Source organism: Nonomuraea sp. NPDC048826 (assembly GCF_043198225.1).
GTDB lineage: Bacteria > Actinomycetota > Actinomycetes > Streptosporangiales > Streptosporangiaceae > Nonomuraea.
The window spans coordinates 510,623-567,464 of sequence record NZ_JBICUQ010000002.1 but is presented as its reverse complement, the minus strand read 5'-3'; the positions used below and the strand labels follow the sequence as shown (position 1 = coordinate 567,464).

The window sequence follows — 56,842 nt, the reverse complement described above, 5'->3', positions numbered from 1 at the left end:
GCGCACGGTCGAGGAGCAGGATCGCGACCTCGGCCCGCGCCTGTTCGGCCGCAATCCCGACCTGTGCTGCTTCCTGCGCAAGGTGGAGCCGCTCAACCGGGCGCTGGAGCCGTACCTCGCGTGGATCAGCGGCATCCGCCGCGACGAGTCCCCCTCGCGCACCGGCACCAAGGTCGTGGAGTGGGACGCCAAGCGGCAGATGGTGAAGATCAACCCGATCGCTTCCTGGACCCAGGAGGACGTCGACAACTACATCGCCGACAACGGGGTGCTGATCAACCCGTTGCACTACGACAACTACCCCTCGATCGGGTGCGCGCCGTGCACCCGGCAGGTCCTGGAGGGGGAAGATCCGCGCAGCGGCCGCTGGGCGGGGCTGGGGAAGGTCGAATGCGGCATTCACCTGTGACCCCCGGCAGGCCGGTTCCGTTGGCAGGCGGGGCCGGCCCGAGCGTCCCCATGGTGGCGGTGGCGCACGGCTCGCGAGATCCCCGTGCGGCCGCCACCGTGGAGGCGCTGCTCGACGAGGTACGGCGGCTGCGCCCCTGGCTTCCGGTGCGCACCGCCTACCTCGACCACGCCACCCCGTCGCTCGGGCAGGCGCTGCACGGCCTGGCCGAGGCGGTGGTGCTGCCGCTGCTGCTGACCGAGGCGTACCACAGCAGGGTCGACCTGCCGGGCGCGCTGCGGGAGGCGCGCGCCCGCGAGCCGCGGCTGCGCGTCCGCTACGGCACGACCCTGGGCCCGCACCCGCTGCTCACGGCGGCTCTGGAGCGCCGTCTGGAGGAGGCGGGCGTGCCGGTCGGCGACCCGGACACCGCGGTCGTGCTGGTGTCGGCGGGCTCCAGCGACGCGCGCGCCAACGAGGTGGTCGCCCGGCTGGCCCGTGCCTGGCGCCGGCCCGCGGCCGCGCCGTCCTTCCCCGCCCGGTCCTTCGCGGTGCGGTCCGTCGGGGCCCCGTCCCGGGGGCCCTGCCCGCGCGGCTGGTGGGCGGTCGAGCCCGCCTACGCCTCCGCGGCCTCGCCGACGCCGGCGCAGGCCGTCGCCCGGCTCAAGGAGGCGGGCGCGCCCCGGGTGGTGGTCGCCCCCTACCTGCTGGCGCCCGGCTACTTCGCCGACAAGGTCCGCCGCACCGCGCTGGAGGCGGGCGCGGACGTGGTGGCCGACGTGCTCGGGCCCGCGCCCGAGCTGGCGCGGGTGCTGCTGGAGCGCTACGAGGCGGCGCTGCGCGCCCCGGCGGACGACGTCAGGAGCGCCTGACCGTACGTGCCGGGGCGGGTGTCAGTGGCCCCGGTTGAGCGAACGGTCGTCGCCGTCGCCGTGGAGCTGCCGCCAGTGCTCGCGCCAGGCGGACCAGCCGCGCTTGATCGGCTTGGCCCGCGAGTCGCCGATCACCTTCACGTCGCCCATGACCGCGTACGCGTGGACCCGGACGACCGGCACGTTCATGCCGCGCGGCGCCTCCTGCACGTCGATCCGCTTGTCGCCCATGATGGCCATGCCGTCGAGGTCGACGTTCACCCCGTCGGGGACGATGATCTTGACGTCGCCCATCACGGACACGGCCAGGATCTCCACCATGTCGGTGCGGACCTCGGCCTCGCGCAGGTCGAGGACGACGTCGCCCATCACGGCCACCGCGCCCAGCTCCTGGTCGATGCGCCAGGTGCCGCGCCGTTTGGTGTCGCCCATGATGCCGACGAACCAGCGCCGTTTCCTGCCCTCGGGGCGCCGGGCGGGCGGCGCGACGGCCGAGGTGGCGGGCAGGTCCTGGGTGAGCAGGGCGAGCTGGGCGTGCGTGGTGGCGGTGTAGGCGGCCTCGGTGCGGTCGGTGAGTTCGGCCAGCGTGAGCCTGCCTTCGACGGAGGCCTCGCGAAGCAGCTCGACCACGGCCTCGCGCTCGGCGTCGGAGGCGCGTACCTCCCCGGGGTCAGTCATACTCGCAACATATCGCGTTTTGTCGGTGTCGCGATCCTCCCCCGGGAGGAAATCGGGTGAACCGCTATCGACACGCACCGCGTACCAGAAGGTGACACGGACCCCGGCATGGTCCCGGGGCGCGGCCGGGCCAGGCTAGGGTCCGTTGTCATGCATGAGGAACAGCTCTACCGGGCCGCGCTGGACGGCGACGAGAAGACCGTGAGCGAGCTGCTCGCCGACGGAGCCGATCCCGAACGCCCGTACGAGGGCGAGGAGGGCGGGCTGCCGCTCTGCGCCGCGGCCGCCCGCGACCAGGTGGCGGTGGCCGGGATGCTGCTGTCCGCCGGGGCCGGCGTGGACACCCGTGAGAGCGGCGGCTGGACCGCGCTGATGTGGGCCGCCACCAACGGCGCCACCGGGACGGCGCGCGTGCTGATCGCGGCGGGCGCCGACGTCGACGCCGCCAACGAGACGGGCGACACGCCGCTGACGCTCGCCGCCAGGCGCGGCGCGCTCGGCGTGGTGCGCGACCTGCTCGACGGCGGCGCGGACCCGGCCAAGTTCGACGAGGACGGCGACACGCCGCTCGACATCGCCGCCGACTGGGTGGGCGTCCATCTGGAGGGCGCGCTGCTCGACCAGGTCGAGCAGGAGGGCTGGACGTACGCGGTGCACCGCCAGTGGGCAGGTGACGGCACCGAGCTGGTCACGGTCACCGCCACCTCGCCCGACGGGTCGCAGACCGAGCAGGTGCAGGCGCAGCGCGGCCACGCCGCCGTCGCGACGCTGCTGGAGGCGGCGGCCGGCGAGTGGGCGCCGGTCGAGCGGCTGGTGGCCCGTGCGCTGGCGCACCGCGACCTGGACGAGGACGCGGAGACCTGGTGGGCGGCGGCCGACGCGCTGGCGGCGCGCGGCGACGAGGACACCTACCGGGCCATGACGCGGCTGTGCGCGAGCGAGGACGCCAGGGAGCGCGAGTTCGGCGTGGACGCGATCGCCCAGTTCGGCGCCGACGGCGACCGCAAGCCCTACCTGGAGCGGACGCTCCCCCTCCTGCAACGGATGACGATCACCGAGTCCAGCCCGCAGGTGCTGCGGTCGGTGCTGGCCGCGCTCGGCCACCAGGGCGACCCGCGGGCGCTGCCCCAGGTGCTCGAGCTCATCGGCCGGCCGGGGCACCGGCGCACGATGACCGACGCCATCGCGCTGGCCGACGTGCTGCCGCCGGACCACGCCGAGGGGCTCGCGCTGCTCATCGACATGACCGCCGACGACGACGGCGAGGTGCGCGACTGGGCCACGGCGGGCCTGGCGGGGCTGGACGCCGACACGCCCGGGATCCGGGAGGCGCTGGCGGCCCGGCTGGACGACGACGTGCTGCGCGCGGTCGCCGAGGCGGCCCGCGGCCTGGCCAGGCGCGGCGACCCGAGGGCCGCGCACGGCGTCGAGCGGGTCCTGCACGAGTCCGACGACCCTGAGCTGCACGAGCTGGTCGGCGAGACCCAGGCGGCCTGAGCGCGCGCCCGGCGCCCGGACTCGGTCAGGGGCCCGAGAGCGCCGGGGCCGTGCGCAGGACGTCGCGGGCCAGGCCCGCGTCGCCGTCGATCCGCGCCGGGAAGCAGTCGGGGTCGCCCCGGCCGCCCAGCAGGAAGCAGAACTCGACCACGCCGGCCGTGATCCGCGCGTCCGGCGCGCCGGACGGCGCGGGGTCCTCGACGCCGAGCGCCACGTGCCACTCGCCGCCGCCCGCCCCGGTGAGCGTCACCAGCACGCTGCGCCCTGACCCGTCCAGCCCGGACAGCAGCATCGTCCACGGCAGCAGCCGGGCGCACAGGTCGGCCGTCGGGTGGATGTGCTCGGGCACGGGCTCCGGCAGCCGGACGCCGGCCACCCGGGCCGCGTCGTCGGTGTGGACCCAGGTTTCCAGCGTCCTGCCGAGCAGGTGGTCCCGGACAGGGGCCGACAGGCCGTCGAGCGAGGCGGTGCTGCCGGGCGGCACCGTGGCCAGGTGGCGGCAGAGGGCGTCGGCCTGGGCCCGCCAGTCGCGGCGGGTCTGCTCGGGGCTGCGGGCCCGCTCGTAGGCCTGCACGTCGGCGGTGCGGCCGAGCGAGTCGGCGGCGGCGATCTCCGGCCCCAGCACGGGCGCGCCGACCCCCGCCGCGAGCAGGCCGTCCTTGGCGGCCAGATGGGCGACGAGCTCCTGCAGCGTCCAGCCCTCGACGATGACCCGGGACCAGTCGTCGTCGACGGCGGACGCCAGCAGAGCGTCCATGGCGGCGACCCGGCCCGCGTACGGCTGGGCCCACGGCGCGGTGGGAGCCGCCGGCCGGCGCCGCGCCCTGGCCCCGGCCAGCAGTTGCGGCCGCAGCGAGCTCTTCGGCTCCGCCGGGTCTTCGAGCAGCGCGTCCAGATACAGACGCTCGAGCGGCTCCATCACACCTCTTCCTCCGCCAGCGCCTCCGCCAGGCGTTTCAGCGCCAGCCGGATGCGCGATTTGGCCGTGCCCTCGGGCACGCCCAGTTCCTCCCCCACTTGCCGGTAGGTCCTGCCCCCGAAGTAGGCCAGCTCGACCGCCTCGCGTAACGCGTCCGGCAGCGCCGTGACGGCCTGCCGGACCCGGTCGGCCTCGTCGCCGGCGATCACCGAGTCCTCCAGTTTCTCGGGCTCCCGCTCGAACAGCCGGGGACCGATCACGGACACGCGCCTGCGCTCCTCCGCGCGCACGTGGTCGACGGCGCGGCGGTGCGCGATCGTGGCGAGCCACGCGCGCAGCGTGCCGCGTTCCGGGTCGTACGCCAGCGGACGCTCCCAGAAGATCAGGAAGACCTCCTGGGTGATGTCCTCGGCGATCACCCGGTCCCTCGTCACGCGCAGGGACAGGCCGAAGATCAGCGAGGCGAGCCGATCGTAGATCTCTCCGAGTGCGGCCTCGTCGCCGCCGACCACCCGCTGGTGCAGCAGGCGGTCGTCGTACGGTGCCTCCACTGGCACCACACTCCCGTGATCCGGACTAGGCGGCGGGTGCGCCGCGACCCAGCATGTCATTATTCGCCCGGAAACGGCAGACGGATGTCCGGCCACAGTGACTTTCCCGCCCCGCGATAGGGTCGGAGGGTCTACTGATCGACAGAGGGAGCAATTCGCATGGCCACGACTCGCACCGCCACGACGCAGTGGAAGGGCGCGCTGCTCGACGGTTCCGGCACCGTTTCGCTCGACACCTCCGGCGTCGGCACCTTCGAGGTCTCCTGGCCCTCGCGCGCGGAGGCCGCCAACGGCAAGACCTCCCCCGAGGAGCTCATCGCCGCGGCCCACTCCTCCTGCTTCTCCATGGCGCTCTCGCACGGCCTGGCCGGCGCCGGCACCCCGCCGGAGTCCGTTCAGACCAGCGCCGACGTCACCTTCCAGCCGGGCGAGGGCATCACCGGCATCGTGCTCACGGTCAAGGCCCACGTGCCCGGCATCACCGCCGAGCAGTTCCAGCAGGCGGCCGAGACCGCCAAGGCCAACTGCCCCGTCAGCAAGGCGCTGACCGGCACCACGATCACGCTGAATGCCGAACTGCTCTAGCAAGAGCGCTATCGCGTGCGACAATTAGGTCACATGCGCGACGTCTGGCCGGGCGAACCCTATCCACTCGGCGCTACCTGGGATGGCGTGGGCACCGGTTTCGCGGTGTTCTCCGAGGTGGCCGAGCGTGTTGAGCTGTGCCTTTTCCACGACGACGGCTCCGAGGAGCGCGTCGAACTGCCCGAGGTGGATGGGTTCGTCTGGCATGGTTACCTGCCCGGCGTGATGCCCGGCCAGCGCTACGGCTACCGCGTCCACGGTCCCTACGACCCGGCGCACGGCCACCGGTGCAACCCCGCCAAGCTGCTGCTCGACCCGTACGCCAAGGCGGTCGACGGCGAGCTGCGGTGGAACGAGGCGGTCTTCTCCTACCACTTCACGGACCCGGCGAAGGTCAACCCGCTCGACAGCGCTCCCTTCATGCCGAAGAACGTCGTGATCAACCCGTTCTTCGAGTGGGGCAACGACCGTGCGCCGCGCATCCCGTACCACCAGACCGTGATCTACGAGACGCACGTGCGCGGGCTCACCATGCGCCACCCGGACGTGCCGGAGGGTCTGCGCGGCACGTACGCAGGGGTGGGGCATCCGGCGATCGTCGACCATCTGCTGTCGCTGGGGGTGACGGCGGTCGAGCTGATGCCGGTCCACCACTTCATGCCCGAGCACTTCCTGGTGGCCCGCGGGCTGACCAACTACTGGGGCTACAACACCATGGCCTATCTCGCACCGTACGGCGGCTACTCCAGCGCCGGCACGCGCGGCGAGCAGGTGCAGGAGTTCAAGGCCATGGTGCGGGCGCTGCACGAGGCGGGCATCGAGGTGATCCTCGACGTGGTCTACAACCACACCGCCGAAGGCGACCACATGGGGCCGACGCTCGGGTTCCGCGGGATCGACAACGCCGCCTACTACCGGCTGCACGACGGCGACCGGCGCTACTACCTGGACTACACCGGCTGCGGCAACTCGCTGAACGTGCGCTCGCCGCACGCCCTGCAGCTGATTATGGACTCGCTGCGCTACTGGGTGCTGGAGATGCACGTCGACGGGTTCCGGTTCGACCTGGCGTCGGCGCTGGCCCGTGAGCTGCACGACGTCGACCGGCTGAGCGCGTTCTTCGACCTGATCCAGCAGGATCCGGTGATCTCGCAGGTCAAGCTGATCGCCGAGCCGTGGGACGTGGGGCCGGGCGGCTACCAGGTGGGCAACTTCCCGCCGCTCTGGACGGAGTGGAACGGCAAGTACCGCGACACCGTGCGCGACTTCTGGCGGGGCACCCACTCGGCGCTGCCGGAGTTCGCCTCCCGGCTGACGGGCTCGGCCGACCTGTACGAGACGTCGGGGCGGCGTCCGGTGGCCTCGATCAACTTCGTGACGTGTCACGACGGGTTCACGCTCACCGACCTGGTCTCCTACGACCGCAAGCACAACGAGGACAACGGCGAGGGCAACCGCGACGGCACCGACGACAACCGGTCGTGGAACTGCGGGGCCGAGGGGCCGGTCGAGGACCCGGCGATCGTGCGGCTGCGCCACCGGCAGCGGCGCAACTTCCTGGCCACGCTGTTCCTGTCGCAGGGCGTGCCGATGCTGTCCCACGGTGACGAGCTCGGCCGCACCCAGCGGGGCAACAACAACGCCTACTGCCAGGACAACGAGCTGGCCTGGGTCGACTGGTCCGGGCTGCGCACCGAAGCGCCGCTGCTGGAGTACGTGCGCAACCTGGCCAAGCTGCGCAGGGAGCATCCGGTGTTCCAGCGGCGGCGGTTCTTCCACGGCCGTCACCCCGACAACGGCGAGCGCGACCTGGTGTGGCTGACGCCCGGCGGCAAGGAGATGACGGCGTCCGACTGGCACGTCGGGTACGCCAAGTCGCTGATGGTCTACCTGAACGGCGACGCGATCACCGAGCCGGGGCCGCGCGGCGAGCAGATCGTGGACGACTCGTTCCTGCTGCTGATCAACGCCCATCACGAAGACATGGCGTTCACGCTGCCGGGCGAGGCGTTCGGCGCCGACTGGCTGCCGGAGCTCGACACCGCCGACGAGAGCAGCGAGGGGCTGTTCGGCGACGAGCGCTGGCGGGCGGGCGACGTGGTGGCGGTGACGTCGCGGTCGATGCAGGTGCTGCGCAGGCCGCGCGGCTGAGTTGTCGGGGGCGTGTGCCAAGGTGGAGAAGTGCGCCGCATCCATCCTGACCTCGACGACGATCCCGACCTCGTACGCGCCTACGCCTACCCCGAGGGCCGGCCCTGGCTGCGTCTCAACATGGTGGCCAGCGCCGACGGCGCGGCCTGGGACCAGGGGCTGTCCGGAGGGCTGTCGGGCAAGGCCGACAAGCGGGTGTTCGGGGTGCTGCGCGGGCTGGCCGACGTGGTCCTGGCGGGCGCCGCGACCGTCCGGGCCGAGGGGTACGGCCCGGTCAAGCCCCGCGAGTCCTGGCGCGTGCTGCGGGCCGGGCGGCCGGCGGCGGCGCCGCTCGCGATCGTCAGCCGCGGCCTCGACCTCGACTTCGACGCGCCGCTGTTCCGCGAGGCGGTGAGCCCGACGCTGGTGATCACCTGTGAGAGCGCGCCGGGGAGCCGGCGCGAGGCGGCGGCCGCGGCCGGTGAGGTGATCGTGGCCGGTGACGAGGAGGTCGACCCGCGCCGGGCGGTGGCCGCCCTGCACGCCCGGGGGCTGACGCGGGTGCTGTGCGAGGGCGGGCCGCGGCTCAACGCCCAGCTCGCGGCCGCCGGGCTGGTCGATGAGCTGTGCCTGTCGGTGAGCCCGCTGCTGCTGGGCGGCGGCGCGGCGCGGATCCTCGACGGCGCGCCGTCGCGTTCGCGGCTGGAGCTCAGGCAGGTGCTGGAGGAGGAGGGCGTCCTGTTCTGCCGTTACACGAGGGAGATGCGACCATGACCGAGCCGACGCCCACGCCGGAGCCCGCGCCTACGCCGGAGCCCGCACCCGCACCCGCACCCGCACCCGCGCCCAAGGCGGGGAGGAAGGCCAAGGAGCCGGAGCCGATCCCCGATCTCGACCTGCCGGTCAAGCCGCCGGTCGGGCCGATGCTGGCCAAGCCCGTCAAGGCGATGCCCAAGCAGGACGGCACCCTGTTCTACGAGCCGAAGTGGGACGGGTTCCGGTGCATCGTGTTCCGGGACCGCGACGAGGTCTACCTCGGCAGTCGCAACGAGCGGCCGTTCACCCGCTATTTCCCTGAGCTGGTCGAGGCCGTCAAGGCGGAGCTGCCCGAGCGGTGCGTGGTCGACGGCGAGATCGTGCTGCCGCGCGGCTCCGAGCTCGACTTCGAGGCGTTGCAGCAGCGCATCCACCCCGCGGCCTCCCGGGTCAAGCTGCTGGCGGAGCAGACGCCGGCCTCGTTCATCGCCTTCGACCTGCTGGCCGTGGGCGACGAGGCGCTGATGGAGGCGCCGTTCGCCGAGCGGCGGGCCCGGCTCGAGGAGCTGTTCCCGGAGAAGGGCCGGTCGGTGCGGCTCACCCCGGTGACCAAGAACGACGAGCAGGCCGGCGAGTGGTTCGAGATGTTCGAGGGGGCCGGGCTCGACGGCATCATCGTCAAGCCGGGCGACCAGCCCTACATCCCCGACAAGCGGGTCATGTTCAAGGTGAAGCACGAGCGCACGGCCGACGTGGTGATCGCCGGCTACCGCGAGCACAAGACCGGGCCGATCGTGGGCTCCATCCTGCTCGGCCTCTACGGCGACGACGGCAGGCTGCACCACGTCGGCGTGACGGCCTCGTTCCCGATGGAGCGCCGGGCCGAGCTGGTCGAGGAGCTCAAGCCGTACGTCGCCGAGCTGAGCGAGCACCCCTGGGGCCACTGGGCCCAGCAGGCGCAGGCCAACCTCGGCCAGCCGGCCGCCACGCCCGCCACCGGCGGCCAGCGGGTGCCGGGGGCGATCTCGCGCTGGAACGCCAAGAAGGACCTGTCCTTCATCCCGCTCCGGCCGGAGCTGGTGATCGAGGTGGCCTACGACCAGATGGAGGGCGACCGGTTCCGGCACACCGCCCAGTGGCGGCGCCGGCGGCCCGACCGCACTCCCGAGTCGTGCACGTACGAGCAGCTCGAACGGCCGGTTTCCTACAATCTTGATGACATTCTTGCTCGCTGAGCCGAGCTGTCGTTTATATATGGCTGTATGGGCACCAGTGAAGAGCTGCGCGCGGCCATGTCCGTCAGCCGCGACCTCGGCCCCGACTACGACGACGCCGTCGCCGCGTCGTTCCTCGACAAGATCGGGCAGGAGGTCGACCGGCGGGTGGACGAGCGTCTCCAGGCCGCGCCCGCCGCCCGGCGGCGCGGCCCGACTGACGGCCAGCGGCTCGCGCTGGCCATCGTCTCCCTGTCGCTCGGCACCGGTGCCACGATCGCGCTCACGGTGCTCGGCACGACCAACCCGGGGATCCTGGTCATCTGGCTGGCCATCGTCGCGGTCAACTTCTTCTTCAACCGCTCCTGACCGGCTCCGCCTTCGGGCGGGCCGTCGTGACCTCCTTCCGCGCGGGTGGGCCACCGTCACCCAGGCTCACCCCGTGCCCCTCCCCACCCAGGGGGAACGCCGGGGGCTCCTGTGGGGCAGATGGGTGGTCGTGATCCCAGTCTGGGGCGGGATGCTCGGGCTTTCTCGCTCCGCCGTTCGGTGTCCCGAGGAGCGTCTCCGTCGGCTACGTGAGCCAGATGAGGCCGGCGAAGCGGCCGGGGTCCGCGCGGCGGTGGGAGTAGAGCTCGCCGGACTCGATGGTGCAGCGGGAGTCGTGCCGGACCTCGGGCACGCCCGCCGCGCGGAGCTGGGCCTCGATGCCGGCGCGCAGGTCGAGCGCGGGGGTGCCCCAGGAGGTGGTGGAGCGGGCCGGCGGCACCTTGGCCGCCACCTGGTCACGCAGCTCGGCCGGCACCTCGTAGCAGCGCCCGCACGCCCCCGGCCCGACGAACGCGGCCATGCGCCCCGGGTCGGCGCCCTTGGCTGCCATGGCCTCGACCAGCACGGTGGCGATGCCCGCTTCCGTACCGGGACGTCCGGAATGCGCCGCGCCGACCATGCGCGCCACCGGGTCGGCCACCAGCACCGCCGGGCAGTCGGCGCCCAGGGAGGCCAGCGCCAGCCGCGGCTCCGTGGTGAACACCGCGTCGACCGGCGGCGCGTCGTCGCCGAACGGCTCGCTCACGTACGCGACCTCGGCGCCGTGGACCTGCCGCATGAACACGATCGCCCGCACGCCCAGCTCGGCCGCGACGCCCGCCCGGTTGGCCCGCACGGCGGCGGGGTCGTCGCCGGTCAGACCGCCGAGGTTGCGCGTCCCGTACGGCGGGGCGCTGACGCCGCCATGGCGGTCGGTGACGGCGACGTGCACTCCGGGGGCCAGCTCCATGTCCCCGATCTTATGACCGCCCCGGCCGGTGGGCGGCGGCGTCACGGTGAAAGGGAGCGATGATCGACAAAGGGCCGATAGATTTCCCCCCATGAGCGAGGAGATCAACGAGGCGGCGGCCCGGTCGCGGGCGTCGGTGCTGCGCAGCCGGGCCGAGTCGTACATCGCGCTGGGGCGGCACGACGCGGCGATCGCGGACCTGACCGAGTCGATCGCGCTCGTCCCGGACAACGCGCGCTCCTGGCGGCTGCGCGGTGAGAGCCACCGGCTGATCGAGCGGTACGAGGCCGCGATCTCCGACTTCGACGAGGCGCTGCGGATGGAGCCCGACAGCGCGTACGCGCTCGGCTCGCGGGGGCAGGCGTACGCCGCGCTGGGCCGGTACGACGAGGCCATGGCCGACTTCGAGCACGCGCTGACCCTGTCGCCGGAGTCTCTGTGGATCCTGGAGGCCAGGGCGGACGCGCTCGCCGACCTGGACCGGCTGGACGAGGCGCTGGCCGAGCATGCCAAGATCATCGACCTGGACGGCAGCCTGGCGCACTCCTGGCTCGCCCGGGGTGACCTCTACCAGCGAATGGGCCTCTACACGGAGGCCATCGCCGACTACACCGGCGCACTGGAGATCGACCCCGACCACGTGCGCGCCCTGAGCAGGCGTGGGGAGGCGCTGCGCATGATCGACCGGTACGAGGACGCGCTGTCGGACCTCAACCGGGCCATCGAGCTGGCTCCCGACCACGACCGCGCGCTCGGCAGCCGCGGCGCGGTGCTGAGCGAGCTGGGCGACAACGAGGCGGCGCTCAGGGACCTCGACCGGGCGATCGAGCTGGACGCCGAGTACGTGTGGGCCTACCGCGTACGCGGCGAGATCTTCCAGGAGGAGGACCGCCACGAGGAGGCGATCGCCGACTTCACCCACGCCCTGAGCCTGGAGTTCGGCGACTGAACCGACCGGCTTTGGAGCGTCTCGGCTTCGGAGCGCCTGGCTGACGGGACCGGCTTCGGAGCGCCTGGCTATCGGGACCGGCTTCGGGGGCCCCGGGTGATGGGGCCCCCGAAGCCGGTCACAGGGCCAGTAGCGCTCCGGAACGCAGGCGGTCGCCTGACAGCGGTCTCATCGCGATGCGGAGCAGCACGAGCGCGTTGTCGTCGCCCGCGATGCGGTTCGCGCTGAGCCCGCCGCACGACTGGCAGCTGTGAATGATCAGCCACTCGCCGTCGTTCCGTGCCGTGACGCTGAGCGGCGTCATGCGGCCGCGGCAGGCGGCCCGCCGGTCACCGGGCACGCGGTGGTCGACGTGCCGGCTGGTCAGGCAGTTCGGGCAGTGGTTGCGGTGCGCGGTGCCCGGCGCGGTGACAGGCACGTCGAGCCGGCAACCGACACACCGGAAGGCGTCGCCGGGCTCGCCGTGCCTGACGTCCTTGCGGCGCTGCGGTCTGCCTCCGGCCGGTTTCCTGCGTGGCATGGTCTCCGCTCCCCTCACAGGTCGCCGAACGTTTCCAGCGGAAACGGCGGCTGGGCGAGCGGGCGGACGGCCATGCGCATGAGGATGAGCTGGTTGTCGTCGCCGCTGATCGGGTTCGACGTCAGCTCTCCGCAACGCGTGCAGCGGTGGATGATCATCCAGTCGCCGCCGCGCAGCACCGCGATGGAGATCGGGGCCATGCGCGAGCCGCATTCGGACGGTCCGCCCTCGGCACGGTCGAACACGTGCAGCGAGTGCAGGCAGCTCGGGCAGTGGTTACGGCGGCCGCCTCCGGGGGCGGTTCCGGTCACGGTCAGCCCGCAGCGTACGCAGGTGAACGTATCGGTCAGGATCTGACGGGTCTTGTGGGTGGACACCCTGGGGTACTCCTTGCCGGACATGCTGGAAAAGGGCAGCAAGGAAGCGCCGTGCGGGCCTCGCGACGGTCAGAGGTGATGAGTCACGTACGGGTCCGGACGATGACAGGCGTCACGTTCGCGTCCGGGTGACGGTACGACGAGGCGCGCGTGGCGCGGCCGCGGGCATAGACCCCTACTTTCAGGGCGTGACCGCCCGAGTGACTCGTACATGGACATCGGGAGCGTAACCAGCCTCTGTACGGGGTCGCCACCGAATATTTCGGCCCGGCGGCGGGCTGCCGGGGTCTGTCGCGAGACCGAATAATGTTCTAGGTTCTGTGCATGGGTATCGGGCTGACCGCTGAACACCGGGCGCTCGCCGAGTCCGTGCGCGGGCTGGCGGAACGGGGGGCGGGTCATGACGCGCTCGCCGGGCAAGGAGTCCTCGGCCTGCACCTGCCGGAGGAACGTGGCGGGCAGGGGTTCGGGCTGCTGGAGCTGTGCGTGGCGTTGGAGGCGCTCGGCGAGCGCCGGGTGCGCGGCCCGTACCTGCCGACGGTGCTCGCCGCCGCGGCGGCGGCCCGCTCCCCCGCCGGGAAGGACCTGATCGGCGCCCTCGCCGACGGCTCCCGCACCGCCGCCGTCGTCCTGCCTGGCATGAGGCACGAAGGGGTGGTGGCCGGTGCGGGCAGGCCTGGGGAGGACGCCGGGACGGCGGCCGGTGCGGACAGGTCCGGGGAAGACGCGGGGACGGCGGTCGGTGCGGCCCGTCCGGGGAAGGCCACCCCGTCCGGGGCAGGCGGGGCCTTCAGGGCAGATGGACCCTCCGGGACAGACGGACCCTCCGAGGCAGGCGGACCCTTCAGGGCAGATGGACCCTCCGGGGTAGGCGGGCCCTCCGGAACAGGCGGACCCTCGGCGGAAGGCGGGGCGTCGGCGGAACGCGGGTCGTCGTGGGGAGGCGGGCCGGCCGGGGTGGGCCTGATGGCGCTCGGGGCGGCGGGGGCGGACCTGTTCCTGGTGCCCGTCGGTGCCGACGGCTGGGCGCTGCTCGATCGCGCGGACGTCGTGGCCGAGGCCGTCAGCGGCGTCGACCTGGACCGTGAGCTGTGCACCGTGACCGTCGTGACCGTGCCGGGGGAACGCGTGCTCGGCGCGGTGCCGGTGCGGGAGCTGGCCGCGGTGCTGCTCGGCGCCGACGCCTGCGGGGTCGCCGCCTGGGCGGTGGACACGGCCACGGAGTACGCCAAGACACGGGAGCAGTTCGGGCGGCCCATCGGCCAGTTCCAGGGCGTCAAGCACCGCCTGGCCGCCGCGCTGGTCGTCCTGGAACAGGCCCGCGCCGCCATATGGGATGCCGCCCGAGCCCTGGACGACCCGGATGCTCCCGAAGAGCACGGAACCTCCGGAGAGCACGAGACCGCCGGACGCCACGGGACCACCGCAGCTGACGGGACCGCTGGAGAGCACGGAATCCCTGGAGGGGTGACAAGGCTGGCGGCGCGGGTGCGGCTGGCTGTGGGGGTGGCCGGGGTGCTGGGGGCGGAGGCCGGGGTGCGGTGCGCCGCCGACGCCATCCAGGTGCTCGGCGGCATCGGATACACCTTCGAGCACGACGCCCACCGCTACTACCGGCGGGCGTTGTCCGACCGGATGCTGGCCGGGGACGCCGGCGAGTGGGCCGATGAGGTCGCCGGGCTGGCTCTCGGCGGGGTGCGCCGGCCGATGGAGCCCGACCTGCCCGAAGAGGCCGCCCCGATCAGGGACGCGGTCCGGGCGCACGCCGCCTCCCTCCGTGCCGCCGACCCGGCCGAACGCCGCCGCCGGTTCGCCGCGGAAGGGTGGATCATGCCCTACCTGCCCGAGCCGTGGGGCCGCGCCGCGTCACCGCTCGAACAGGTGATCATCCACGAGGAGTTCCGCGGCCTGAAACGGCCGAACCTGGGCATCGGGGCGTGGGCCGTGCCGTCGATCGTCCGCCATGGGACCCGCGACCAGCAGGAACGCTTCCTGCCCCGGACGTTCTCCGGCGAGATCGTGTGGTGCCAGCTGTTCTCCGAGCCCGGCGCCGGCTCGGACCTGGCCGGCCTGTCGACCAAGGCCACCCGGGTGGAGGGCGGCTGGACGCTGACCGGGCAGAAGATCTGGACGTCCCTGGCCCAGTACGCCCACTGGGGCATCTGCCTGGCCAGGACCTCCCCGGACAAGCCCAAGCACGAAGGCATCACGTACTTCCTCGTGGACATGGCCGCGCCCGGCGTCACCGTGAGGCCGCTCAAGGAGATCAACGGCGACGAGCTGTTCAACGAGGTCTTCCTCGATGACGTGTTCGTGCCGGACGAGCAGGTCGTCGGCGAGGTGGACGGCGGGTGGCGGGTGGCCCGCGACACCCTCGCGCACGAACGGGTCGCGCTCGGCGACTCGTGGGGGCCGGGGTCGCAGCACACCGACATGGCCGTGTTCGCCGCCCGGCTGCCGCTACGGGAGTCCCAGCGCGAGCAGGCGGGGCGGCTCTGGGCGGAAGGCCAGGCCATCTCGGCGCTCGGCCTGCGCGTGACCCTCGCCCAACTCGCCGACACCGGCACCCGAACCGGCGGAGAGACCTCGTCCGGTGACCGGGCGCGCGCCACGGCGTCCAGCGTCCGCAAGCTGCTCGGCATGCGGCACTCGCAGGCGGTGTCCGAGTTCTGCTGGGGCCTGGCACCCGCCGACCCCTACTGGAGCCGCATGATCCTCACCACCCGCGCCTTCACCATCGGCGGCGGCACCACCGAAGTCCAGCTCAACATCATCGCCGAACGCGCCCTAGGACTCCCCCGCGACCCCTGACCAGCACATCGGGATCACGCCGGGGTAGGGCATGGCAGAGCGGCAGCGCGAGGGCATAGGGGCAGCGTGCGCACATCGGCCTGAGTACATCGGCGCAGAAGCGCTGCCCTGCTAGGGCGGTGTATGCGGCGGTTGTCCGTGTTCAGCCCAGCAATGCCACACGTCTAAGCAAGGCGAGGCGCGTGGCAAGGCAAGGCGTGGCGAGGACGCCCGAAACGCGAGAGATCTAGGCGCGGACACCCCGTAAGGCCAGAGCGGGTGGTTTAGTCGTCGCGGGCCTTGCTGGGCTGGACGCGTTTGGGCTCGCCTGGCATTTTCGGGTAGTTGGGTGGGTAGGGCATGTCGCCGCGTTCGTCCTTGTCGTACCAGTCCAGGAGGGCCTCGATCGAGTACGCGTGGTCGTCGATGGCGGCGTGGACGTCGCCCAGGTCGGCGAAGCGGGCGGGGACCGTGCGGATGTCGAAGTCGCGCGGGTCGGCGTCTTCGAGCTCGTCCCAGGTGAGTGGGGTGGAGACGGGCGCGTGCGGGCGGGCCCGGACCGAGTAGGCGCTGACGACGGTGCGGTCGCGGGCGTTCTGGTTGAAGTCGATGAAGACCCGGTCGCCGCGCTCCTCCTTCCACCAGGCGGTGGTGACCAGCGCGGGGTCGCGCTCCTCGACCGCCCTGGCCAGCGCGATGCCGGCGTGGCGCACCTGCACGAAGTCCCAGCGCGGCTCGATCCGCACCGCGATGTGGACGCCGCGGTTGCCCGAGGTCTTGACGAACCCGGTGATGCCCAGCTCCGCCAGCACGTCTCTGGCCAGGAACGCGGCCTTGCGCACCGCGTCGAAGCCGACGCCCGGCTGCGGGTCGAGGTCGACGCGCAGCTCGTCGGGATGCTCCACGTCGGCGGCGCGGACCTGCCAGGGGTGGAAGTCGATGGTGCCCAGGTTGGCGCAGTAGGCGATGGCGGCGACCTCGGTGACCCGCAGCGAGTCGGCGGTGCGGCCGCTGGGGAAGGTGACGGTCACGGTCTCCAGCCAGTCGGGGCGCTTGGCGGGCATCCGCTTCTGGTAGATGGCCTCGCTCTGCACGCCGTCGGGGTGGCGCTTGAGGTTGGTGGGCCGGTCCTTGAGCGCCCGGAGCGCGCCCTCGCCCACGCTGATGTAGTACTCGACCAGCTCGCGCTTCGTCGCGCCGATCTCCGGAAAGTAGATCTTGCCGGGATTCGTCACCTTGACGGTGCGCTCTCCCACCTCGAGCTCGATGTACGGCGATGCCATGGATCCGAACCTACCCCGCGCCTCCGACAAACCACCGCCGCCAGGCGGAAGGGGGCCCGTTCCGGAGCCGCACCGGTGGCGGGACCGGGAGCTCGACGGAACGGGCCCGTCGGCGAGACCACTCGCGCCGCCGTTCCGGGCGCTGGCGCGCCACCCGGCCGGCACAGGCGATCGCCGGCGGCGCCAGCACGGGCGTGGGCTGTGCCGCTCTGGCGATCCGGCGAGTGATCTCGCCCCTTGGCAGGAGGCGATGACACCCCCTTGCTGACAAAGACGCGAATTCGCCCCAGAAAGGATGCTTCCCCCAATGGAGATCTCTTTTTGCCGCATCTCGTACTCTGAACGTATGGACAAGGTGGTCAAGAGTGAGGCCGAGTGGCGCGTTCAGCTCTCTCCGGAGGAGTTCCACGTGCTGCGTGAGGCGGGCACGGAGCGCCCGTTCACCGGCGAGTACGTCGACACCAAGACAGAGGGCGTCTACGCCTGCCGGGCGTGCGGAGCCGAGTTGTTCAGGTCCGACACCAAGTTCGAGTCCCATTGCGGCTGGCCCAGCTTCTTCCAGCCGTCCGACTCCGACGCCGTGAGGCTGATCGAGGACCGCAGCCACGGCATGGTCCGCACCGAGGTGCGGTGCACGCGCTGCGACTCCCACCTGGGGCACGTCTTCCACGGCGAGGGTTACCCGACGCCGACCGACGACCGCTTCTGCATCAACTCGATCTCGCTGAGGCTCGAACCCGTCGAGTGACAATCTGTTGACAGCACGTATCGGACGGGGGTCGCGGGTAGAACGACCCGTGTGCCGGATCCATTTTCGTCACCGCTGGGTGACGATCGAGACGATCGGCCGCGTCATCACACAGCGGTGCGAGACGTGCTCGAAGACCCGGGTACGGGTGCGGTGAGCTGAGGGCGTCCCTGAGAGGACGCGCAGGTCCGGGGGGGGTTTCCGGGCAATGGTGGTGCCGGTTTCTCCACGAGCCGGGCGGGGAGGGGGTGCGTCACCCGGCAGGTCAGGGCGGGCACGCGGCTAAACAGCGGTCCCGGTGGTTCCGGCGGTCCCGGTGGTCCCGGCGGTTCCGGGGGTTCCGGGGGTTCCGGGGGTTCCGGGGGTTCCGGCGGTTCCGGCGGTTCCGGCGGTTCCGGGGGTTCCGGCGGTTCCGGGGGTTCCGGGGGTTCCCGTGGCGAAGAAGTCCACGATCAGGGAGTTGACCTCGTCCGGCTGCTCCATGTAGCCGTAGTGCCCGCATTTGGCGACCTGTGCGTACCTCGCCCCCGGGATGGCGGTGGCGACCTCCTGTCCGAGATGCGGCGGCGTGATGAGGTCGTCCTCGAAGCCCACGACCAGGCAGCGGCCGCGGATGGCGCGGTAGTCGGCCAGCCGGCTCTCCATGATCTCCAGTTTGTGCTGGGCGCGCATCACCGCCTTGGCCGTCGGGAAGAGCTCGAAGAGGTCCAGCCAGTGCCGGGCCCGGCCCTCGTCGTTGAGCGTGTGCGGCGACAGGCTGAGCACGGCGCGCAGCGCGGCGCCGTAGGCGACGGGCAGGTCGACCGGGCCGAAGTTCAGCTCGGCCTCGGCCGCGGCGAGCCTGGCGCGGAAGTGGTCGGGCCGCCCGCGGGTGGCCATCAGCACGGCCTGCTCGACGAGTTCCGGCCGTTTCAGCAGCAGCTCCTGCACGATGTGCGCGCCCATCGACACGCCGACGAGGCGGCAGCGCCCGCCGCACAGGGTCTCGGCGAGCCCGGCGAGGTCGCCCACCAGGTCGTCGATCTCGGGCGTCCCGGAGTCCGGCGACAGCCCGCGGTTGTCGAAGGTGATGACGCGGTAGCCGGCGGCCACCAGCGCGGGCGTCTGGTGCAGGTGCCAGACGTGCCCGGGGCTGCCGGTGCCCATCACCATGATCACCGGGTCACCGGTGCCCTGGTCGGTGTAGGTCAGGGTGGTCCCGTTCACTCTCGCCACGGCCATGCCGCTCTCCGTTCCGTTCCGTTCCGGGTGCTCGTTCGAGGGCCGCCCGCAGCAGTGGAGGCGCCATCAGGGAGGTGGCCACCGCGATCAGGACGACGATCGAGTACGCGGCGGGTGTCAGGATGCCCAGCCGGAGCCCGACGGTGGCGACGACGATCTCGATGAGGCCACGTGAGTTGAGCCCCGCGCCGATGGCGAAGGACTCCCAGCGGGGTATTCCGCTGATGCGGGCGCCGAGGTAGCCGCCGGCCAGCTTGCCCGCCACCGCCAGCGCCAGCAGCCCCGCCGCGGTCAGGGCGACCACCGGGTCGGCCAGGGCCGCGAGATCCAGGTGCAGCCCGGCGAAGGCCAGGAAGACGGGGGCGAGGACGGCGACGACGGCGGTGCGCAGGCCGGTCAGGTGCCGCGCGCCCGCGCCCTTGGCAGCCCCGGCGACCAGCCCGGCGACGAAGGCGCCGACCACCGGCTCCAGCCCGGCGAGGTGCGCGGCGAGCGCGCCGGTGAGGATCACGACGGCGGCGGTGGTCATGGCGGGCGCCTGGTCGGCCTCGCTCAGCACGCGCCGGGCCAGCGGCCGCAGCGCCAGGGCCGCCAGGGCCATGACCGCCAGCCACAGCACCGGCAGGCCGACCGTTCCCGGCCAGCCGCCCCGGGTGGCCATGGCGCCGACGACCGCGAGCAGGATCCAGGCCACGGCGTCCTGGACGGCGCCGGAGGCCAGGGTGATCTGGCCGACGCGGTGGCCGAGCAGGTTCAGGTCGCCGAGCGTACGGGAGATGACCGGGATGGCGGTCACGGACAGGGCCACGCCGAGATAGGCGGCGAAGGTGGCCCGGTCGGCGGCCGGCCCCAGCAGGACCGCCGGCGCCGCGAAACCCGCCGCCGCGCCCAGCGCCAGCGGCAGGAGCAGCGCGCAGGCGCTGACCCTGGCCAGGGTGCCCGCCTGCGCGCGCAGCCTGCCCAGGTCGAGTTCGGCGGCGGTGAGCCCGACGAGCAGCAGGAGCCCGAGCTGGGCGACGGCGTCGATGAGCGCCCCGGAGCCGGGCCGGGGCAGCCACTGGGCCCAGTCCGGCGCCAGGTGGCCCAGCACCGACGGCCCGAGCAGGACGCCCGCCGCCAGCTCCCCCACGATCGCCGGCTGGCCGAACCGGGAGGCCAGCCGGCCCAGCAGCACGGCCGAGGCCAGGATCACGACGAGCTGCAGGAGGAACAGCGGGACCCCGGTGAGCATGGCCCCAGCGTAGGAAGGCGCTCGGCGGCTTCCGCCTGGCCAGCGGGCGAATGGCGATTTCTCGCCACAACGGCGGCGGACGCTTCTCCGGTCCCGATAGCCGCCCTACGGTCCGAAACAGCGAGATCCCCTCAGGAGAAGCGAAGGATCCCCGCAGTGAATGCCCGAATTGTGCAGGAACTGAACCAGCACGTACGCCACGCCGGATTGTCCGGCGAGGTGGCGGCCGCCCGGCGCGAGTTCGCCGAACGCGGATTCGCGAAGGTGTCGTTCCTGGCACCCGCGAGTGTCAAGCAGGCCGTGGCCGACGACGTACTCTCCCTCATCGAGGAATCCGGGGTCCGGCGCGACCTCAGGTTCAAGGAAACCGGTGGCACGCCCCGCCGGATGAGCAACGTGACGCGATCGGAGATCGCCGCGCGCAGCGCCCTCATCCCGGCCGTGTACGAGTCGGAGCCCCTGCTCGGACTGCTCGCCGAGATCGTTGACGAGCCCGTACTGGCCTGTCCGTACGAGCCCGAGCAGTACGTGATCACCCGCCTGGAGCAGAGCGGCGACACCCACGGCTGGCACTGGGACGACTACAGCTTCGCCCTGGTGTGGCTGGTGCAGTGCCCGCCGCCGGAGCACGGCGGGTTCGTCCAGTGCGTGGCCGGCACCACCTGGGACAAGAGCGATCCCGCCATCCACCGGGCGCTGCTCGACAACCCCATCTGGTCGTTCGAGGTGGGCGCGGGCGACCTCTACGTGATGCGCACCAACACCACGTTGCACCGCGTCTACCCGATCACCTCGGGCGTGCGGACGATCATCAACATGGGGTACGCGTCCAAGCCCGACCTGGAGACGGTGACGTCCCACGAGACCATGGACGCGCTGTGGGCCGAGCAGGCGTGAGCAGGATGCCGACCGAAACGGAGAACCCGATGCACACGGCTTTTACCCGCGGCCCCGTCGCCGACCTCTTCTCGTCGTATCTCGTGGCGGTCTCGCTGTCGGCCGCTGACGAGCTGGGCATCCTCGACGCGCTCAGGCAGCAGGACAGCTACTCGATCGAGACGGCGGGCGCTGACGGGCTCGACCCGCGGCTGGTGCGCCAGTTGCTGGTGACGCTCTCCTGGGCGGAGATCGTCGAGGTCGCCGACGACAAGGCGATCACCGGGCCGCGCTTCGAGGACGCGTACCGTGCGCGCGGCTACTTCTACTGGATGGTCCGCGGCTGCGGCGAGCTGTTCTCGGTCCTGCCCGGGGTGACCAGGACCGAGGACCGCACCGGCGACTTCTACACCAGGGACATGCGGGCGGTGGCGGTCGGCTCCAAGCTGATCGGCGAGACCGAGGTCGAGCCGCACTTCGTCGAGCTGCTCGGCGAGCTGGACTACTCGGTCATCGCCGATCTCGGCTGCGGCTCCGGCCAGCGGCTGATCGACGCGGTCTCGCGGCGGCCCGGGGTGCGCGGGGTGGGCGTCGACATCGCGCCCTCGGCGGTGGACCTGGCCGTGAGCTCGGTGGAGCGGGCCGGTCTCGCCGGCCGCGTCGGCGTCGTCACCGGTGACGTGCGGGACCTGGAGCCGCTGCCCGAGTTCGCCGACGTGGACCTCATCACCTGTGTCTTCCTCGGCCACGACTTCTGGCCCAAGCCCTCCTGCGTGGCGGGCCTGCGCAAGCTCCGCACCGCCTTCCCGAACGCGCGCCGGCTGCTGCTGTGCGACGTGGTCCGCAGCGAGGAGCCGCCGGGGCCGGACACGACGATCTTCACGCTGGGCTTCGAGCTCGTCCACGCCGCGATGGGGGTCTACCTCCCCACCCGCGCGGAGTGGCATGAGGCGTTCCGCGAGTCCGGCTGGGTGCTGAACGGCGAGCGGGACTTCGCCGCCCCGCCGCGCGGCATCCTGTTCGATCTGAGCCCGGAGAGCTGACATGAGCAACCCCTTCGACGACGAGAACGGTTCCTTCCTGGTCCTGGTGAACGCCGAGGAGCAGCACTCGCTGTGGCCGTCGTCCTTCCCCGTGCCCAGCGGCTGGCGCGTCGCCTCCGGCCCGGCCTCCCGCGCCGAGAGCCTGGAGTACGTCGAGAGCAACTGGAGCGACATCCGGCCCGCCAGTGTGAGGAGCACGCCGGCATGAGCGCCGACATGATCGAGTACGTCCTCGACGGCAAGGAGGTGGACGCGATCAGGGCCGTCGGCGAGCGGGTCAGGGCACTCGGCGAGGATCCCGCCGACCCCGGCTTCTTCGACCGGTGCTGGCACATCCGCGAGGAGCTGCCCGTCGGGCTGCGCCGCTTCCTGGAGGACTTCCGCCGTACGGAGCCGGCCGCGATCTGCCTGGTGCACGGCTTCCCGGTCGACGACGACGCCGTGGGGCCCACGCCGGGCCACTGGTCGGTGCCCTGCCAGTCGGCCGCCGCGGGCGACGCGGAGGTCTGTCTCGCCCTGTGCGGGATGGTGCTGGGCGAGCCGTTCGCCTGGTCCACGCTGCAGGGCGGGCGGATGATCCAGAACATCGTGCCGATCCGCGGCGACGAGATGCAGCAGAGCGGTCACGGTAGCGAGTCGACGCTGGAGTTCCACACCGAGGACGGCTTCCATCCGCTGCGCTGCGACTATCTCCTGTTGTTCGGCCTGCGCAACCACGAGGGCGTGCCCACGGTGGTGGCCTCGGTGCGCGACCTGGAGCTGTCGGAGGAGCAGACCCGGTTGCTGTCGCGCCCGCGCTTCCACATCGTCCCCGACGACGAGCACCTGCGGCAGCTGGAGGCGAGCCAGCCCGGCCATCCGGCGCTGGCCCTGATGCGCGAGATGCGCGACAGGCCCGAGGCCGTCCCCGTGCTCGTCGGCGAGTCCGGCACCCCCTACCTGCGGCTCGACCGCCCGTTCATGACCTGCGCGGACGGCGACCCGGAGGCCGAGGACGCGCTCGACGCGCTGGTGGCGGGGCTGGAGGCCGAGCAGCGGGACGTGGTGGTCGGTCCGGGCACGCTGCTGATCGTCGACAACTACCTGGCCGTCCACGGGCGCAGGCCGTTCCACCCCCGCTACGACGGCACGGACCGCTGGCTGAAGAAGCTGACGGTCAGCAGGAACCTGCGCAGGTCCATCGGCAACCGGGCGACCACCAGCCCTCGGGTGATCTTCTAAGGGGTGTCGCCATGCGTACTGTGATCATCTCCGGCGCGTCCAGCGGGATCGGGTTCGCCGCCGCCGAGCGGTTCGCGCGCTCCGGCGACGCCGTCGTCAACCTCGACGTGCAGCCGCCGATCGCGGTGCCGAGCCCGGGGGTCTCCTGGGTCGAGGCTGATGTGACCGACTGGCCGTCGATCGAGGCGGCCGTGGCGGCGGTCTGGACGGAGCACGGCCGGCTGGACGTGGTGATCGCCAACGCGGGCATCAGTGTCAGGCACGGGGTGCTCAACCTGGACGAGGCCACCGCCCGCCGCGTCGTGGACGTCAACCTGCTGGGCGTGCTGGGCCTGTGGCGGTGCGCCGCCGGTTACATGACGAGGCAGGGGCGCGGCGTGCTGCTGGCGACCGCGTCGGTCAACGCCTCGCGGGCGTATCCGTACTATGCCGACTACAACGCCACCAAGGCGGGCATTCTCGCCCTGTGCCGCACCTTCGCGCTGGAGCTCAGCCCGAACATCAGGGTGGCGTGCGTCAGCCCGGGGGCGGTGCTGACCCCCATGCAGGAGGCCGAGTACACCCCGGAGATGCTGGACGAGGTCAACCGCTCCATCCCGCTCGGCCGGCACGCCGAGCCGGCGGAGATCGGCGCGGCCTTCCACTATCTGGCCTCCCCGGCCGCCGCGTTCCTGACCGGGCAGGAGCTGGTCGTGGACGGCGGCGAGATCGCCGGCGCGACCACGTCCGCCTTCGGCACCGGCGGCACCACGGACGCGCCGGGCCCTTCGGCGTGGCCGCTCTCCTCGACCTCGCGGGCCGGCGACGCTACGTTCTAAGCCCGCGTGACAGACATCGCTTTCTTCGAGAAAGGATTTCCATGAAGCGCCGTATCGCTCTCGTCACCACCGCGGCCGCGTTCTTCGCCGCCCTGCTCGCCGTGCCCGCCGCCGCCGAGCCGGACGTCGACCCGTTCAGGAACTTCCACTGGACCGGCGAGCGCGACATCCAGAAGCGCCCGTGGATCGGCGACCACGCGTTCCCCACGTTCCCCTGACGCTCAGCGCCCTTCGTCCTCCGCGAGCAGGGCCGCCGCGCGAGCCCACAGCTCGTGGGCGCCCTGGTCGTTGTGGAGCATGGCCTCCGTCGCCGCCAGCGCCTCCAGCGCCCGCGCGTGCCAGATCCTGGCGCCCAGTTCCTCGAAGACCTTGGAGGCGAGGGTCAGGTTGTTCCGGGACGAGGTCGCGTTCCCGGTCTCGAAGTGGAGGTTGCCGAGCGCGAGCGAGGTGACGCCGACCACGAACTGCTCGCCGACCCGCTGGGCGATCTGCCGCGAGGTGAGCAGCGCTCTTTCCGCGCCTTCCGTACGGCCCTGCTGCGCGTAGGTCTCGCCCAGCACCCGCAGCACGTAGGACTCGCCCACCACGTCCCGCAGCTCGCGGACCGTCTCCAGGGCCTTCTCCAATGTCTGGCGTGCGGCGTCGACGCGCTGGGTGCGCAGCAGCACCTCGCCGAACCGGTACAGCGCCTGGGCCAGGCCCCGCTGGTAGCCGATCTCCTCGAAGGCGCTCACCGCGGCCCTGAGCAGCGGCTCGGCCTCGCCGTACGCGCCCTTCTCCAGGAGCACCTGCGCGGTGCTGGCCGTGACGTGCGCCCCGGCGGCGTGGTCGCCGAGCGCGCGCAGCGTCTCCCCCGCCTGCTCGTAGCGCGCGAGGGCCAGGTCGAACCGGCCGGCGATGCGGTCGAGCAGGGCGAGGTTGCGCAGCGCCAGGGCGCGGCCGTGCTCCTCCCCCTGCTGCTCGAACATGCGCACCGCCTCCCGCAGGAGGTTGTCGGCCTCGTCGTAGCGCTGGCGGAACAGTTCGAGGCTGCCCAGGCCGTAGATCATGGCGGCCTCGCCGCGGACGTCGCCGTCGCGGCGGGCGGCGGCGAGCGCGAGCTCGTGCGTCGAGCGCCAGTCGTCGTAGTAGCTGCGCAGCTCGAAGAACGTCGCCGAGGTCATCGTCAGGTCCCAGCAGAGCGCGCTGAAGCCGAGCGCGGCGGCCTGGCCGATCTCCGCCAGCAGGTGCGGGCGCTCGGCCTCGAACCATTCGATCGGGTCGGGCATCATCCGGTCGATCATGGCGAACGGCAGCCTGCGGCGCTCGGCGGGGCCGTGCAGGACGGCGTAGTCGCCGCCGAGCAGGCGGGCGTGGGCCGCCTCCACCAGCGCCAGCCAGCAGCCGAGTGCCCGGCGCAGCGCGGCGTTGCGCTCCTGCTCGCTCTCCTCGATCAGGGCCCGCTCGCGCGCGTACAGGCGGAGCAGGTCGTGGAAGCGGTAGCGGGCCTGGCCGCCGGGCCAGGGCTGGGCGAGCTCCAGCAGTTGCGCGTCGACGAGCTGCTCGATCAGGTCCTGGGCCCGCTCCGGGTCCACCTCCAGCAGGGCGGCGCCCAGCCACGGGCCGAACTCGGTCACGTCCAGCAGCGCCAGCCGCCTGAACATGATGGCCGCCTGCGCCGACAGGTCGCGGTAGCTGAGGATGAACTTGGTGCGCAGGTCCACCTCGCCCTGGCTGAGCTCGTCGAGCCTGCGGCTCTCGTCGGTGAGCCTGGCGACGAGGTCGGCGCTGGTCCACGACGGCCGCACGGCCAGCCGGGCGGCCGCCACGCGCAGCGCGAGCACGAGCCCGCCGCACAGCTCGCTGAGCTGTCTGGCCCCCTCCGGGTCTGCGTGCACCCGCTGCTCGCCCGCGATGCACGCGAGCACGTCCACGCCCTGGTCGGGGGGCAGCACGTCCAGCCGGAGCGGGGTCGCGCCCTCCAGCGTGATGAGCCCGGAGAGCTGGTCGCGGCTGGTCACGATGACGGCGCAGCCGGGCGCGCCGGGCAGCAGGGGCCGGACCTGGCTGGAGTCGCGCGCGTTGTCGAGCACGAGCAGCAGCCGGCGCCCGGCCAGGACGGTGCGGAACAGGGCGGCCCGCTCCTCCAGCGTGGTCGGGGGGTGCTGGCGGGTGACGTTCAGCGCGCGCAGGAGGGTGTCGAGCACGTCGAAGGGCGAACTCGGCGGGCCCGTCTCCGAGTAGCCGTTGAGGTCGACGAAGAGCTGGCCGTCGGGGAAGCGCGCGGCGACGCGGTGCGACCAGTGCACGGCCAGGCCGCTCTTGCCGACCCCGCCCATCCCGGTGATGACGGCGATGAACGGCTGCCCCGCCTGGCACTTGCGGTCGAGCAGCGTGTCGAGCCGCTCGATCTCGGCGTCGCGGGCGACGAAGCCGTTGACGTCGGGCGGCAGCTGGGCGGGCACCGCCGGCGCGGCCTCCGGCGCGGCGTGCTCCATGACGAACCGGCCCTGCCGCTGGCCGGTCTCCCCGCGCAGGATCGCCTCGTGCAGGTCGGCCAGCTCCGAGCCGGGTTCGAGCCCGAGGCGCTCGATGCTGAGCCGGTAACCCTCCTGGTAGGTGGCCAGCGCCTCGGCGCGGCGACCGGCCCGGCTCTGGGCCAGCATGAGCAGGCCGCGCAGGCGCTCGCGCAGCGGGTACTCGGCGACCAGCCCGACGAGTTCGCCCAGGATCTGCAGGTCGTGCGACAGTTCCAGCTCGACCTCGAAGAACTCCTCCAGGATGGCCAGGCGCCACTCGCCGAGCCGCTCGGACTCCGCGCGCACCAGCTCGCCCTCGACCCCGGTCAGCGGGTCGCCGCGCCACAGGGACAGCGCCTCGGAGAGCTGTTCCGAGGCCTTCTCCAGGTCACCCGCCGTGCGCGCGGTGCGCGCCTGGCGCAGCGCCTCCTCGACCTCCTTGACGTCGAACCTGTCGTCGTCGCCGAGCCGCAGCAGGTAGCCGGAGGAGGCGGTGACGATGGGGTCGTGCGCCACTCCCGCGGCGACGAACTCCCGGCGCAGTCCCGACACGCAGATGGCGACCTGGTTACGGGCGGTGGCGGGCGGGTGCTGGCCCCAGATCGCGGCGCTGAGCCTGTCGGTCGAGACGACCCGGCCCACGTTCAGCAGCAGGGTCGCGAGCATGATGCGCCGACGCGGCCCGCCCAGCGGGATGTGCAGGTTTTCCGTGCTCACCGTCAGGGGACCGAGGACGCGAAACTCCATGCACACACCCACTGGTTCGTCTCAGCCAGGCCAAGGCGGTCCCGCCGACTCCATACGGGAGATCGTAGATTATCTTCGCATGGGCGATATAACAAGAAATGACAAAAAATGTCCACTTCTACTGTGATGACACTTCAGTCAGGGCGGGTGATAACCCACCGAAATCGCATGCACATACCTCCCATCTAGCGTTCGGAGTAGTGATACTTCGACTGGCAACCGGGTTGGTATCGATGTCTCCCAACAGCAGCAGAACCGTCCCCTTCAGACCCGCCGACCACCCAGCGACGCAGCTCGGACTCCCCCTCCTGGAGCTGGAACTCGCCGAGCAGACCCACGCCGAGTTGCTCGTGCTGTCCGCCGAGCCCGAGCGCATGCACCCCGCACTCCCCCGCCTGTTCGCCCGGCTCGCCCGGCGCCGGGTCGCCGTCCGCATCCTGCACGGACCCGGCCAGCCCGGCCGTACGTCCCCTCTCGCGCCGGCCTGGCAGGCGGGCGCGACCGCCCGCGCCGTGACCGGCCTGCCCTATCAGGTGCTCGTACGGGACCGCGTGGTCGCCTACGTCGCGCACCCCGGCCCGGCCCACATCGGGCGGCTGGAGCGCATCCCCCATCCGGTGGTCGCGGCCTCCGTGGCGGGCGTCTTCGACACCATCTGCCAGATCCTCGACGAGCGGCGCAGCGGCGCGTTCGGCGACGAGGGGCAGGACGAGGTGCTGCGCGCCCTCGACGACGGGCTCACCGACGACCGCGCCGCCGCGCGGCTGCACCTCAGCAAGCGCACCTTCGCCAGGCGGGTGGCGGGAGTGATGGAACGCCTCAACGCCACCAGCCGCTTCCAGGCGGGGGCGGAGGCCGTCAGGCGCGGCTGGATCTGACCCAGCGCGCCAGCGGGACCAGCGTCTCCTCGTCGCTGAGCGCCCCGTGCTCGTAGGAGAGGCCGGGATCGGGGAGCGGGAAGCGCGGTGACGTGGCGATCGCCACCACCGCGCCGAGCCGCTCCCGCACCGGACCGGCGACCTCCATCAGGCCCAGCTCGCCGAGCGCGGCCGCCGGCAGCACCCTGGCATGGCCGTCCAGGGCCTCGGCGAGGCGTTCGGCCACCTCGCGCTCCTTGCCCGGGCGCGGGTAGAGCCAGCGCACCCGGCCGGCCCCGCCGCCGGGGAGTTCGCACAGCCGGGGCGTGTCCACGTCCGCCCAGCGTCCCGCCAGGCCGGGGTCGGAGTCGACCGGGACCAGGCCGTGGTCGGCGTGCGCGAGCACGTGCCACCCTCGCGCGGCCCAGGCCGTAGCGTGCCGCTCCAGCGCGGCCAGCGCGTCCACGGCCCGCTCGTCGTAGCCGTGCCGGTGCAGGTGGTCGTCGAGGTTGACGTACACCCACAGGAGCAGGGGCCGGGTCCGCCGCACGGCGATCGCCGCCTCGACGTCCGCCGCCACCCCCGCGACCAGGCCGTGCGGGTCGCGGGTCAGGGGCTCCCGAGCCGGACGGCGCGCCGCGCCCCTGGTGAGCGCGTCCACCCAGGGACCGGACAGCAGGTCGAGCTCGCGGCCCAGCACCACCGGATCGGCGCCCTCCGCCCGCTCGAAGACCGTGGGCAGCCGCGGGACCGGTTCGCGCGGCGCCGGCTCCCCCGCCAGGACGTCCCCGGTGATCACGTTGACGAGCGGCCCGCCGGACCGCTCGCGATAGGCCGCGCCGACCACCAGATGCTCGCTCACCTGGGCGCCGGTGACCGAGGTCAGCCACGCGCTGGCCGAGGTGGTGGGAAAGGTGGAGGCGAGGCGGGTGAGCTCGGCCGACCGCCAGACCCGCCGGGCGACCCGCCACGACAGTCCGTCCACGGCCAGCACGAGCACGCCGCGACCGCCCCGGCCCAGTTCGGAGAGAACCAGGCCGGGGACGGCGCACAGGTCGAGCCCGGGGCGATCGAGCGTCCCGGCCTCAGTCATGTCAGTAGTTCGGCACGCAGTCGGTGCAGGTCGTGCGGAACTTCACGATCTGAACTTCCTGCCGCGTGGCGAGCATTTTCTCGACGAATTCCGGAGTCGTCATGATGGGGGTTCTTACCGTGGTCTGGACGTTTTCCTGCAGCACAAGTGCCTCCTTGCCGGGCATGGGCATTTCAGCCCATTTTCTGTGATTTAAAGATAAAAATTGTGATCACTTCGGTCAATCAACGCGCGTCAACGTGGCATCAACCCGCCACCCTGGTCTCACCAGCACGGACGCCGCGACCACGGCGAAAATGACCGCCGCCGCCGCATAGATCACCCGGAAGTCGAGGAAGCCCACCACGAGCGCCCCGATCCCCATCGACAGCACGAACGGCACGTCGATGATCGCGTCCATTGCGGTAAGCGCGCGGCCCTGCATACCGCTCTCGGTACGGCGCTGCACGAGCGTCGTCGTGGCGACCATGAAAATCGGGATGGAAAGGCCCACCAGAACGGCGCCGGCGCACATCGTCACCTCCGTGGCCGGAAGCATCAGTGACAGGCCCGCCGTGCTCAGGGCGAAGCCGACGGCCGCCGCGCGACGCTCGCCGTACCGCTTGATGAGCAGGGCGACGACGAAGCCGCCCGCGACGGAGCCCGCGCCCTGGAAGGAGGCGAGGACCCCCACGAACGCGGCCGGCCGGCCGAGCCCCTGCTCCACGGCGGCGAACATGGCCGGATTGACCAGCCCCGCCGCGCCCAGCGCAGCGGCGACCGCGAGCACCCCGCCGCGCAGCTCCCGCTCGCCCAGGAGGTGCCGCACCCCCGCCAGCAGATCGGCGCGGAACCGGCCCGGCTCCCGCTGCTCCGGCCTGGCGAGGTCGGGCGCCCGCCGCAGCATGAGCAGCACCAGCACCGACAGCAGGAACGTCCCGGTGTCCAGGAGTGCGACCGCCGACAGCCCCAGGGCCGCGTAGAGTCCCGCGCCGATCAGCGGGCCGAGCACCCGCAGCCCCTGGCCGAGCGAGCTGAGCAGCCCGTTCGCGTCGCCGAGCAGCCGCTCGGGGACCATGGAGTGGATCAGGCCGCCCCTGGCCGCGTTGAAGACGTGGTTGGCGAAGCCGTAACCGAGCGTGACCACGAACACGATCCACAGGTCGCCCGGATGCCGTACCAGCAGCAGGCAGAGCACCAGCGCCCCGGCCAGCAGGTCGTTGACGATCAGGACCTTCCGCCGCGGGAACCGGTCGACGAGCAGCCCGGTCAGCGGCGCGAAGAACGACGGCACCGACAGCAGGATGAACACGACGCCGGCCATCGTGTCCGAGCCGGTCAGCTCCTTGACGTAGATGCCCAGCACCACCAGGAGCGCCCGGTCCCCGATCATGTTGACCGTCTGGCCGAAGAACAGCAGCAGGAACTGGCGGTCGCGCAGCAACTCGCGCATCAGCCCTCCTTCGCCCAGCCGGCCTCGACGAGCACGGCCAGGAAATCGTGAGCGAACTCTTCCGGCACCGGCAGCTCGGCCGCGCACCGCGCGTACTCGGCGACCGCCGTCCGGTCCCTGCCTCCGTCGACGCCGTGGGCGAGGGCCAGCATGAGGGCGTAGGAGCGGGCGCGGTCCCGCGCCGCCTGCTCCTCCAGCCACGCGCGCCCGGCGGGTCCCGCCGCCTCGGCCAGCCCTCGCAGGTTGAAGGGCCCTTCCCAGGTACGGCTGAGCGCCGCTCCGGCAGGCGGCGGGGCCGTCTCGCCGGGCCGTGTCAGGGTGGCCACGTGGTCCGCGAGGCCGGTCAGCCAGGCGCGGGATCCGCCGTGCTCCCCCGGGCCGTGGAGCGCCGCGAGCCCGTCCAGGGCGCCCAGCGCGACGGCCGTGCGGTGGCGCAGCAGGGCCCGCGGCCGCTGCCGGCAGCCGAGCAGCCGCTCCGCGCCCCAGCCCACCGCGACGCTCTCCAGTTCGGCGCGCTCGCCCGCGAGCCCGGCCAGCACCGCCGCGACCGCTCCGGCGACCGTGGCGGTGCGGCGCAGCTCCGCCGGGTCGAGCTTGTCGAGCGTGTCGGCGGCGCTGTGGTGGTACCGGTCGGGCCAGTGCCCGAGCGACACCGCCGGGCAGCCGATGGAGGCGTCCACGAGCAGGCTGTGGTCGGAGGCGCCGACGAACGGCGTGGCGCGCCAGGCCCAGGTGTCGCAGGCCACCGCGCCCGAGTAGGAGCGCGCGGCCTGCGGCAGCGCCGCCACGACGTGCTCGGTGAGCGCGTTGACGAAGCCGGGCAGGTGGTCGGGGCTGCGTTCGACGATGAGCGGCCCGCCGCACCGGCGCTGGTCCTGCCCCGCCATGTCCACGTTGACGGCGGCCACCGGCGGGCGGCCCGCGACGTCGTGCAGGTAGGCGGCCATCCCGGTGAACTCGGGCCCCCAGACGAACCGGACGCCGCGCCGCCCCCGCCGCCCCCGCCGCCCCGCGAGCGCCCGGGCCACGCCGAGCAGCGCGGCGGCTCCCGAGGCGTTGTCGTTGACGCTGGGGCGCGAGTGGCACAGATGCGCCGAGAGCAGCACCTCCTCCGGCCCGGTCCCGGGCAGCAGCCCGGTGACGACGGGCATGGCCGCCCTCCGGTGCGTCTCGACCTCGACCCGGACCCGGCCGCGGCGCAGCAGCTCGGCCGCCTGCGCGGGGGTGACGCTGAAGGCGGCCAGGCGGCTCCCGGCGGGCAGCTCGACCCGGCCGGGGCCGGGGAGGCGGTCGGTGACCAGGCCGAACGCGCCGGCGTCCGCGGCCCGAGCGATCGCGACGGGCACCGGCGTGCCGGGATCGTCGTGCACGGCCAGCGCGCCTTCGCCCGCGTCCGCCAGAGGGACCACGGGGACGGTGACACCGCCGGGCGGGGTGGCCGCCGAGCCCGCCGCCAGCGTGAACGGCTGCTCGGGGTAGCGCACCACGTCGTCGATCGCGGCCCGCACCGGGGTCCAGGAGAGCGGGGCGCGGAAGCTCCACCAGCGCCGGGCGCCGTCGGCGGGGAACTCCAGGATCCGCACGTCGCTCAGCCCCGCCGACTCCGCCCTGGCGGCGACGTACCCGGCGGCCGCGCGGATCCCGTCGGACGCCTGATACCGGTCGAACGCGGCCAGCTCGGCGACGTCCTCGACCGCCCGCCGCACGTCGAGACGGCCGTACACGTCCTGTACGGCGTCGCCGACGGTTCTCATGCCGCGACCCGGCGGAGCGCGGCGCGGCGGGTGGCCGAGAGCGGCACGCTGACCCGGGTCAGGCCGGGCAGCCGCCGCCCGGCCAGCCACGGCGGCAGCTCGTCCTCCGTCACCACCCACGGCAGCGCGGGATGCCCCGGTTCCACCCGGCAGCCGAGCCCGCGCAGCGCCGCCACCAGCTCCGGCTTGGCCGCCGCGACGGCCTCCCGCAGCGGGGCCAGCACGTCGCCCTGGTCGAGCAGCCGCAGCGCCACCTCCAGCGACAGCGCCGACATCCCCAGGGGCGGCACCGCCTGGCGGACCGCTTCCGCCACGTCAGGGGAGCACACCGCGAAGCCCGCCCGCAGCCCGCCGCAGCAGTAGCCCTTGGACAGGCTGCGCAGCACGACGAGGCCGGGCGTCCGGACGGTCAGCGGGACCGCGCTGGCCTCCGGGCCCAGATAGTTCGCGCAGGCCTCGTCCACGACGAGCGTCCCGCCCGCCGCGGCGGCGGCCGCGGCCAGCTCCGCCACCTGGTCCAGCGGCAGCACGTCGCCGCGCACGCCGGGCCGTTCGAGCAGGACGGTCGTCGGCCGCTCGGCCGTCACGTCCTGGCCGGGCGTGTACACGCGCAGCTCCGCGCCGCGCCGCGCGGCCCAGGCCGGCAGGTCGGGGTGGGCGTGCGCGGTGTGCAGCAGCCTGCCGGGCCCGGCCAGCGCGTGGAGCAGCCCGGTCGTGCCCGCCCCCGTCACCACCTGGCCGGGGTCGAGCGGCACGCCGAAGTGGCGGGCGAGCACCGGGGCGGCCTTCGCCGCGCCGTACGGGTCGTCCAGGGAGTAGGCGCGGGCGGGCTCCCGGGGATCGCCGACCGCGGCCCAGGCCCGGTCGATCGCGTCCCGTACGAGATCGATCTCGTCGGGCGCCCAGCGCAGGTCCACCTCGGCGCCCCGGCCCCGGTGCCCGAGCACGGCGAGGCGGGGGCGCGGCGCCGCGACGGCGAGAAGCTGGACGTAGCGGGTCTGCGGCAGGACGGGGGCCCCGGCGGTGAAGCCGGCGTCGGCCCGGACCAGCTCGAAGCCCGCCGCCCGCACCAGCGCCGCGACCTCGCTCGGCAGGTAGAGCCGGACGTCGTCGCGGAGCACGGCGACCCGGCCGTCGGCGTGCGCCACGCGCAGCTCGCCGCGGCTGCGGCCGGCCAGCGGGTCGTAGGAGCGCAGGAAGTCGAAGGTGTCGCCGGCCGCCTCGAACCGGTCGCGGGCCCGGTACCCGCTGAGGATGGCCGCGACGTTCGAGTGGTCGAGGACCAGCAGCCCGCCCGGCACCAGGCGCTCGCGCACCCGCCGCAGCAGGGCGAGCTGCTCGTCGTCCCGTCCCCAGCCGAAGGCCTGCACGCAGACGGCCGCGTCCGCCTCCGGCAGCTCGACCCGTTCCAGCAGGTCGCCCTCGATCAGGCCGAGGCGCACGCCTTCCCGGTCCGCCGCCGACCTGGCCTGGTCCAGCGCCCACCCGCAGACGTCGACCCCGGTGACCCGGTAGCCGTGCCTGGCCAGTTCGACGGCGTGCCTGCCGGTGCCGCAGCCGAGGTCGAGCACCCGCCTGCCGGGCGCGTGCTCGCCCAGCACCCGCAGCAGGTAGCGGGTCTCCGCGGCGGTGCGCTCGGGGGTGTACTCGTGCCGCGCGAAGCTCCAGTAGTCGGCGGTGAAGTACTCGGTGTACCAACCGGTCACGTGAACTCCTGGCGCGCGAAGAAGTCGCACACGTCGCAGATGTCGACGGGGTTGCGCACCCCCTCCTGCGCCACGTAGACGCCCTCACAGACCCGGCACTTCTCCTCGACCAGCGGGAACATGTAGCGCTGCATGGTGGCGAACGACTCGAACAGGTAGTAGTCGATGCCCGGCCACAGCCCGTACAGGTGGTCGGCCATGGCGTAGGCCATCGAGCGCTCCTGCGGGCCGGTGGTGAAGCGGCCCGGGGTGCCCTGGCGGTTCAGCTCGGGGGCCACCAGCTCCAGGTAGATCGTCAGCTCCTTCTTCGGGATGCGGTAGAGCGGGAAGACGTAGCGCATCCCGCCGATCTGCCTGACCGGGATGCCGCCCATCCGGAAGCCGCTGGTGATCCACGTGACCATGCTGGCCACCAGGTCGTCGGCGTTGAACCCGAACGCGACCGTGCCGGCGCCGATCCGCTGGGCGTGGTCCTCCAGCATGCGCCGCAGCACCTGGTGGCCCACGACCATGTTGAGGTGGCTCCGGTCGCCGCCGACGACCTCGTTCATCGCCTCGACGAAGGGGCGGCGGAGCTTGAAGACCCGCTCGATGTCGGAGGCGTCGACGATGGCCTGGTCGATGCCGAGCCCTTCGGCCGACGCGCGGGCGGCGGCGAAGGTGGCGGGCTCCTCCCAGTCGGGCAGCCCGGTGATCGTCACCGAGGTCATCGTGAAGGCGGGCAGCCGGTGCCGGGTGCGCTCCAGCAGCTTCAGGAACGCGACGCTGTCGCGGCCGCCCGACAGGCCGATGACCACGTTGTCGTCGGCCTGGAGCACGCCGTGGCTGAGCACGCCCTGGACGAAGGTCTCCTCGACGTAGCGGACGAAGCTCTCCTCGTCGAACTGCTCGACCCGCCGTTCCAGGCGGCCCATCGTGTCGAACAGGATGGACTTGGTGTAGATCGGGTCGGGCGTGCCGTACACCGTGGTCGCGGGGCGACGGGTGACGTCGAGGTCGTAGTGGCGCACCTGACGCAGTTCGATGACGTCGTGCTCGCCGACGATCGTCGTCTCCTCGGGGACGATCTTGCCGTTGCGGGTGGTGATGACCGCGTTGACGGGGATGCCGTGGGCGGTCAGAACCTCGGTGAGCGGCCGGCCGGCGGCGGCCTCCAGCGTTTCTGAACCGCCCACCTTGTTATGGAAGACGACTTGGGCCACGGCTTTCTCCTCGCTATTTCCTGTGCTTAATATCGTTCCTACCGCCGGCGAAAGGACGACATGAGCGACAGCCTGGAAATTGGCATCTTCACGTCAATCGACGACCTTGACGGTGCGGAATGGGATGCGATTGTCTCGTCCTGCGGGGCGCCGGTTTTCTATCGCCATCGATATTTACGGGCCTATGCCCGTTCGCCGTTGACCGCGGTGAAGTCGTTCCGCTATGCGGTGGTGCGCGAGCACGGCCGCCCGGTGGCGGTGCTTCCCCTCGCGCTGATGGACGGGCTGGACCCGCTCGGCCAGCTGGGCGCCCGCTATCCGGTGACCGGATCGGAGCGGGGGCTGCTCAGCCACGTCTGGCACTGCTACGACGCCTGGCTGCCCGGCGCGGCGCGGCTGGCCCCGGTGGCCGGCGCGATGCGCGCGCTGGCCCTGGAGCTGGAGGCCGACTGGTACGGCTTCGTCAACGTGGCGCACGACTCGCCGCTCCGCGCCGGTCTGGTCGAGCTGGGGTTCCCTGCCGAGCACATCGAGGACCGTTTCCGGCTCGACCTGCGCGGGCTGCCGCACCCCTTCGCGCGCGCCACCCGGAAGGCGCGGGCCAACCTGCGCCGGGGCCGGCGCAGAGCGGCGGAGTGCGGCGTGCGGCAGTGGGCCGGGCCGCCGGGCGAGGCGGACCTCCTGGAGATCGGGCGGCTGTGCGCCAGGACCGCGGCCAGGCACGGCAGCGGCGGCTTCTACCCGCCCGACCTGTTCGCCGGCTTCGTCACCGGGCTGGGCGACCTGGCGCTCGCCATCGAGATCCGCCAGGAGGAGCGGCTCGTCGCCGCCGGGATCGTGCTGCGCGACGGCCGCCGCTTCCACGCCTGGGCGTGCGGGGTGGACTACGACGTGGCGGGCGGGTTCAGCCCCTACGCGCTGCTGCACGCCGCGACCGCCGAGCAGGCCGTGCGCGAGGGCTGCGAGGTCCTGGAGGGCGGGCGGGGCAACGCGGGGTTCAAGCTCAGGCACGGGCTGAGCCGTGTGGCACTCGACGCGTGCCTGGCACGGGTCTGATGCGGGTGACCGCCGGGCTGCTCCCGGCCGAGGGACCGCTGTTCAGCACCGGCCGGTGGCTGGCCGCGATGAGCGGGCGGGTGCCCGGCTCGCCGTACACCTTCGAGCTGGGCGGCGCGATCCTGCACGGCACCGTCGTGGCGCGGCCGCACCCGGGCGAGGTGTTCGACCTCGGGCACCTGCTGACGGCCGACACCCCGCAGCTGCCGCTGAGCGAGGCCACCAGGGCGGCGCGGGCCGGGCGGGAGTCGTGGCCGGAGTGCACGCCGCACCTGGTGGTCATGCTGCCCGGCTACGAGTGCCACGCGCTCGGCCCGGCCGGGGACGACGCGGCGGCGGTGGAGCTCCTGGTGTCCGGGATCGTCGCCTGGGCGCGGGAGCGGGGGCTGCGGGCGGTGGCGTTCCTGTACACGCGTGGTCAGGCGCTGGAGCGGGCGCTCGGCGGGCTGGGCTTCACCGGGATGCCGATGTCGTACTCGTGCGAGCTCACGCCGGGCACGCCGGTGCCCGCGCGGCGGGCGAAGGAGGCGCGGCGGGAGGTCCGGCGGCTGGCGGATGCGGGGGTACGGCTCCGTACGCGCGAGATCTCGCGGCCGGCGCCGGGGATGGCCGAGCTGAAGTGCGGACATTCCCGCAAGTACGGCGGCAGCCCCGACCCGGCGGCCGTCTCCCGCCGCCTGGAGGCGCTGTGCTCGGGCGGCGCGCTGCTGTTCGGCGCCGAACTCGGCGAGCGGCTGCTGGGGTACGGGCTCTTCGTCCCGCACGGGGACACCTGGTACTGCGTGAGCACGGCCATGGCCTACGGCGTCGCCGAGGCGCGGCACACCTACTTCGCGACCCTGTTCTACGAGCCGGCCCGGCACGCCGCAGAGGCGGGCGCCGGCCGCCTGCACTACGGGCACGGCTCCTGGCGGGCCAAGCTGTCGCGCGGCTGCCGGGCCGTGGAGCTGCCGATCTGGGTGCTGGCGCTGGACCCGGAGCTCAAGCCGCTGATCGAGTGGAGCGCCGCGACGACCACGCTGGCCCCGTGACCCGCCGGGGGTCACTCCCAGCGGCGCAGCGGCGGGAACAGCATCGACGTCTGCAGCACGGCGTGCTCCCAGGGATCCATCGACACCCCGTGGACCGCCAGCCGGGCCGCCGCCCGGCGCAGGTCGAGCCGCTCGCCTCCGGGCAGGAAGTCGCAGGCCAGGAACTCGGCCAGCGGATGGCCGGCGGGGAGCAGGGCGGCGAGCTCGGCGCCCGCGCCGTCCTGGGCCGCCGCGGCCAGCTCGGGGGCCGGCTTGCGCGCCTCGTCGCCGAGCTCGTGCCAGAGCGCGGCCACGACCCGCGAGCGCAGCCCGGCGCGCACGTCGTCGAACTCCCGGCTCTCGCGCGGGATCCCGGACTCCAGGAGCGCCACCAGGTCGCGGAGCGGCCGCTGGTCGCCGTGGAGCGCGGTGCCGTAGCCGTCGCCCATGAAGATCCCGGCCTCGTGCCGGGAGTCCTCCGGGCTGTCGGAGCTGTGCACCAGGTCGAGCAGCACGTTGACGCCGCGCAGGTCGCGCCTGATCGTGCCGGGCGCGGCCGCCGCCGGGTCGCTGGCGCCCTTCAGCGCACGCAGCCGCCGGTGCGACCCCGGCTCGGACGACCTGTCCTCTACCAGCAGGGCGAGGCTCGGCCCGAGATCGAACACCACATCGACCTGCCGGTAGAAGTAGGCCTTCCAGACGGAAGTGATCTTGGTCTCCTGGAAGGCGTCCTGTCCGGGCGGCCGGTGCCACAGCACCGCGTAGCGGGCCGGCTCGAACCCGTGACTCTCCAGCCGTTCCAGGACGGGAGTGACGAGATGCCGCATCAACGCGTCGGGCGGAAACAGGAACAGGACGGTCCTGTCCCACACGATCTCGGCCATCCGTCACTCCCTTGGTTTCTCAGCCCTTACGGGATTTCTTGACGCGGGGGCGTCTGAGCACGAAGTAGATATTCCGATCCACGGGCTCGTCTCACTTTCTCCGGAGCTTGGGACGACGGACGACGAAATGGTGCCGGTCCATGTTTTCCTGCCTCACTTCTTGGTCAGCTTGGGGCGGAGACTGACTCGTCGTTTCCGGTCCATTTCTCTCCTTTCCGCACGGCGATTTCTGGGCCCCATGGTCGCCGTTTTCCGCGGCGTTCCAGCGGGCCGCCGCGTTTGTTGGCAGCAAGACGCCATCACGCGCCGCCCGCGGTCGCCACGGCGAGCGGGCCCGGGATCTCCGCCAGGTCGGGCCCGCGCACCGCCTCGATCGCCGCCAGCTCGCCGGCGAGGGTCCAGTGGGGCGTGCCCGCCACCAGGGCGTGCTTGCCGTACAGCAGGACCTCCTCCAGCGACTGCTCCGCCTCCAGCCGCAGCAGCCCGGCCGCGCGCCGGGCGGCCCGCGTCACCTCCGCCTCCGTCCAGCGCGGCTCGGCCAGCAGGTCCGTCGCGCGGGCCACGACCTCGCCGACGTGCTCGGGCGCGGTGGCGAGGAAGACCCGCCAGGCTCCCGCGTCGCGGTAGGGGGCCATCACCGGCCACAGCTCGTAGCAGAGCCCCCGCCGGTTGCGCAGCTCCTCGGTGAGCAGCGCCGAGCTGGCCCCGGCCAGCAGCTCCATCAGCACGGGCCAGCGGTGGCGCGGCGGATCCCGGTACGCGGCCGCCGGGCCGCCCAGAACCACCCCTGCCGTGTCGGCGTTCAGCCGCAGCGCGTCGCGCCCGCCGCCCCAGGCGGGCGGCTCGCCGGGATCGGTGTCCTGCCACGGCGGCAGCGCGGCCAGCGGCCCCTTGTCCAGGACGCGCAGCAGGTCGTCGGGGTCGGCGCCGCCGCACACCACCACTCCGGCCGAGCCGAGGAAGCGCCGGTGGTGGTCGCGCAGCGCGTCCAGCTCCAGCCGGTCGACCTCCTCGATCGTCCCGCCGACCGGCCTGCCCAGCGGATGGCCCGGATAGGCCAGCCCGAAGAAGACGTCATGGACCACGTCCAGGGGGTCCGCCGCGGCCAGCCGCAGCTCTTCCTGGACGACCGTGCGCTCGGCCTCCAGCACCCCGGCGCTCAGCACGGGCTCGGCCAGGGCACGGGCCAGGACGTCCAGCGCCGTGGCCGCCTCCTGGCTGGGCACCCGCGCGTACAGGACCAGATGCTCACGGCTGGTGATCGCGTTCGCCTCGCCGCCGAGATCCTCCAGCAGGTCGACCACCCGCTCCCCGCCGGCCGACGTGGTCTGCATCAGGATGTGCTCCAGCAGGTGGGTGCCGCCCTCGGTGCCGGGCCGCTCGTGCCGGGAACCGGCGCGCAGCCACACGCTGACCGTGGTCACCGCGGCGCCGGGCCGGTGCGCCAGCCAGGCGGGCGCCGCGCCGCGCTCGGCGACGTGGACCGGGCGGCTCACAGCGCGCCCACCGGCTCTGCCCCGGCCAGCAGGTCCTCGTCCACCTCGGTCCCGTGGACCAGGATGAACCGTCCCACCGGCGTGTGCGCCCACATCGCGCCGCCGTACTCGCGCAGCGTCAGCGCGTCCGTGCGCTCGCCGCCCTCGACCGGCAGCGCGAACAGGACGAGCCCCGCCTCCAGCGCGGCCCGCGGGCTCAGCCGGTCCAGGATCGCCGCTCCCGGCCTGCGCAGCTGCAGCGTCGTGGCCGCCAGGCGGAGCGGCCGGCGCAGCCCTCTCAGCACCCTGGCCCGCCGCCGCGACCGGCTCCGCCGGACCTGCGCCCGGCGCTCGCCCGGCAGGTCCGGCACCGCGAACGGGCTCTGCCGCAGCAGCCGCGCCAGCTCGGCGTACTCGGGCCAGAGCTCCCACGCGCCGACCGCCGGCGCGCACCGCGCGAGCGTGGCCTCGTCCGCCCCGCCGAGCAGCAGCGCCGCGTCGATCAGATCCCTGACCCGGTACGGCTGCTCGAACCGCTCGTACAGCAGCGCCAGGAGGTTCTTGACCACGGGGTCCGCCGGCGCGTGCGCGCGGTGCGGCGCGACGATCCCGTCGCCGATGTAGGCGAGCGTGCTCAGCTCGATCCCGTACGGCAGAGCGTACGGATCATCCGGCAGGCGTCGCAGGCTGACGACCACCTGGGGCGCGCCGCCGAGCCTGACGAACGAGGCGGTGTGCATCGACCAGCCCTCGGCGAGCAGCCACCCGGTCAGCTCCCACAGCCGGTCGCGGTCGGGGACCCACAGGTCGAGGTCGTTCATGTACCGGACCAGGCCGCCCGGATAGCGGTCGGCGAACTCCAGCCCCTTGAGCGAGACCGGCCGGTCGGGCAGGCGCTCCCACTGGTCGCGGTAGAAGGCCATCCGGCCGCGCTGCTGCTCCAGCTCGTGCGCCAGGGTGGGGCTGAGCGGCCGTCCCTCGCGCTCCCAGGCGCTCAGCAGCGTCGCCACCAGGGAGGGCTGCGTCCGCCTGGCGACGTAGAGCACCTCTCCGGGCGTCTCCATCTCCTCGCCGGTGATCAGCTCAAGGGTCGCGACCAGCTCATCCGCGCCGACCTCGGGCCCGGTCATGCCGGCCTGCGCAGGCACCACACGGCCGTCGACGACCCGGGTTCGAGCGGCTCCCCGGTGAACCCGGCGTGCGCGCTCTCCACCTCCCAGCCCGTTTCCCCGGCCCACCGCCCGATCTCGGCCATGGTGAGGAAGCACATCCGGATCGGCGGGAAATAGCGCCGGTCCACCACCCGGCGCTCGTCGAGCGTTTCGAGCAGCCCCACCATCTCGACCTCCAGCCCCTGCTTGTCCAGCATGCGGGTGACCTCCCACACGGCCCGCTCCTCGTCCCAGACCCGCAGCCTGGGCACGCCGTCCCTGGCCTTCTGCCGCTCGGGGCGCGGCTGGACGACCTCGAAGGCGAGCCGCCCGCCCGGCAGCGCGTTGCGGAACGCGCAGGCCAGGGCGTCGCGGACGGCTTCGCGCCGCAGATGGTTGAAGGTGTTCTGGCCGCAGTACTGCAGCGCCGCCGGCTCGGGCAGCTCGCAGTCCGCCAGGTCGGCCCGGATCAGCCGGACGCCGTCGCCGAGCCGCTCGCGGGCCGCGCGCAGCATCGCCGCCGAGACGTCCACCCCGATCAGGGGTTTGAGCTCGGCGGCCAGCCGGCCCACGCCGATCCCGAGATCGGCGACGGGCCCGTCCGCCGTGTCGGTCAGCCGCCGGTAGTAGGCGATCTCCCTCGGGTCGGCGCCGCCCATCGCGGCCCAGGTGAGGTAGAGCTCCGCCCAGTGATCGAAGTCGTGCATCACGCTCTCCGGTGTCGGGACCCCGATCACATCACCGGACCCGCCGGCCCGGCCGGTGCGGCCGCGTGACTGGCACGAAGATGCCGTCTAGGTGATGGTCAGCTCGAGCGGGCGGCGGCGGGAGCTGACCAGCGAGCGGCGCGGCCGGGGCATCGGGTCGGTCCCGGTCTCGGCCAGCACCAGGCTCATCGCCCGCTCCCCCTCGGTGAAGATCAGGCCACGCTCGCGCAGCTCGCCGAGGTGCCCGGCCTGGTCGGGGGTGAGGCGGTCCAGGCGGGTGGGGCGTTCGAGGACGAGCAGCGTGCGCGCCACCGCCTCGTCCAGCTCGTACCGGGCCATCGTCCCGGACCGCGAGTCGCGGACGGTCCACGACCCGTCCTGCTCCTCCAGCCGCAGGACGGGCGGGTCGCCGTCCTCCCAGCCCCGCGACCAGCCGGCCACGGCCGCGGTGAGCGGCCTGATCCACCTGGCCACCCCGATCATGTACGGCGCGACGGCCCGGTCGTTGAAGTAGTAGGCCAGCCGGCTCAGCGACTCCTCGGGGAAGGGGTAGGTGAGCCGGTAGTGGTCCACCGGGCGCAGGTCGAGCCCGAACGACTCGGCCTCGTTGAAGTACGGGCTGTACCGGTCGAACCGGACCGGGAAGACGCCTTCCGGCGGCGGCAGGTGGGCCAGCGACGGCAGGTCGTCGACGTACTTGGCGAAGGTCGACTCCGGCTCGCCGGGGAAGCCGATGAGCAGGTTCCACGCCGGGGCGATGCCGTACCGCACGCAGTTCTTCAGCAGCTGGAGGTTCTGGAACGCCGAGGAGCCCTTCTTCATCAGTTTCAGCGTGCCGGTCGACAGCGCCTCGATGCCGGGCTGGATCCGGTCCACGCCGGCTCTGGCCATCTCGCTCATGTCCTGCTGGTCGAGGCCGACCTTGACCTCGTAGAAGATGGACGCGCCGGGTGGCGGCTGCAGCTTGGGCAGCACGTCGGTGAGATACTCCAGCGGCATGATGTTGTCCGTGCAGGAGTAGACGGTGCACCAGGGCGCGTAGGCGAAGAGCCGCTCGAACTGCGCCACGGCCCGGTCCGGCGCCATCGCGCGGTAGGCCATCCCCTGCCCGTTGAGCCCGCAGAACGTGCAGTGCGAGCGCTCGCCCCACCAGCAGCCGCGTGAGGTCTCGAAGAACAGGATCGGCTCGGCCTTGTCCTCGACGGCGTCGTTCGTCTCGTCGAAGGACGAGGCGAACGAGGCGTAGTCGGGCTCCAGGCAGTCGTCGATGTCGGTGTCGGCGCCGATCGCCCGCCGGTAGCGCTCCTCGTGGCAGTTGCGCCGCGACACGACGCCGAGGATGCGGTGCGGGGTCTCCTCGTCGCCGTCGATCACCGCGCGCAGGAAGCGGGGGAAGCTCCGCAGGGCCGGGCCTGAGAAGACGTAGTCGAGCTGGGTGGCGTGCTTTACGAGCGCGGCGCCCATCGGCGCCTCGCAGTTGGCGCCGCCCATGACCGTGACGGCGCCGGGCGAACGCTCCTTGACCACGGCCGCCATGGCCAGGCTGGGCACCGTCTGCATGAACATCGAGCTGAACCCGACCACGTCCGCCTCGGCCAGCCGGTACTTGTCCGCCAGGTGGGCGCAGAACTCGCCCAGGCGCTCCCGGTGCCGCATCAGCCGGGCGCGCAGCGCCGCGTGCCCGGGGCCGGCGAAGTAGCGGCCGAAGTACTCCTCGCTGTTGTCGGGCGCGTCAGGGAAGGCGACCTGGCGGAAGAGCCAGTCGCCGATGCCGGCGACGTGGTGCTCCATGCCCTCGGCGACGGCGTCGTACAGCTCGGTGCCGAAGAAGCGCACCACGTCGTGGTTGAGGTAGCAGACCCGTACGTCCGCCTCGTCGCCGAAGTCCCGCCGGATCAGGGACGAGAGCTGGCTCAGCGCGAACGACGGCCGTCTGCGGTCGGCGAACGGCATGTTGACCAGGGCGATGTCAAGCACCAAGGGTCCTTTCCGCGTCCCGGTGCCACGTGGCGTAGTCCCGGAAGCCGTACATGAGCGGGGATTCGGGGTCGCTGGCGATGTCGACCACGCGGCCGAGCACGAGCGCGTGGTCGCCGACGGTCAAGACCTGGTCCACCGCGCATTCCGCCCAGCCGTGCAGGTCCGACTCCAGCCGGGGCAGCCGCAGCCGTCCGGCGGGAGCCCACTGGACGGCGGAGAACCGGTCCGCGGTCAGCGAGGAGAACAGTTCGGCGGCCGCCCGGGACCTGGCGGGCAGCAGGTTGACGCCGAACCCGCCGGCGTCGACGGTGGCCGCCAGGGTGCGGCTGTGCACGTTCATGCTGACCAGCAGCGTCGGCGGGGTGAGCGTGACGCTGATCAGCGAGGAGCAGGTGAGCCCGCAGGGTTCGCCGTCCGGGCTCATCGCCGTCACCACCGCCACGCCCGTCGGGTAGGCGCTCATGAACGCGCGGCAGGCCTCGGCGAGCGGGGTCAACGCAAGCTCGTGAGGTACTCGTGGGCGGCGGGCAGCGCCGCCACCATCCGCTGGGCGCCGGCGGCCAGACCGGCGAACTCCGCCCTGGCCGCCGCCGGGTCGAGGTGGGCGAGCGCGGGACGCGGTTCGGGCCGGGAGTGGCCCAGCCCGAGCAGCATCGTGATCCACGAGTAGAGCTCGAACCCGTGGTAGTACGGGTAGACCATGCTCTCGTCCGGCAGCCGGCCGGCCACGGCGGGGAGGAACTCGGCCAGCCACTCCGGGATCGGGCGGACCTTCGCCTCCTTCCAGTACGGCGTGTCGGCGCGGGCGGCGGCGCGGTAGTGCAGCACGAGGAACTCCCGCACGCCGTCGATCACCCTGGCCACCTTGTCGTTGTAGCCGTCGATCAGGCGCGGCTCCCACCGCTCGTCGGGGAAGTGCTTGACCAGCTGCTCGATGGCGTGCTGGATGAAGAAGATGCCGGTGGACTCCAGCGGTTCGACGAACCCGCTCGACAGGCCGACCGCGACGCAGTTGGCGACCCAGGAACGCTCGTTGCGGCCGATCCGCATCCGGATGTGGTTGGCCTCCAGGTCGTCGCGGCCGGGGGCGGCGAAGGCGCGCAGCGTGCGCTCGGCCTCCTCCGGCGAGCAGTACTCGTCGGAGTAGACGTAGCCGGTGCCGTCGCGGCCGTAGAGCGGGATGGTCCAGATCCAGCCCGCGTCCATGGCCGTCGCCGTGGTGTAGGGGTTGATCAGCTCCTGCTCCTCGCGGGGCACCCGGAGCGCGACGGCGCGGTTGTTGGGCAGCACGTCGGTGAAGGAGCGGAAATGCTCGCCGAGCGTCTGGTTGATCAGCAGGCCGCGGAAGCCGGTGCAGTCGACGAAGAGCTGGCCGGTCACGTCGCCGTGCTCCTTGGTGGAGACGTGGCTGATCCAGCCCCGCTCGTCCTGGCCGACCGCGGTGACGTCGTCGCGCACGTGGCGCACGCCGAGCCGCACGCCGATGCCGGTGAGGTAGCCGGCGAGCTGGGCGGCGTCGAAGTGGTAGGCGTAGGGGAACTGGGCGCGCTGCTCGTCCAGGGTGGAGCGGCCCAGCGAGTCGTCCAGCCCGGAGGCGAAGAGGCTGCCGTCGAGGAGTCTCGGCGAGCGCCTGGCCTCGCACAGCCACGGGGTGACGTAGCAGTGCCGGTCGAACGGCTCGGCCGCGTCGTTCAGCTGCAGGTGCCAGTCGGCGAGGGTGAACCCCTGGCTCACGCGCAGCCGCTCGAACGGGTGGTAGAAGTGGGTGCCGTCGCCGCGCCAGTTCTGGAAGCGGATGGCCAGCTTGTAGGAGGCGGCGCAGTGCGGCATCCACTCGCGCTCGTCGAGGCCGAGATAGTCGAAGAAGTGGCGCACGGTGCTGAAGGTCGCCTCGCCCACGCCGATGGTGGGGATGCGGGGTGATTCGACCAGGGTGACGTCGACCCGGTCGCCGAAGGCCGTCTTGAGGTAGGTGGCGGTCATCCAGCCCGCTGTGCCGCCGCCCACGATCACCACTTTGTCGATCATCAGTGCTGTCCTCTCAAGCTGCGCGGCCGCATGTCGGTCCAGATGGCCGAGATGTGCTCCAGACACTCCTCGCGGGTGCCGCGGACCCCTTCGTCGGTCCAACCGGCGGGGTTGTCGCGGCCCTCGGGCCAGACGGAGTACTGCTCCTCGTGGTTGACGACGACTTTGAACATCGCTTCATGCCTCCCGGAAGTGTCCGGCCACGATCGGCCCGATCAGGGCCATCGCCTCGGCCCTGGCCATGGCGTCGTGGTCGCAGTCGATCTCGTGGACGGTCAGCCGTCCGGTGATGTGCGGCGCCCAGATCCCGGCCGCCGACAGCTCCGCCGGCCAGGTCCGCTTGGCGACGAACAGCAGAGCGTCGCCGTCGTGGCGGCCGGGCCGGTGGGCGTCGAGCAGCTTGGAGTTGCGCAGCACGGTTTCCGTCATCGACGCGACGAGCTCCTCGTCGAGGTCGGCCGCGTAGCCGACGGAGTCCATGAGCAGGGCGCGGGCCTCGGCGGCGTCCTCGATCCCCGGCCGCTCCGCGCCGGAGAAGGCGGGATAGCTGTCGAGCTGGGCCAGCAGCCCGACCTGGCCCGGCAGCCGCTCGGCCATGGCGTGCGCCACCAGGCCGCCGAACGACCAGCCGAGCAGGTGGTAGGGGCCTTCCGGCCGCACCCGGCGGATGACCTCCAGGTAGCGTTCGGCCATCTCGCTCACCGAGCCCGGCTGGTCGGGCCCGGTGGCCTGCAGGCCGTAAACCGGCCGGTCCGGTTCGAGGTGCGGCAGCAGGCTGCTGTAGCACCAGCTCACGCCGCCGACCGGGTGCACGCAGAACAGCGGCGGCAGGGTGCCCGACGGCCGCAGCGGCAGCAGCACGTCGAACGGGTCGTCGCCGGCGCCGTCGCCGGACAGGCGCTCGGTCAGCTCGGCCACCGTGGGCGCGGCGAACAGGTCGCGGATGCTCAGCGCGGCGCCGAGCGTCGCCCGCACCCTGCTGATCAGCCGGGCGGCCAGGATGGAGTGGCCGCCGGCGGCGAAGAAGTTGTCGTCGACGCCGAGTTCCGGCCGCTCCAGGACCTCGGTGAACAACCCGAGCAGGGTGTGCTCGCGCGGCGTGCGCGGCGGCCGGTGCCCGGCGCGCGGCGGCTCCGGCAGCGCCCGGCGGTCGAGCTTGCCGTTGGCGTTGAGCGGCAGCTCGGGCAGCGGCAGGTAGGCGGCGGGCAGCATGTGGGTCGGCAGGTGGGCCAGGGCGTGGCTGTGCAGCCGGGCCGGGTCGACGTTCTCGGGGGTCACGTAGGCGACGAGCTGGTCGTCGCGGACGATGACCGCCGCCTGGGCGACGCCGGGCGCCTGGCCGAGCGTGGTCTCGATCTCGGCCGGTTCGATGCGGTGGCCGCGCAGCTTGACCTGGTTGTCGGCCCGGCCGGCGAACTCCAGCGCGCCGTCGGCCCGCCGCCGGGCCAGGTCGCCCGTACGGTACCAGCGCCGCCCGCCGGGGGCGGCCACGAAGCGCTGCGCGGTCAGGCCCGGCCGGCCGAGGTAGCCGCGGCCGACGCCGGGACCGCCGATGTACAGCTCGCCGCGCACGCCGGGCGGCACCGGCAGCAGGTTGTCGTCGAGCAGCAGCACCTCGGTGTTGGCCATCGGGTGCCCGATCAGCGGGACGTCGCCGTCGCGCACCCGGTACCCGGTGCTGTCGTTGGTGCACTCGGTCTGGCCGTAGTAGTTGTAGCTGTCGGTGACGGGCGCCTCCCGCATCGCCCGCCACAGCCCCGCCGAGACCGCCTCGCCGCCGACCATCAGCGCCTTCGGGTGGTGCCTGCCCGGCGCGAACAGCCCGGCCGCGACGAGTTGCTCCATGAAGACCGGGGTGAGGTCGACGAAGCCGATGCCGTGCCGGTCGATGTAGTCGACCAGGTCCTCGGGCGTCCGGCGGGTGACGTCGTCGATGACGTGCAGTTCGTGGCCGTCCATCAACCACAGCATCGAGTCCCACGAGGTGTCGAAGGTCAGCGGCACCACGAAGCCGACGCGTAGCCGCTCGCCGCGGGCCGCGGTGAACAGCCCGTGCCGGTGCGCGCCGAGCAGGTGCGCCAGGCCGCCGTGCTCCAGCACCACGCCCTTGGGCCGCCCGGTGGACCCGGAGGTGTAGATGACGTAGGCGGCGTGCCCGGGAAGCGGCGGGGTGCCCGGGTCGTGCGCGGGGCCGTCGGGCACGTCCTCCAGCAGCACGGTCCGCTCGTACGGCACCGCGCTGTCCCGGGTGGCCAGCACCAGCAGCGGGCGTGCGTCGTCCAGGGTGTAGGCGATGCGCTCCGCCGGGTGCTCCAGGTCCAGCGGCAGGTAGGCGGCGCCCGACTTCAGCACGCCCAGCACCGCCGCGATCATCTCGGCGCCCCGGGGCAGGGCGAGCGCGATCAGCCGCTCCGGTCCCGCGCCGCGGGCCCGCAGGTGGTGGGCGATGGCGTTGGCCCGGCGGTTGAGCCCGGCGAAGGTCCACCGCTGATCGCCCGCCACGACGGCGACGGCGTCCGGGGTCGCGGCGGCCTGCCGCTCGAAGGAGGCCGGCACGGTCAGCTCCGGCGGCTCGATCCTGGGGCCGCGCGAGCGGGCGAACTCCCGCTCCAGTTCGTCGAAGGTGAGCACCGGCAGCGCCCCGATGCGGGTGGCCGGCTCCTCGACGGCGGCCTCCAGCAGCCGCAGCAGGCGCTCGGCCAGGGACTCGGCGGTCGAGCGGTCGAACAGGTCGACGGCGTACTCCAGGTAGGCGTCCATGCCCTCGGGGCGGCCGCACTCGTCGTACCGCTCGATGACGTCGAGGGTGAGGTCGTAGTCGGCGGTGCCGTGCCGTACCGGCTCGTGGGCCGTCCGCACGCCGGGGAAGGACAGGTCGGCGGCGGTGTTGTTCTGGAAGACCAGCAGCACCTGGAAGAGCGGGAAGCGGGCGAGCGTCCTGGTCGGGTTGACCGCCTCGACGACCCGCTCGAACGGGGTCTCCTGGTGTTCGTAGGCGGCCAGGTTGGCGTGCCGCACCCGGGCGAGCAGCTCGTCGAAGCCCGGGTCGCCCGAGGTGTCGGTGCGCAGCACCAGCGTGTTGATGAAGCAGCCGACCAGGTCGTCGAGGCTCTCGTCCGTACGGCCGGCCACCGCGGTGCCGATCGGGATGTCGCCCCCCGCGCCGAGCCGGGTGAGCAGCGCCGCGAGCGCCGCCTGCGTGACCATGAAGAGGCTGACGCCGTTCTCGCGCGCCACCTCGGCCATCCGCGCGTGCACCTCGGCGGGGACGGTGAAGGGCACGGTGTCGCCGCGGTAGCTGGCGATCGCCGGCCGCGGCCGGTCGGTGGGCAGCTCCAGCTGGTCGGGCAGGCCGTCGAGGGTGGTGCGCCAGAAGTCCAGGTGGTCGTCGCCGGGGTCCTGCCAGAGCGCGAAGTCGGCGTAGCGCACCGGCAGCGGACGCCAGCCCGGCTCCCGGTTCTCCAGCCTGGCGCGGTAGGCCTCGGCCAGGTCGCGCGCGAGCGGCGCCATCGACCAGCCGTCGCAGGCGATGTGGTGCACCACCAGGAGCAGCACGTACTCGTCCGCCGCGAGCTGGAAGAGCCGGGCGCGCAGCGGCGTCTCGCGCGTCAGGTCGAAGCCCTCGGATGCGACGGCGGTCAGCAGGCCGGGCAGGTCGGCCTCGGCGACCGGCTCGGGGGCGAGTCCGATGACGGCGGGGGCGAGGATCCGCTGGTACGGGCCGCCCGCGTCCTCGGGGAAGACGGTGCGCAGCGGCTCGTGCCTGGCCACCACGTCGGTGAGCGCGGCGGCCAGCGCGGCGGTGACCAGCGGCCCGCGCAGCCGCAGGCAGGTGAGCGTGTTCTGGGCGTGGTCGCCGGCGTCCTCCAGCCGGTTGAGGAACCACAGGCGGCGCTGGGTGAAGGACAGCGGCAGCCGGTCCGGCCTGGCCATCGGGCGCAGCGCGGGCCTGGCGTCCTCGCGCAGCACCTCCGCCAGCCCCGCCACGGTCGGGTGGTCGAACAGGTCGCGGATGGTCAGCGTGGCGCTCAGCGCTCCCCGGATCCGGCTGATCAGCCGGGTGGCCAGGATGGAGTGGCCGCCGTTGGCGAAGAAGTCGTCGTCGATGCCCAGGTGGGTGGCGTTGAGCGTGTCGTTGAACAGCCGCAGCAGCGTCTCCTCACGCGGCGTGCGCGGCGGCCGGTGCCGGGTGGCCGGAGGTTCGGGCAGGGCCGCCTTGTCGAGCTTGCCGTTCGGGGTGAGCGGCAGCGCGTCCAGCGGCAGGATCGCGGCGGGCAGCAGGTGGGTGGGCAGCTCGGTGCGGGCGTGCGCCAGCACCGCCGCCGGGTTGGCGCGGGCGGGCACGACGTAGGCGATGAGCTGGTCGCCGCGGAGGATCACCGCCGCCGCGGTGACGCCGGGCGCCCGGCCCAGCGCGTGCTCGATCTCGGCCGGCTCGATGCGGTGGCCGCGCAGCTTGATCTGGTCGTCGGCGCGGCCGAGGAACTCCAGCGCGCCGCCGGGCAGCCGCCTGGCCAGGTCGCCGGTCCGGTAGAGGCGGGCGCCGTCGTGCCAGGCGACGAAGCGCGCCGCGGTCAGCCCCGGCCTGCCGAGGTAGCCGCGGCCGACGCCGGGGCCGCCGACGTACAGCTCGCCTCGGCTGCCGGGCGGCACCGGCTGGAGGTGGGCGTCCAGCAGGTGGACCTGGATGCCGGTGAGCGGGTGGCCGATGAGCATGGTGCCCGGCTCGCAGCGCCAGGCGGTCGCGTCGACGGTCACCTCGGTGGGACCGTACGCGTTGATCATCGTGCGGCCGGCGGACCACCACTCCATCAGGCCGGCCGGGCAGCCCTCGCCGCCGACGACGAGCATGCGCAGGTCGGGGAACGGCTCGCGGGGCACGGTGGCGAGGATCGCGGGCGGCATGTGGGCCAGGCTGATCCGCTGGTCCCGCAGGAAGGCGCCGAGCTCCTCGCCGGTGTGGGTGGCCGGGGCGACCACCAGGCAGCCGCCGCGCGTGAACGCCGTCGCCAGCTCGGAGACCATCACGTCGAACCCGGGAGAGACGAGCTGCAGCACCCGGTGCGCGGGCCCGCCCGCGGCGTCCAGCCGCTCGCCCAGGTTGGCCGTCAGGTTGGCCAGGCCGCGGTGCTCCAGCACGACGCCCTTGGGGGCGCCGGTGGAACCCGAGGTGTAGACGACGTAGGCGGCCGACCCGGGCTCCGGCCGCACGCCCGGGTCGTGGTCGGGCCCGCCGTCCAGGTCCTCCATCAGCAGCCTGCGCTCGTACGGCACGTCCGCCGCGCGGGAGGTGAGCAGCAGCAGGGGGCGGGCGTCGCGGAGCGTCGAGGCGATCCGCTCGGCGGGGTGACCGACGTCGAGCGGCAGGTAGGCGGCGCCCGCCTTGAGCACGCCCAGGATGGCGGCGATCAGCCCGGCCGAGCGCGGCAGGGCGAGCGCGACCACGCTCTCCGGTCCCGCGCCCGCCGCGATCAGGTGGTGGGCGATCCGGTTGGCCTCGCGGTCGAGCTCGGCGTAGGTCCACGTGGCCGCTCCGGCGGCCAGCGCCGGGGCGTCCGGCGTGCGCGCGACGTGGCTCGCGAAGACGTGCGGCAGCAGGTCCGGCTGCCCGTCGCGGGCGGGGCCCGCCGTCCAGCCGGTCTCCTCGGCGCTCAGCAGCGGCAGCCGCGAGACCGGCCCGGCCGGGTCGGCGACGGCCGCGCCGAGCAGCCGGGTCAGCCGGGCCGCGATCGCCTCGGCCGTCGGCCGGTCGAACTGCTCCAGCGCGTGGTGCAGCGCGCCGTACAGCCGGCCGCCGGTCTCGTGCACGGCGAAGGTCAGGTCGAACTGGGCGGTGGGCACCTGGGTGTCGAGCCGCTCCACGTCCAGGCCGGGCAGCGCCCAGACGTCGCGGCGCTCCTCCTTGGAGTAGGTGACCAGCACGTCGAACAGCGGGTTGCGGCCGGGCACGCGCGCCGGGTTGAGCCGCTCGACGATGCGCTCGAACGGCGTGTCCTGGTGGGCGAACGCCTCCAGCACGGTCTGCCTGGTGCGCCGCAGCAGCCCGGCGAAGTCCGGGTCGCCGGTGAGGTCGCCGCGCAGCACGAGGGTGTTGACGAAGAAGCCGATCAGCGGCTCGGTGGCGGGGTGGTCCCGGCCGGTGGCCGGGGTGCCCACGGCGACGTCGGACCGGCCGGTCAGCCGTGCCAGCAGCGCGTGCACGGCCGCGAGCAGCACCATGTAGACGGTGACGCCGTGCTCACGGGCCAGCCGGTGCATGCCGTCGGCGGGCAGGTCGAGCGGGACGTGGCCGCCGCGCCCGGCGAGCGCGGGCGAGCGGGGCCGGTCGGCGGGCAGGTCGAGCGGTTCCAGACCGGCCAGCCGGTCCGTCCAGTGCTCCAGGCTCGCCGGCTCGGCCGCGGACCGCTGGTGGACCGCGTGGTCGGCGTACTGGACGTCCAGCGGCGGCAACTCGTGACCTTGGTAGAGGGCGGCCAGCTCGTCCCAGAGGACGGGCAGCGACCAGCCGTCGCAGGCGATGTGGTGGAAGACCAGCAGCAGCACGTGCGCGCCGTCCGGCTCGCGATGCAGCCTGGCCCGCAGCACGGGGCCGCGCTCCAGGTCGAAGGGCCGGTCCAGGACGTCGTCGGGCCCGTCGTCCAGGTCGACCGGGGCGGGCGGGTCGATGACCTGGCGGGGCCGGCCGTCGACCTCGACGTAGCGGGTACGGAGGATCTCGTGCCTGGCGACGACGCCGCTGAGCGCGCGGGCGAGGGCGGCGCGGTCCAGCGGGCCGCGCAGCCGCACCGACACCGGCATGTTGTAGGCGGTGCTGCCGGGCGCGAGCTTCCACAGGAACCAGAGCCGTTCCTGGGCGAACGACAGCGGCAGCGCGCTCCCGCGCGGCGCGGGCTCGATCGGAACGGCCTCCGGGCGGGCGGCGGCCACCCGGGCCGCCACCCGGGCCGCCATGGCCGCCACCGTCGGCGCCTCGAAGACGGCGGTGACCGGGAGGTCGGCGCCGAGCTCCTGCCGCAGCGCGAACCGGAGCCGGGTGGCGAGCATGGAGTGGCCGCCGAGGTCGAAGAAGTCGTCGTGCGCGCCGACCTCGTCGTCGAGGTCGAGCAGCCGCCGCCAGATCGCGGCCACGGCCAGCTCCAGCTCGGTGCGCGGGGCCTCGTACGCGGCCCGGCCGCCCCGCGTCCCCGCGCCCGGGTCGGGCAGCCGTGAGCGGTCGACCTTGCCGCTCAGCGTGCGTGGCAGCGCGTCCACCACGACCACGGCCGACAACCACATCGGCCGCGGCAGCCGCTCGTTGCAGAAGTCGCGCAACGCCGCGGCGTCCACGCCGTGACCGGCCACGGCGTAGCCGACGAGGCGGTGGTCACGCCCGTCAGGCCAGGCCAGCACGTGGCAGTCGGTCACCGCCGGATGCCCGCGCAGGACGGCGCGCACCTCGCCGGGCTCCACCCGGTGGCCGCGGATCTTCACCTGGTCGTCGTCGCGGCCGAGGAACTCGATGGCGCCGTCGGGCAGCCGGCGTCCCCTGTCCCCCGTCCGGTAGAGGCGGGCGCCGGGCGTCACGGCGAACGGGTCGGGCACGAAGCTCCCGGCCGTCGCGGCGGGCTGGTTCGCGTAGCCGCGCGCGACGCCGAGACCGCCGACGTACAGCTCGCCGACGACGCCGATCGGCACCTGGCGGCCGTGCTCGTCGAGCACGTGGACGGCGGTGTTGGCGGTGGCGGAGCCGACGGGCACGATGCCGGAGACGGTGCGGGCGCCCCGGCGGGCCTCGTGGATCGTGCTGTCGATGGTGGTCTCGGTGGCGCCCCACGCGTTCAGCACCCGCACCCGAGGCCCGAACGTGGCCATGAGGGCGTCGCACTCGGCCACCGGCAGCGCGTCGCCGCCGGAGATCAGCAGCCGCAGCTCGGGCAGGTCCAGCCCGGTGGCCGCCGCGTGATCCGCCAGGCCGTGCAGGACGGCGGGGATGCTGTCGAACGCCTCGATCCTTTCGGCGGCCAGCGCGTCGGCCAGCGCGGCCGGGTCGAGCGCCAGGGCGCGCGGCGCGATCACCAGACTGCCCCCGAAGCCCAGGCTCCTGACCACGTCGCCGAGGAAGACGTCGAAGGACGGGCTGGCGACCGTCAGCCAGCGGCGGACCGGGATCTTGCGGGCGGCCCAGTCGGCCCGGAGGTTGGCCAGGCCCCGCCTGGTGACCATGACGCCCTTGGGCGTGCCGGTCGAGCCGGAGGTGTGGATGACGTAGGCCAGGGCGTCCGGGGACACCCGCCGCTCGGGCCGGTGCGCCGGCCGCCCGGCCGCCTCGGCGACGCCGGCCACCCGCCACGGCCCGGCGGGGACGGCCGCGCCGAAGCCGGGATCGGTCAGCACGAGCGCGGGCGCGACCCCGGCGAACATGGCGGCCAGCCGGTCCGCGGGCTGGTCGGGGTCCACGGGGAAGAAGGCGGCGCCCGCCTTCAGCGCGGCCAGCGGGGCGATCACCGCGTCGGGACCGCGGCCCACGCAGACCGCCACCACGTCGTCGGGCCCGGCGCCGGCCTCGGCGATCAGGTGGGCGAGCCGGTTGGCCCGCCGGTCCACCTCGGCGTACGTCAGCCGCTCCGCGTCGCACACCAGCGCCAGGTCGCCGGGCGCGGCGTCGGCGCGCGCCTCGACGTACCCCTCCAGCCCGGTCCTCGGGTCGAAGGCGAGCCGGGTGGAGTTCCATCGGGCCAGCTGACGCCGTTCGGCCTCGGTGATCAGCTCGTACGCGGAAACGGGCCGGTCGGGGTCGGCCGCGGCCTGCCGCAGCAGCTCGACCAGCTGGCCGGCCAGGCGCTCGACGGTGGCCGGGTCGAACAGCTCCGCGTCGTACTCCAGCGTGCCCGCGAAGGAGTCGTCCAGGCTGAAGGTCAGGTCGAACAGGGCGCCGCCGCCGTCGCACGGGTACGGCTCGCCCAGCACGGGCCGCGCGCCCGCCGCGTCGCTGCCGCCGGTGACCATGACGTCGAACAACGGGTTGCGCCCGGCCTCGCGCACCGGGTTGAGCCGCTCGACCACGCGCTCGAACGGGATGTGCTGGTGGGCGAAGGCGTCCAGGACGCTCTGCTTCGTCCTGGCCAGCAGTTCGCGGAAGGTGGGGTCGCCGGCCGTGCCGGTCCTGACGACCAGGGTGTTGACGAAGAAGCCGATCAGCGGCGCGACGTCCGGCCGGTCGCGGCCCGCCGTCGGGGTGCCCACGGCGATGTCGTGCCGGCCGGTCACCCGCGACAGCAGGGCCTGCACGCCGGCGAGCAGCACCATGAACGGGGTCGCGCCGTTCCGTCTGGCCAGCTCGCGCAGCCTCGCGACGCTGTCGCCGGGCACCCGGACCGGCACCAGCAGCCCCCGGTGGGCGGGTTCCCGCGGGCGCGGCCGGTCCAGCGGCAGGGCCAGTTCCTCCAGCCCGGCCAGTTGCCCGCACCAGTGGTCCAGCCCGTCGCCGTCGGCCTCGGCCCGCTGGCGGTGGGCGTGGTCGGCGTACTGGATGTCGAGCGCGGGCAGGTCCTGGCCGCGGTGGAGCGCGTCCAGCTCCCGCCACAGGATGGGCAGCGACCAGCCGTCGGCGGCGATGTGGTGGAGCACCAGGAGCAGCACGTGGTCGTCCGGCGCGAGCCTGAACAGCGTGGCGCGCAGCACCGGGCCGCGTTCCAGGTCGAACGGGGCCGCGCACTCCTGGTCGACCAGGGCGCGCAGCTCGTGCTCCGGCACCGGGACGACCGGCAGCGCGGCCGGGGCGGCGGCGTCGACGACCTGGGCGGGCACGCCGCCCTCCGCGACGTACCGGGTGCGCAGGATCTCGTGCCTGGCCACCACCCCGTCGAGCGCCCGGCCCAGCGCCTCGGCGTCGAGCGGGCCGCGCAGCCGGACCGCGGCCGGGGCGTTGTAGGCGGAGCTGTCCGGCGCCGTCGACCACAGGAACCAGAGCCGTTCCTGCGCGAAGGAGAGGGGCTGCGGCTCGCCGGTGCGCGGCGTCCGCGGCCGCCGCTCGCCCGCCAGCCGCTCCAGCAGGAGCTTGCGCCGCTCCGGCGGCAGTTGCGCGATCCGCGCGGCGAAGGTCTCCGACATGCGTGCGTGTCCTCTCATGACTCGGACGGCAGGAGCCGCGCGAGCTCGTCGTCCGGCAGGGCGAGGACGAGCCGGTCGAGCTCCGCGGCGAGCCGTCGGGCCAGCGCGGAGATGCGGGGTTCGGCCAGGATCTGCTTGATGCCGAGGTCCACGCCGAACGCGGTGCGGATGCGGAAGGCGATCTGGACGGCGTCGAGCGAGTTGCCGCCGAGTTCGAAGAAGTCGTCCTCCACGCCGGGCCGCTCGACCTCCAGCACCTCGCGCCAGATGTCGGCGATCGCCTCCTCGACGGGGTCGCGCGGGGCCACGTACCGGCCGCGGGTGGCGGGCCGGCCGGCGTCGGGCACCGGGAGGGCGGCTCGGTCGATCTTGCCGTTGGGGTTCAGCGGGAGCCGGTCCATGATCATGACGGTGCCGGGGACCATGTGCTCCGGCAGCCGATCGGCGAGGTGGCCGAGCAGTTCCTCGGCGCTGACGGCCGCCCCAGGCTGCACGTAGGCGAGGAGCTTGCCCTCGGGCGCGGTCACCACGCACGTGGCCACCGCCGGGTGCGCGGCCAGGGCCGCCTCCACCTCGCCCAGCTCCACCCGGAAGCCTCTGACCTTGACCTGGTGGTCGCGGCGGCCGAGGAACTCCAGCGTGCCGTCGGGCCGCCAGCAGGCCAGGTCGCCGGTGCGGTAGAGCCGGGCGCCCGGCGTGCCGGAGAACGGGTCGGCGACGAAGCGCTCGGCGGTCAGGCCGGGCCGCCGCCAGTAGCCGACGGCCACGCCGGGGCCGCCCAGCCACAGCTCGCCCGGCACGCCGACGGGGGCCGGGGAGAGGGTAGAGCTCACCACCCACGCCTGGGTGTTGGCGATCGGCGGGCCGATCTGACCGTTGGTGGCCGGGATGTCCGCCAGCGGCCGGCAGGTGGAGATGCTGGTCACCTCGGTCGGGCCGTAGATGTTGTGCAGCCCGGGGTGACCGGTCCGGCGCACGCTGGCCAGGTTGACGCGTTCGCCGCCGATGTAGACCTGGCCGACGGTGGAGAACACCCCGGGGTCGGCGCCGACCGCCGAGTTGAACAGCGCGGTCACCAGGGCGAGCGTGGTGACGCCTTCGGCCCTGACCAGCTCGGCCAGGCGGGACGGCGACAGCACGGTCTCGTTGGGGACGATCACCAGGCGGCCGCCGTTCAGCAGCGCTCCCCACAGCTCGAACAGCAGCGGGTCGAAGGAGGCGTTCGAC

At 73.3% G+C, this 56,842-nt stretch carries 46 protein-coding genes (2 of these 46 cut by a window edge); 20 read left to right on the top strand and 26 right to left on the bottom strand.

The window, feature by feature from the left end:
* Window positions 1-409, top strand: partial view of a phosphoadenylyl-sulfate reductase gene (locus ACGFI7_RS08245; protein ID WP_393400762.1) — the 3' portion only. The gene continues 320 nt to the left of window position 1, outside the view; 409 of the gene's 729 nt are visible here — the last part of the coding sequence; its start codon lies off the left edge, out of view; it ends in the stop codon at window positions 407-409.
* Entirely contained in the window at window positions 391-1,260 is an 870-nt protein-coding gene (locus tag ACGFI7_RS08240) for a sirohydrochlorin chelatase (RefSeq protein WP_393400760.1), read from the top strand. Before ACGFI7_RS08245 ends, ACGFI7_RS08240 begins: the two co-directional genes overlap by 19 nt.
* Window positions 1,261-1,281: 21 nt before the next feature.
* On the opposite strand, the gene ACGFI7_RS08235 is transcribed toward ACGFI7_RS08240, so the two are convergent.
* Window positions 1,282-1,938, bottom strand: a complete 657-nt coding sequence (locus tag ACGFI7_RS08235) for a DUF1707 domain-containing protein (protein ID WP_393400757.1) — start codon at window positions 1,936-1,938, stop codon at window positions 1,282-1,284.
* 150 nt (window positions 1,939-2,088) lie between these two features.
* Here ACGFI7_RS08235 and ACGFI7_RS08230 point away from each other — a divergent pair, with 150 nt between their 5' ends.
* Window positions 2,089-3,435 carry an ankyrin repeat domain-containing protein gene (locus ACGFI7_RS08230; RefSeq protein ID WP_393400754.1) on the top strand — a complete coding sequence of 449 codons (1,347 nt, stop codon included), beginning with the start codon at window positions 2,089-2,091 and terminating at the stop codon, window positions 3,433-3,435.
* A gap of 25 nt (window positions 3,436-3,460) precedes the next feature.
* On the opposite strand, the gene ACGFI7_RS08225 is transcribed toward ACGFI7_RS08230, so the two are convergent.
* Both ACGFI7_RS08225 and ACGFI7_RS08220 read right to left on the bottom strand, forming a co-directional pair.
* On the bottom strand, window positions 3,461-4,354 hold the full coding sequence (locus ACGFI7_RS08225; protein WP_393400752.1) for a maleylpyruvate isomerase family mycothiol-dependent enzyme: 894 nt from the start codon (window positions 4,352-4,354) through the stop codon (window positions 3,461-3,463).
* Window positions 4,354-4,911, bottom strand: a complete 558-nt coding sequence (locus ACGFI7_RS08220; protein ID WP_393400749.1) for a sigma-70 family RNA polymerase sigma factor — start codon at window positions 4,909-4,911, stop codon at window positions 4,354-4,356. Before ACGFI7_RS08220 ends, ACGFI7_RS08225 begins: the two co-directional genes overlap by 1 nt.
* A 153-nt stretch (window positions 4,912-5,064) precedes the next feature.
* On the opposite strand from ACGFI7_RS08220, the gene ACGFI7_RS08215 reads away from it, so the two are divergent.
* The 5 genes from ACGFI7_RS08215 to ACGFI7_RS08195 all read left to right on the top strand — a co-directional run bounded on the left by ACGFI7_RS08215 (window position 5,065) and on the right by ACGFI7_RS08195 (window position 9,959).
* On the top strand, window positions 5,065-5,490 hold the full coding sequence (locus ACGFI7_RS08215; RefSeq protein ID WP_270155068.1) for an OsmC family protein: 426 nt from the start codon (window positions 5,065-5,067) through the stop codon (window positions 5,488-5,490).
* A gap of 33 nt (window positions 5,491-5,523) precedes the next feature.
* Window positions 5,524-7,641 (top strand): glycogen debranching protein GlgX, encoded by a 2,118-nt coding sequence (gene glgX, locus ACGFI7_RS08210; protein ID WP_393400745.1) that lies wholly within the window; start codon window positions 5,524-5,526, stop codon window positions 7,639-7,641.
* Between the two features lie 30 nt (window positions 7,642-7,671).
* Window positions 7,672-8,394, top strand: coding sequence for a pyrimidine reductase family protein (locus ACGFI7_RS08205; RefSeq protein ID WP_393400742.1), 723 nt, complete (start codon window positions 7,672-7,674; stop codon window positions 8,392-8,394).
* A 149-nt stretch (window positions 8,395-8,543) separates the two neighbouring features.
* Window positions 8,544-9,611: an ATP-dependent DNA ligase gene (locus ACGFI7_RS08200; protein WP_393401897.1), complete on the top strand. Its 1,068-nt coding sequence runs from the start codon at window positions 8,544-8,546 to the stop codon at window positions 9,609-9,611.
* A gap of 27 nt (window positions 9,612-9,638) precedes the next feature.
* Entirely contained in the window at window positions 9,639-9,959 is a 321-nt protein-coding gene (locus ACGFI7_RS08195; protein WP_393400740.1) for a hypothetical protein, read from the top strand.
* Between the two features lie 205 nt (window positions 9,960-10,164).
* Here the strand turns inward: ACGFI7_RS08195 and pgeF are convergent, their stop codons facing one another.
* Window positions 10,165-10,869, bottom strand: a complete 705-nt coding sequence (gene pgeF, locus ACGFI7_RS08190) for a peptidoglycan editing factor PgeF (RefSeq protein WP_393400738.1) — start codon at window positions 10,867-10,869, stop codon at window positions 10,165-10,167.
* Between the two features lie 91 nt (window positions 10,870-10,960).
* Between pgeF and ACGFI7_RS08185 the strand changes: the two genes are divergently transcribed.
* Complete coding sequence (locus ACGFI7_RS08185; RefSeq protein WP_393400736.1) at window positions 10,961-11,818, top strand: tetratricopeptide repeat protein; 858 nt, start codon at window positions 10,961-10,963, stop codon at window positions 11,816-11,818.
* A gap of 118 nt (window positions 11,819-11,936) precedes the next feature.
* Here the strand turns inward: ACGFI7_RS08185 and ACGFI7_RS08180 are convergent, their stop codons facing one another.
* Complete coding sequence (locus ACGFI7_RS08180) at window positions 11,937-12,338, bottom strand: RNHCP domain-containing protein (RefSeq protein WP_393400734.1); 402 nt, start codon at window positions 12,336-12,338, stop codon at window positions 11,937-11,939.
* A 14-nt stretch (window positions 12,339-12,352) separates the two neighbouring features.
* On the bottom strand, window positions 12,353-12,739 hold the full coding sequence (locus tag ACGFI7_RS08175; RefSeq protein WP_393400732.1) for an RNHCP domain-containing protein: 387 nt from the start codon (window positions 12,737-12,739) through the stop codon (window positions 12,353-12,355).
* A gap of 300 nt (window positions 12,740-13,039) precedes the next feature.
* Between ACGFI7_RS08175 and ACGFI7_RS08170 the strand changes: the two genes are divergently transcribed.
* Window positions 13,040-15,526, top strand: a complete 2,487-nt coding sequence (locus tag ACGFI7_RS08170; RefSeq protein ID WP_393400730.1) for an acyl-CoA dehydrogenase family protein — start codon at window positions 13,040-13,042, stop codon at window positions 15,524-15,526.
* A gap of 263 nt (window positions 15,527-15,789) precedes the next feature.
* Here the strand turns inward: ACGFI7_RS08170 and ligD are convergent, their stop codons facing one another.
* A complete protein-coding gene (gene ligD, locus ACGFI7_RS08165; protein WP_393400728.1) occupies window positions 15,790-16,788 on the bottom strand; it encodes a non-homologous end-joining DNA ligase in 999 nt (332 codons plus the stop codon).
* Between the two features lie 346 nt (window positions 16,789-17,134).
* On the opposite strand from ligD, the gene msrB reads away from it, so the two are divergent.
* Window positions 17,135-17,536, top strand: coding sequence for a peptide-methionine (R)-S-oxide reductase MsrB (gene msrB, locus ACGFI7_RS08160; protein ID WP_393400726.1), 402 nt, complete (start codon window positions 17,135-17,137; stop codon window positions 17,534-17,536).
* Between the two features lie 282 nt (window positions 17,537-17,818).
* On the opposite strand, the gene ACGFI7_RS08155 is transcribed toward msrB, so the two are convergent.
* Both ACGFI7_RS08155 and ACGFI7_RS08150 read right to left on the bottom strand, forming a co-directional pair.
* Window positions 17,819-18,757, bottom strand: a complete 939-nt coding sequence (locus ACGFI7_RS08155) for an alpha/beta fold hydrolase (protein ID WP_393400723.1) — start codon at window positions 18,755-18,757, stop codon at window positions 17,819-17,821.
* Window positions 18,699-19,988, bottom strand: a complete 1,290-nt coding sequence (locus tag ACGFI7_RS08150; protein ID WP_393400721.1) for a cation:proton antiporter — start codon at window positions 19,986-19,988, stop codon at window positions 18,699-18,701. The genes ACGFI7_RS08155 and ACGFI7_RS08150 overlap by 59 nt, the downstream gene beginning before the upstream one ends.
* A 156-nt stretch (window positions 19,989-20,144) precedes the next feature.
* On the opposite strand from ACGFI7_RS08150, the gene ACGFI7_RS08145 reads away from it, so the two are divergent.
* The 6 genes from ACGFI7_RS08145 to ACGFI7_RS08120 are packed head-to-tail and all read left to right on the top strand — an operon-like array spanning window position 20,145 to window position 24,164.
* Window positions 20,145-20,885, top strand: a complete 741-nt coding sequence (locus ACGFI7_RS08145; protein WP_393400718.1) for a hypothetical protein — start codon at window positions 20,145-20,147, stop codon at window positions 20,883-20,885.
* Between the two features lie 29 nt (window positions 20,886-20,914).
* Window positions 20,915-21,907: a class I SAM-dependent methyltransferase gene (locus ACGFI7_RS08140; protein ID WP_393400715.1), complete on the top strand. Its 993-nt coding sequence runs from the start codon at window positions 20,915-20,917 to the stop codon at window positions 21,905-21,907.
* Window position 21,908: 1 nt separating this feature from the next.
* Window positions 21,909-22,115, top strand: coding sequence for an MbtH family protein (locus tag ACGFI7_RS08135; protein WP_393400712.1), 207 nt, complete (start codon window positions 21,909-21,911; stop codon window positions 22,113-22,115).
* A complete protein-coding gene (gene gntD / locus ACGFI7_RS08130) occupies window positions 22,112-23,128 on the top strand; it encodes a guanitoxin biosynthesis L-enduracididine beta-hydroxylase GntD (RefSeq protein WP_393400709.1) in 1,017 nt (338 codons plus the stop codon). Before ACGFI7_RS08135 ends, gntD begins: the two co-directional genes overlap by 4 nt.
* A gap of 11 nt (window positions 23,129-23,139) precedes the next feature.
* Entirely contained in the window at window positions 23,140-23,946 is an 807-nt protein-coding gene (locus ACGFI7_RS08125) for an SDR family NAD(P)-dependent oxidoreductase (RefSeq protein ID WP_393400707.1), read from the top strand.
* Window positions 23,947-23,987: 41 nt separating this feature from the next.
* Entirely contained in the window at window positions 23,988-24,164 is a 177-nt protein-coding gene (locus ACGFI7_RS08120; protein WP_393400705.1) for a hypothetical protein, read from the top strand.
* Between the two features lie 3 nt (window positions 24,165-24,167).
* On the opposite strand, the gene ACGFI7_RS08115 is transcribed toward ACGFI7_RS08120, so the two are convergent.
* A complete protein-coding gene (locus tag ACGFI7_RS08115) occupies window positions 24,168-27,191 on the bottom strand; it encodes a BTAD domain-containing putative transcriptional regulator (RefSeq protein WP_393400703.1) in 3,024 nt (1,007 codons plus the stop codon).
* A gap of 233 nt (window positions 27,192-27,424) precedes the next feature.
* Between ACGFI7_RS08115 and ACGFI7_RS08110 the strand changes: the two genes are divergently transcribed.
* Window positions 27,425-28,069, top strand: coding sequence for a hypothetical protein (locus tag ACGFI7_RS08110; protein WP_393400700.1), 645 nt, complete (start codon window positions 27,425-27,427; stop codon window positions 28,067-28,069).
* Here ACGFI7_RS08110 and ACGFI7_RS08105 read toward each other — a convergent pair.
* The 6 genes from ACGFI7_RS08105 to ACGFI7_RS08080 form a co-directional block, all read right to left on the bottom strand.
* Complete coding sequence (locus ACGFI7_RS08105) at window positions 28,050-29,141, bottom strand: alkaline phosphatase family protein (protein ID WP_393400698.1); 1,092 nt, start codon at window positions 29,139-29,141, stop codon at window positions 28,050-28,052. The two genes, ACGFI7_RS08110 and ACGFI7_RS08105, sit on opposite strands and share 20 nt — an antisense overlap.
* 1 nt (window position 29,142) lies before the next feature.
* Window positions 29,143-29,286 (bottom strand): hypothetical protein, encoded by a 144-nt coding sequence (locus ACGFI7_RS08100; protein WP_393400696.1) that lies wholly within the window; start codon window positions 29,284-29,286, stop codon window positions 29,143-29,145.
* Window positions 29,287-29,361: 75 nt separating this feature from the next.
* Complete coding sequence (locus tag ACGFI7_RS08095; protein ID WP_393400694.1) at window positions 29,362-30,573, bottom strand: MFS transporter; 1,212 nt, start codon at window positions 30,571-30,573, stop codon at window positions 29,362-29,364.
* The gene (locus tag ACGFI7_RS08090; protein WP_393400692.1) at window positions 30,573-32,327 is read right to left on the bottom strand and encodes a DUF4910 domain-containing protein; all 1,755 of its coding nucleotides are present in this window, start codon (window positions 32,325-32,327) and stop codon (window positions 30,573-30,575) included. The genes ACGFI7_RS08095 and ACGFI7_RS08090 overlap by 1 nt, the downstream gene beginning before the upstream one ends.
* Entirely contained in the window at window positions 32,324-34,033 is a 1,710-nt protein-coding gene (locus ACGFI7_RS08085; protein ID WP_393400689.1) for an aminotransferase class I/II-fold pyridoxal phosphate-dependent enzyme, read from the bottom strand. The genes ACGFI7_RS08090 and ACGFI7_RS08085 overlap by 4 nt, the downstream gene beginning before the upstream one ends.
* Window positions 34,030-35,235: a hypothetical protein gene (locus ACGFI7_RS08080; protein ID WP_393400687.1), complete on the bottom strand. Its 1,206-nt coding sequence runs from the start codon at window positions 35,233-35,235 to the stop codon at window positions 34,030-34,032. Before ACGFI7_RS08080 ends, ACGFI7_RS08085 begins: the two co-directional genes overlap by 4 nt.
* A gap of 207 nt (window positions 35,236-35,442) precedes the next feature.
* Here ACGFI7_RS08080 and ACGFI7_RS08075 point away from each other — a divergent pair, with 207 nt between their 5' ends.
* Window positions 35,443-36,291: a GNAT family N-acetyltransferase gene (locus ACGFI7_RS08075; RefSeq protein WP_393401894.1), complete on the top strand. Its 849-nt coding sequence runs from the start codon at window positions 35,443-35,445 to the stop codon at window positions 36,289-36,291.
* Window positions 36,273-37,322: a GNAT family N-acetyltransferase gene (locus ACGFI7_RS08070; protein ID WP_393400685.1), complete on the top strand. Its 1,050-nt coding sequence runs from the start codon at window positions 36,273-36,275 to the stop codon at window positions 37,320-37,322. The genes ACGFI7_RS08075 and ACGFI7_RS08070 overlap by 19 nt, the downstream gene beginning before the upstream one ends.
* 11 nt (window positions 37,323-37,333) lie before the next feature.
* On the opposite strand, the gene ACGFI7_RS08065 is transcribed toward ACGFI7_RS08070, so the two are convergent.
* The 10 genes from ACGFI7_RS08065 to ACGFI7_RS08020 form a co-directional block, all read right to left on the bottom strand.
* Window positions 37,334-38,185, bottom strand: a complete 852-nt coding sequence (locus ACGFI7_RS08065) for a nucleoside-diphosphate kinase (RefSeq protein WP_393400683.1) — start codon at window positions 38,183-38,185, stop codon at window positions 37,334-37,336.
* Between the two features lie 299 nt (window positions 38,186-38,484).
* On the bottom strand, window positions 38,485-39,681 hold the full coding sequence (locus ACGFI7_RS08060; RefSeq protein WP_393400680.1) for a M16 family metallopeptidase: 1,197 nt from the start codon (window positions 39,679-39,681) through the stop codon (window positions 38,485-38,487).
* A complete protein-coding gene (locus ACGFI7_RS08055; RefSeq protein WP_393400678.1) occupies window positions 39,678-40,790 on the bottom strand; it encodes a hypothetical protein in 1,113 nt (370 codons plus the stop codon). Before ACGFI7_RS08055 ends, ACGFI7_RS08060 begins: the two co-directional genes overlap by 4 nt.
* A complete protein-coding gene (locus ACGFI7_RS08050) occupies window positions 40,787-41,518 on the bottom strand; it encodes a class I SAM-dependent DNA methyltransferase (RefSeq protein ID WP_393400675.1) in 732 nt (243 codons plus the stop codon). The genes ACGFI7_RS08055 and ACGFI7_RS08050 overlap by 4 nt, the downstream gene beginning before the upstream one ends.
* Window positions 41,519-41,605: 87 nt before the next feature.
* Window positions 41,606-43,495: a RiPP maturation radical SAM C-methyltransferase gene (locus ACGFI7_RS08045; RefSeq protein WP_393400673.1), complete on the bottom strand. Its 1,890-nt coding sequence runs from the start codon at window positions 43,493-43,495 to the stop codon at window positions 41,606-41,608.
* Window positions 43,488-43,994 (bottom strand): flavin reductase family protein, encoded by a 507-nt coding sequence (locus tag ACGFI7_RS08040; RefSeq protein ID WP_393400671.1) that lies wholly within the window; start codon window positions 43,992-43,994, stop codon window positions 43,488-43,490. The genes ACGFI7_RS08045 and ACGFI7_RS08040 overlap by 8 nt, the downstream gene beginning before the upstream one ends.
* On the bottom strand, window positions 43,991-45,526 hold the full coding sequence (locus tag ACGFI7_RS08035; RefSeq protein ID WP_393400669.1) for a tryptophan halogenase family protein: 1,536 nt from the start codon (window positions 45,524-45,526) through the stop codon (window positions 43,991-43,993). Before ACGFI7_RS08035 ends, ACGFI7_RS08040 begins: the two co-directional genes overlap by 4 nt.
* Window positions 45,526-45,699, bottom strand: coding sequence for an MbtH family protein (locus ACGFI7_RS08030; RefSeq protein WP_393400666.1), 174 nt, complete (start codon window positions 45,697-45,699; stop codon window positions 45,526-45,528). The genes ACGFI7_RS08035 and ACGFI7_RS08030 overlap by 1 nt, the downstream gene beginning before the upstream one ends.
* Before the next feature lie 4 nt (window positions 45,700-45,703).
* Window positions 45,704-55,615, bottom strand: coding sequence for an amino acid adenylation domain-containing protein (locus ACGFI7_RS08025; protein ID WP_393400664.1), 9,912 nt, complete (start codon window positions 55,613-55,615; stop codon window positions 45,704-45,706).
* Window positions 55,616-55,629: 14 nt separating this feature from the next.
* Window positions 55,630-56,842, bottom strand: the end of a protein-coding gene (locus ACGFI7_RS08020; RefSeq protein WP_393400662.1) for an amino acid adenylation domain-containing protein. It continues 5,228 nt past the right edge of the window; only the last 1,213 of its 6,441 coding nucleotides appear in the window; its start codon lies beyond the right edge, outside the window; its stop codon occupies window positions 55,630-55,632.

Bases quoted from the DNA above. Each gene is read 5' to 3' on its own strand.
- ACGFI7_RS08240 (WP_393400760.1), top strand. From the start codon at position 391: ATGCGGCATTCACCTGTGACCCCCGGCAGGCCGGTTCCGTTGGCAGGC.
- ACGFI7_RS08235 (WP_393400757.1), bottom strand. From the start codon at position 1,938: ATGACTGACCCCGGGGAGGTACGCGCCTCCGACGCCGAGCGCGAGGCC.
- ACGFI7_RS08230 (WP_393400754.1), top strand. From the start codon at position 2,089: ATGCATGAGGAACAGCTCTACCGGGCCGCGCTGGACGGCGACGAGAAG.
- ACGFI7_RS08225 (WP_393400752.1), bottom strand. From the start codon at position 4,354: ATGGAGCCGCTCGAGCGTCTGTATCTGGACGCGCTGCTCGAAGACCCG.
- ACGFI7_RS08215 (WP_270155068.1), top strand. From the start codon at position 5,065: ATGGCCACGACTCGCACCGCCACGACGCAGTGGAAGGGCGCGCTGCTC.
- glgX (WP_393400745.1), top strand. From the start codon at position 5,524: ATGCGCGACGTCTGGCCGGGCGAACCCTATCCACTCGGCGCTACCTGG.
- ACGFI7_RS08200 (WP_393401897.1), top strand. From the start codon at position 8,544: ATGCTGGCCAAGCCCGTCAAGGCGATGCCCAAGCAGGACGGCACCCTG.
- ACGFI7_RS08195 (WP_393400740.1), top strand. From the start codon at position 9,639: ATGGGCACCAGTGAAGAGCTGCGCGCGGCCATGTCCGTCAGCCGCGAC.
- pgeF (WP_393400738.1), bottom strand. From the start codon at position 10,869: ATGGAGCTGGCCCCCGGAGTGCACGTCGCCGTCACCGACCGCCATGGC.
- ACGFI7_RS08185 (WP_393400736.1), top strand. From the start codon at position 10,961: ATGAGCGAGGAGATCAACGAGGCGGCGGCCCGGTCGCGGGCGTCGGTG.
- ACGFI7_RS08180 (WP_393400734.1), bottom strand. From the start codon at position 12,338: ATGCCACGCAGGAAACCGGCCGGAGGCAGACCGCAGCGCCGCAAGGAC.
- ACGFI7_RS08175 (WP_393400732.1), bottom strand. From the start codon at position 12,739: ATGTCCGGCAAGGAGTACCCCAGGGTGTCCACCCACAAGACCCGTCAG.
- ACGFI7_RS08170 (WP_393400730.1), top strand. From the start codon at position 13,040: ATGGGTATCGGGCTGACCGCTGAACACCGGGCGCTCGCCGAGTCCGTG.
- ligD (WP_393400728.1), bottom strand. From the start codon at position 16,788: ATGGCATCGCCGTACATCGAGCTCGAGGTGGGAGAGCGCACCGTCAAG.
- msrB (WP_393400726.1), top strand. From the start codon at position 17,135: ATGGACAAGGTGGTCAAGAGTGAGGCCGAGTGGCGCGTTCAGCTCTCT.
- ACGFI7_RS08155 (WP_393400723.1), bottom strand. From the start codon at position 18,757: ATGGCCGTGGCGAGAGTGAACGGGACCACCCTGACCTACACCGACCAG.
- ACGFI7_RS08150 (WP_393400721.1), bottom strand. From the start codon at position 19,988: ATGCTCACCGGGGTCCCGCTGTTCCTCCTGCAGCTCGTCGTGATCCTG.
- ACGFI7_RS08140 (WP_393400715.1), top strand. From the start codon at position 20,915: ATGCACACGGCTTTTACCCGCGGCCCCGTCGCCGACCTCTTCTCGTCG.
- ACGFI7_RS08135 (WP_393400712.1), top strand. From the start codon at position 21,909: ATGAGCAACCCCTTCGACGACGAGAACGGTTCCTTCCTGGTCCTGGTG.
- gntD (WP_393400709.1), top strand. From the start codon at position 22,112: ATGAGCGCCGACATGATCGAGTACGTCCTCGACGGCAAGGAGGTGGAC.
- ACGFI7_RS08125 (WP_393400707.1), top strand. From the start codon at position 23,140: ATGCGTACTGTGATCATCTCCGGCGCGTCCAGCGGGATCGGGTTCGCC.
- ACGFI7_RS08120 (WP_393400705.1), top strand. From the start codon at position 23,988: ATGAAGCGCCGTATCGCTCTCGTCACCACCGCGGCCGCGTTCTTCGCC.
- ACGFI7_RS08115 (WP_393400703.1), bottom strand. From the start codon at position 27,191: ATGGAGTTTCGCGTCCTCGGTCCCCTGACGGTGAGCACGGAAAACCTG.
- ACGFI7_RS08110 (WP_393400700.1), top strand. From the start codon at position 27,425: ATGTCTCCCAACAGCAGCAGAACCGTCCCCTTCAGACCCGCCGACCAC.
- ACGFI7_RS08105 (WP_393400698.1), bottom strand. From the start codon at position 29,141: ATGACTGAGGCCGGGACGCTCGATCGCCCCGGGCTCGACCTGTGCGCC.
- ACGFI7_RS08095 (WP_393400694.1), bottom strand. From the start codon at position 30,573: ATGCGCGAGTTGCTGCGCGACCGCCAGTTCCTGCTGCTGTTCTTCGGC.
- ACGFI7_RS08090 (WP_393400692.1), bottom strand. From the start codon at position 32,327: ATGAGAACCGTCGGCGACGCCGTACAGGACGTGTACGGCCGTCTCGAC.
- ACGFI7_RS08065 (WP_393400683.1), bottom strand. From the start codon at position 38,185: ATGGCCGAGATCGTGTGGGACAGGACCGTCCTGTTCCTGTTTCCGCCC.
- ACGFI7_RS08055 (WP_393400678.1), bottom strand. From the start codon at position 40,790: ATGACCGGGCCCGAGGTCGGCGCGGATGAGCTGGTCGCGACCCTTGAG.
- ACGFI7_RS08050 (WP_393400675.1), bottom strand. From the start codon at position 41,518: ATGCACGACTTCGATCACTGGGCGGAGCTCTACCTCACCTGGGCCGCG.
- ACGFI7_RS08035 (WP_393400669.1), bottom strand. From the start codon at position 45,526: ATGATCGACAAAGTGGTGATCGTGGGCGGCGGCACAGCGGGCTGGATG.
- ACGFI7_RS08030 (WP_393400666.1), bottom strand. From the start codon at position 45,699: ATGTTCAAAGTCGTCGTCAACCACGAGGAGCAGTACTCCGTCTGGCCC.
- ACGFI7_RS08025 (WP_393400664.1), bottom strand. From the start codon at position 55,615: ATGTCGGAGACCTTCGCCGCGCGGATCGCGCAACTGCCGCCGGAGCGG.